Origin of the sequence: Gracilibacillus suaedae, assembly GCF_017599345.1 — a bacterium.
In the GTDB taxonomy this organism is placed as follows: domain Bacteria; phylum Bacillota; class Bacilli; order Bacillales; family Amphibacillaceae; genus Gracilibacillus; species Gracilibacillus suaedae.
On sequence record NZ_JAGFVL010000039.1, the window covers coordinates 1 to 57,671 of the forward strand.

The 57,671-nt window shown below is 36.7% G+C and carries 51 protein-coding genes (1 of these 51 running past the window's edge); 11 read left to right on the top strand and 40 right to left on the bottom strand.

Going from position 1 to position 57,671, the window contains the following annotated elements:
• Positions 1 to 559 precede the first annotated feature (559 nt).
• The 14 genes from mmsB to J5J03_RS10960 form a co-directional block, all read right to left on the bottom strand.
• Positions 560 to 1,720, bottom strand: coding sequence for a multiple monosaccharide ABC transporter permease (gene mmsB, locus J5J03_RS10895; RefSeq protein WP_208589501.1), 1,161 nt, complete (start codon positions 1,718 to 1,720; stop codon positions 560 to 562).
• Positions 1,704 to 3,254, bottom strand: a complete 1,551-nt coding sequence (gene mmsA, locus J5J03_RS10900) for a multiple monosaccharide ABC transporter ATP-binding protein (protein ID WP_208589503.1) — start codon at positions 3,252 to 3,254, stop codon at positions 1,704 to 1,706. The genes mmsB and mmsA overlap by 17 nt, the downstream gene beginning before the upstream one ends.
• Positions 3,255 to 3,338: 84 nt before the next feature.
• A complete protein-coding gene (gene chvE, locus J5J03_RS10905) occupies positions 3,339 to 4,442 on the bottom strand; it encodes a multiple monosaccharide ABC transporter substrate-binding protein (RefSeq protein ID WP_208589504.1) in 1,104 nt (367 codons plus the stop codon).
• Between the two features lie 339 nt (positions 4,443 to 4,781).
• Positions 4,782 to 5,972 carry a response regulator gene (locus J5J03_RS10910; RefSeq protein ID WP_231710700.1) on the bottom strand — a complete coding sequence of 397 codons (1,191 nt, stop codon included), beginning with the start codon at positions 5,970 to 5,972 and terminating at the stop codon, positions 4,782 to 4,784.
• Between the two features lie 5 nt (positions 5,973 to 5,977).
• Positions 5,978 to 7,786, bottom strand: a complete 1,809-nt coding sequence (locus tag J5J03_RS10915; protein ID WP_208589506.1) for a cache domain-containing sensor histidine kinase — start codon at positions 7,784 to 7,786, stop codon at positions 5,978 to 5,980.
• Positions 7,787 to 7,804: 18 nt separating this feature from the next.
• On the bottom strand, positions 7,805 to 8,803 hold the full coding sequence (locus J5J03_RS10920; protein ID WP_208589507.1) for a substrate-binding domain-containing protein: 999 nt from the start codon (positions 8,801 to 8,803) through the stop codon (positions 7,805 to 7,807).
• A 561-nt stretch (positions 8,804 to 9,364) separates the two neighbouring features.
• Complete coding sequence (gene phnE / locus J5J03_RS10925) at positions 9,365 to 10,171, bottom strand: phosphonate ABC transporter, permease protein PhnE (RefSeq protein ID WP_208589508.1); 807 nt, start codon at positions 10,169 to 10,171, stop codon at positions 9,365 to 9,367.
• A 15-nt stretch (positions 10,172 to 10,186) separates the two neighbouring features.
• Positions 10,187 to 11,002 (bottom strand): phosphonate ABC transporter, permease protein PhnE, encoded by an 816-nt coding sequence (gene phnE, locus J5J03_RS10930; protein ID WP_208589509.1) that lies wholly within the window; start codon positions 11,000 to 11,002, stop codon positions 10,187 to 10,189.
• The gene (gene phnC, locus J5J03_RS10935; RefSeq protein ID WP_208589511.1) at positions 10,995 to 11,777 is read right to left on the bottom strand and encodes a phosphonate ABC transporter ATP-binding protein; all 783 of its coding nucleotides are present in this window, start codon (positions 11,775 to 11,777) and stop codon (positions 10,995 to 10,997) included. Before phnC ends, phnE (J5J03_RS10930) begins: the two co-directional genes overlap by 8 nt.
• A gap of 88 nt (positions 11,778 to 11,865) precedes the next feature.
• The gene (locus J5J03_RS10940; protein WP_208589513.1) at positions 11,866 to 12,963 is read right to left on the bottom strand and encodes a phosphate/phosphite/phosphonate ABC transporter substrate-binding protein; all 1,098 of its coding nucleotides are present in this window, start codon (positions 12,961 to 12,963) and stop codon (positions 11,866 to 11,868) included.
• Positions 12,964 to 13,122: 159 nt separating this feature from the next.
• Positions 13,123 to 14,724, bottom strand: coding sequence for an Ig domain protein group 2 domain protein (locus J5J03_RS10945; protein ID WP_331460483.1), 1,602 nt, complete (start codon positions 14,722 to 14,724; stop codon positions 13,123 to 13,125).
• A gap of 341 nt (positions 14,725 to 15,065) precedes the next feature.
• Positions 15,066 to 16,052 carry a ring-cleaving dioxygenase gene (locus J5J03_RS10950; RefSeq protein WP_208589515.1) on the bottom strand — a complete coding sequence of 329 codons (987 nt, stop codon included), beginning with the start codon at positions 16,050 to 16,052 and terminating at the stop codon, positions 15,066 to 15,068.
• Between the two features lie 511 nt (positions 16,053 to 16,563).
• Positions 16,564 to 17,394, bottom strand: a complete 831-nt coding sequence (gene nadE / locus J5J03_RS10955) for an ammonia-dependent NAD(+) synthetase (protein ID WP_208589519.1) — start codon at positions 17,392 to 17,394, stop codon at positions 16,564 to 16,566.
• Between the two features lie 18 nt (positions 17,395 to 17,412).
• Entirely contained in the window at positions 17,413 to 18,870 is a 1,458-nt protein-coding gene (locus J5J03_RS10960) for a nicotinate phosphoribosyltransferase (protein WP_208589520.1), read from the bottom strand.
• Between the two features lie 251 nt (positions 18,871 to 19,121).
• On the opposite strand from J5J03_RS10960, the gene J5J03_RS10965 reads away from it, so the two are divergent.
• The 4 genes from J5J03_RS10965 to J5J03_RS10975 all read left to right on the top strand — a co-directional run bounded on the left by J5J03_RS10965 (position 19,122) and on the right by J5J03_RS10975 (position 22,780).
• Positions 19,122 to 20,006 (top strand): TIGR01777 family oxidoreductase, encoded by an 885-nt coding sequence (locus J5J03_RS10965; protein ID WP_208589521.1) that lies wholly within the window; start codon positions 19,122 to 19,124, stop codon positions 20,004 to 20,006.
• A gap of 132 nt (positions 20,007 to 20,138) precedes the next feature.
• Positions 20,139 to 21,311, top strand: a complete 1,173-nt coding sequence (locus J5J03_RS10970; protein ID WP_208589522.1) for a TraB/GumN family protein — start codon at positions 20,139 to 20,141, stop codon at positions 21,309 to 21,311.
• Between the two features lie 114 nt (positions 21,312 to 21,425).
• A complete protein-coding gene (locus J5J03_RS22165; protein WP_269435815.1) occupies positions 21,426 to 21,560 on the top strand; it encodes a hypothetical protein in 135 nt (44 codons plus the stop codon).
• A 407-nt stretch (positions 21,561 to 21,967) separates the two neighbouring features.
• Positions 21,968 to 22,780, top strand: a complete 813-nt coding sequence (locus J5J03_RS10975) for a CAP domain-containing protein (RefSeq protein WP_208589523.1) — start codon at positions 21,968 to 21,970, stop codon at positions 22,778 to 22,780.
• Positions 22,781 to 22,850: 70 nt separating this feature from the next.
• Here the strand turns inward: J5J03_RS10975 and J5J03_RS10980 are convergent, their stop codons facing one another.
• From J5J03_RS10980 to J5J03_RS11055, 16 genes are all read right to left on the bottom strand, one after another.
• Entirely contained in the window at positions 22,851 to 23,522 is a 672-nt protein-coding gene (locus J5J03_RS10980; protein WP_208589525.1) for a DUF1129 family protein, read from the bottom strand.
• Positions 23,523 to 23,852, bottom strand: coding sequence for a PadR family transcriptional regulator (locus J5J03_RS10985; RefSeq protein ID WP_208589527.1), 330 nt, complete (start codon positions 23,850 to 23,852; stop codon positions 23,523 to 23,525).
• A gap of 634 nt (positions 23,853 to 24,486) precedes the next feature.
• The gene (locus tag J5J03_RS10990; protein WP_208589529.1) at positions 24,487 to 25,362 is read right to left on the bottom strand and encodes an ABC transporter ATP-binding protein; all 876 of its coding nucleotides are present in this window, start codon (positions 25,360 to 25,362) and stop codon (positions 24,487 to 24,489) included.
• On the bottom strand, positions 25,359 to 25,760 hold the full coding sequence (locus J5J03_RS10995) for a GntR family transcriptional regulator (RefSeq protein ID WP_208589531.1): 402 nt from the start codon (positions 25,758 to 25,760) through the stop codon (positions 25,359 to 25,361). The genes J5J03_RS10990 and J5J03_RS10995 overlap by 4 nt, the downstream gene beginning before the upstream one ends.
• A 17-nt stretch (positions 25,761 to 25,777) precedes the next feature.
• Positions 25,778 to 26,554 carry a hypothetical protein gene (locus J5J03_RS11000; protein WP_208589533.1) on the bottom strand — a complete coding sequence of 259 codons (777 nt, stop codon included), beginning with the start codon at positions 26,552 to 26,554 and terminating at the stop codon, positions 25,778 to 25,780.
• Positions 26,555 to 26,572: 18 nt separating this feature from the next.
• The gene (locus J5J03_RS11005) at positions 26,573 to 27,055 is read right to left on the bottom strand and encodes a small multi-drug export protein (protein ID WP_208589535.1); all 483 of its coding nucleotides are present in this window, start codon (positions 27,053 to 27,055) and stop codon (positions 26,573 to 26,575) included.
• Positions 27,056 to 27,252: 197 nt separating this feature from the next.
• Positions 27,253 to 28,656 (bottom strand): sugar porter family MFS transporter, encoded by a 1,404-nt coding sequence (locus tag J5J03_RS11010; RefSeq protein ID WP_208589536.1) that lies wholly within the window; start codon positions 28,654 to 28,656, stop codon positions 27,253 to 27,255.
• Between the two features lie 503 nt (positions 28,657 to 29,159).
• Positions 29,160 to 30,800: a type 2 periplasmic-binding domain-containing protein gene (locus tag J5J03_RS11015; RefSeq protein WP_331460478.1), complete on the bottom strand. Its 1,641-nt coding sequence runs from the start codon at positions 30,798 to 30,800 to the stop codon at positions 29,160 to 29,162.
• A gap of 62 nt (positions 30,801 to 30,862) precedes the next feature.
• Positions 30,863 to 31,762, bottom strand: a complete 900-nt coding sequence (locus tag J5J03_RS11020; protein ID WP_208589537.1) for a carbohydrate ABC transporter permease — start codon at positions 31,760 to 31,762, stop codon at positions 30,863 to 30,865.
• Between the two features lie 13 nt (positions 31,763 to 31,775).
• Entirely contained in the window at positions 31,776 to 32,630 is an 855-nt protein-coding gene (locus J5J03_RS11025; protein ID WP_407927832.1) for an ABC transporter permease, read from the bottom strand.
• Between the two features lie 378 nt (positions 32,631 to 33,008).
• Positions 33,009 to 35,309, bottom strand: a complete 2,301-nt coding sequence (locus J5J03_RS11030; protein ID WP_208589539.1) for a helix-turn-helix domain-containing protein — start codon at positions 35,307 to 35,309, stop codon at positions 33,009 to 33,011.
• Between the two features lie 111 nt (positions 35,310 to 35,420).
• Positions 35,421 to 36,893 carry an alpha-L-fucosidase gene (locus J5J03_RS11035; RefSeq protein ID WP_208589540.1) on the bottom strand — a complete coding sequence of 491 codons (1,473 nt, stop codon included), beginning with the start codon at positions 36,891 to 36,893 and terminating at the stop codon, positions 35,421 to 35,423.
• A 33-nt stretch (positions 36,894 to 36,926) separates the two neighbouring features.
• Positions 36,927 to 39,299: a glycoside hydrolase family 95 protein gene (locus J5J03_RS11040; RefSeq protein ID WP_208589541.1), complete on the bottom strand. Its 2,373-nt coding sequence runs from the start codon at positions 39,297 to 39,299 to the stop codon at positions 36,927 to 36,929.
• A gap of 31 nt (positions 39,300 to 39,330) precedes the next feature.
• A complete protein-coding gene (locus J5J03_RS11045) occupies positions 39,331 to 40,263 on the bottom strand; it encodes an aldo/keto reductase (RefSeq protein ID WP_208589543.1) in 933 nt (310 codons plus the stop codon).
• Entirely contained in the window at positions 40,253 to 41,101 is an 849-nt protein-coding gene (locus tag J5J03_RS11050; protein WP_208589546.1) for an amidohydrolase family protein, read from the bottom strand. Before J5J03_RS11050 ends, J5J03_RS11045 begins: the two co-directional genes overlap by 11 nt.
• Positions 41,102 to 41,214: 113 nt before the next feature.
• Positions 41,215 to 42,228, bottom strand: coding sequence for a zinc-binding alcohol dehydrogenase family protein (locus tag J5J03_RS11055; RefSeq protein WP_208589547.1), 1,014 nt, complete (start codon positions 42,226 to 42,228; stop codon positions 41,215 to 41,217).
• Positions 42,229 to 42,350: 122 nt separating this feature from the next.
• Here J5J03_RS11055 and J5J03_RS11060 point away from each other — a divergent pair, with 122 nt between their 5' ends.
• Positions 42,351 to 43,220, top strand: coding sequence for an AraC family transcriptional regulator (locus J5J03_RS11060; RefSeq protein ID WP_208589548.1), 870 nt, complete (start codon positions 42,351 to 42,353; stop codon positions 43,218 to 43,220).
• Positions 43,221 to 43,411: 191 nt separating this feature from the next.
• Here J5J03_RS11060 and J5J03_RS11065 read toward each other — a convergent pair whose 3' ends face one another.
• The 3 genes from J5J03_RS11065 to J5J03_RS11075 are packed head-to-tail and all read right to left on the bottom strand — an operon-like array spanning position 43,412 to position 47,316.
• Positions 43,412 to 44,938 carry a response regulator transcription factor gene (locus J5J03_RS11065; protein WP_208589549.1) on the bottom strand — a complete coding sequence of 509 codons (1,527 nt, stop codon included), beginning with the start codon at positions 44,936 to 44,938 and terminating at the stop codon, positions 43,412 to 43,414.
• A 4-nt stretch (positions 44,939 to 44,942) separates the two neighbouring features.
• Positions 44,943 to 46,352 carry a sensor histidine kinase gene (locus tag J5J03_RS11070; RefSeq protein ID WP_208589550.1) on the bottom strand — a complete coding sequence of 470 codons (1,410 nt, stop codon included), beginning with the start codon at positions 46,350 to 46,352 and terminating at the stop codon, positions 44,943 to 44,945.
• Positions 46,345 to 47,316, bottom strand: a complete 972-nt coding sequence (locus tag J5J03_RS11075) for a sugar-binding protein (protein WP_208589551.1) — start codon at positions 47,314 to 47,316, stop codon at positions 46,345 to 46,347. Before J5J03_RS11075 ends, J5J03_RS11070 begins: the two co-directional genes overlap by 8 nt.
• Before the next feature lie 144 nt (positions 47,317 to 47,460).
• Here J5J03_RS11075 and J5J03_RS11080 point away from each other — a divergent pair, with 144 nt between their 5' ends.
• Positions 47,461 to 47,787 carry a four-helix bundle copper-binding protein gene (locus tag J5J03_RS11080; protein WP_208589552.1) on the top strand — a complete coding sequence of 109 codons (327 nt, stop codon included), beginning with the start codon at positions 47,461 to 47,463 and terminating at the stop codon, positions 47,785 to 47,787.
• Between the two features lie 26 nt (positions 47,788 to 47,813).
• Positions 47,814 to 48,260 (top strand): DUF2188 domain-containing protein, encoded by a 447-nt coding sequence (locus J5J03_RS11085; RefSeq protein WP_208589554.1) that lies wholly within the window; start codon positions 47,814 to 47,816, stop codon positions 48,258 to 48,260.
• A 245-nt stretch (positions 48,261 to 48,505) separates the two neighbouring features.
• Here J5J03_RS11085 and J5J03_RS11090 read toward each other — a convergent pair whose 3' ends face one another.
• Together J5J03_RS11090 and J5J03_RS11095 are read right to left on the bottom strand one after the other, a co-directional pair.
• Positions 48,506 to 49,339 (bottom strand): polysaccharide deacetylase family protein, encoded by an 834-nt coding sequence (locus tag J5J03_RS11090; protein ID WP_208589556.1) that lies wholly within the window; start codon positions 49,337 to 49,339, stop codon positions 48,506 to 48,508.
• Positions 49,340 to 49,408: 69 nt separating this feature from the next.
• Complete coding sequence (locus J5J03_RS11095; protein WP_208589558.1) at positions 49,409 to 49,753, bottom strand: DUF4260 domain-containing protein; 345 nt, start codon at positions 49,751 to 49,753, stop codon at positions 49,409 to 49,411.
• Positions 49,754 to 49,880: 127 nt separating this feature from the next.
• Between J5J03_RS11095 and J5J03_RS11100 the strand changes: the two genes are divergently transcribed.
• On the top strand, positions 49,881 to 50,279 hold the full coding sequence (locus J5J03_RS11100) for an ACT domain-containing protein (protein WP_208589560.1): 399 nt from the start codon (positions 49,881 to 49,883) through the stop codon (positions 50,277 to 50,279).
• A gap of 226 nt (positions 50,280 to 50,505) precedes the next feature.
• Here the strand turns inward: J5J03_RS11100 and J5J03_RS11105 are convergent, their stop codons facing one another.
• Complete coding sequence (locus tag J5J03_RS11105) at positions 50,506 to 51,948, bottom strand: glycoside hydrolase family 1 protein (protein ID WP_269435817.1); 1,443 nt, start codon at positions 51,946 to 51,948, stop codon at positions 50,506 to 50,508.
• 191 nt (positions 51,949 to 52,139) lie between these two features.
• Here J5J03_RS11105 and J5J03_RS11110 point away from each other — a divergent pair, with 191 nt between their 5' ends.
• Entirely contained in the window at positions 52,140 to 52,859 is a 720-nt protein-coding gene (locus J5J03_RS11110) for a MurR/RpiR family transcriptional regulator (protein WP_208589562.1), read from the top strand.
• Here J5J03_RS11110 and J5J03_RS11115 read toward each other — a convergent pair.
• On the bottom strand, positions 52,831 to 53,325 hold the full coding sequence (locus tag J5J03_RS11115; RefSeq protein ID WP_208589564.1) for a metal-dependent hydrolase: 495 nt from the start codon (positions 53,323 to 53,325) through the stop codon (positions 52,831 to 52,833). The two genes, J5J03_RS11110 and J5J03_RS11115, sit on opposite strands and share 29 nt — an antisense overlap.
• Positions 53,326 to 53,469: 144 nt before the next feature.
• Between J5J03_RS11115 and J5J03_RS11120 the strand changes: the two genes are divergently transcribed.
• Positions 53,470 to 54,420 (top strand): sodium:calcium antiporter, encoded by a 951-nt coding sequence (locus tag J5J03_RS11120; protein WP_208589566.1) that lies wholly within the window; start codon positions 53,470 to 53,472, stop codon positions 54,418 to 54,420.
• Between the two features lie 5 nt (positions 54,421 to 54,425).
• Here J5J03_RS11120 and J5J03_RS11125 read toward each other — a convergent pair whose 3' ends face one another.
• The 3 genes from J5J03_RS11125 to J5J03_RS11135 form a co-directional block, all read right to left on the bottom strand.
• On the bottom strand, positions 54,426 to 54,872 hold the full coding sequence (locus J5J03_RS11125) for a DUF1801 domain-containing protein (protein ID WP_208589568.1): 447 nt from the start codon (positions 54,870 to 54,872) through the stop codon (positions 54,426 to 54,428).
• Between the two features lie 527 nt (positions 54,873 to 55,399).
• Entirely contained in the window at positions 55,400 to 56,851 is a 1,452-nt protein-coding gene (locus J5J03_RS11130; RefSeq protein WP_208589569.1) for a flotillin family protein, read from the bottom strand.
• Between the two features lie 14 nt (positions 56,852 to 56,865).
• On the bottom strand, positions 56,866 to 57,510 hold the full coding sequence (locus J5J03_RS11135; protein ID WP_208589570.1) for an NfeD family protein: 645 nt from the start codon (positions 57,508 to 57,510) through the stop codon (positions 56,866 to 56,868).
• A gap of 131 nt (positions 57,511 to 57,641) precedes the next feature.
• Here J5J03_RS11135 and J5J03_RS11140 point away from each other — a divergent pair, with 131 nt between their 5' ends.
• On the top strand, positions 57,642 to 57,671 hold the start of the coding sequence (locus J5J03_RS11140; RefSeq protein ID WP_208589571.1) for an ABC transporter ATP-binding protein. 924 nt of this gene lie beyond the right edge of the window; the window shows 30 of its 954 coding nt (coding positions 1-30); it begins with the start codon at positions 57,642 to 57,644; the stop codon falls past the right edge of the window.

Sequence of the window (57,671 nt, forward strand, 5' to 3'; positions counted from 1 at the left end):
TTTGTAAAGAAGATCGCTTTACAAAAGTGGATCTTCAGATCACGCTGATCCCACAGGAGTCGAAGTGGACGCCTACGCTAATTAATGCTCTACAACGAATGTACTCGCTGACATTCCAATTTTATTACACAGGTTAAGAAAGCTCGAGTCGTTAGCAGTCACAAACGTTGTAGAACAGTTTCATAGCGGAGGCCGTCCACTTCCACTCCTACGGGATGATTTTCGACTAAGATCCACTTTGGTAAGCGCTCTTTGCTTACCAAAGTTAGCTTAGGCGAAAATCCCGTGGAAAGGGAAGTGGACAGCCGCAGCGATGGTTTCCTGTACAAGCTATTTCAAAATGGCTACTCTGCTTACAAATGCGTTGATACCGCGGATTATATACTTTCCTATATTATGAAAAAAACAATCCATCAATCAATTCTTTTTGACTGATGGATTGTCTCTATTCTACCAATAAACAGATTACATTTTTAAACCAGTTTGATATAAAAAGTCTACATTTTTGTAGACAAAGCAAAAAATGCTCACCTCTAAGGCGAGCATCTATTTATTACTATTAACCTTTATTTTTATTATACACATCAAAACCAACGGCGATTAGTAATACTAAACCTTTAATAAATTGCTGCCAGTCAATACCGATACCGATTAGTGACATACCGTTGTTCATTACGCCCATTACAAGACCACCGACGATCGCACCGATTACAGTACCAACACCACCAGCCATGGATGCACCACCGATAAATACCGCTGCAATCGCATCGAGTTCGAGCATATCACCAGCTGCTGGAGTTGCTGAATTTAATCGAGCGGCAAACATTAAACCGGCTAAAGCAGCAAGCACACCATTGTTTACAAAAACCCAAAATACTACTCGTTTCGTTTTTATCCCGGATAAGTCTGCTGCCTTTTTGTTTCCACCAGTAGCATAGATATGACGCCCCATTACGGTGTTTTTCATAACAAAGGTGTAAAGCACAATAAGAGCAAGCACAATAACAAGTACTGTTGGTATCCCTTTATTTTGTGCTAATTGAAAAGCAAACCAATTAATCGCAAGTAATAATAACGCCAATTTTGTAATAGTTATCCATAAAGGGGCTACTTCAAAATTATAATGCAATTGTGTTCTTCTTTTATTAATTTCTAAGTAGACCAATACCAGCGATAAAATTACAGACAACACAATGGTAAAAATGTGTAGATTCGCTCCGCCAAATAAATCAGGAATAAATCCACTACTTATACTTTGAAACGAATCAGGAAACGGTGCTAAAGATTGCCCATCTAACAACCATAAAGTTAGACCTCTAAATACAAGCATTCCTGCCAAGGTTACGATAAAGGATGGTATCCCAACATATGAGATCCAAAAACCTTGCCATACACCAATTAAAGCACCCGCTATAATAGCAAGAATCACCGCTAACCAAACCGGAACATTCATATTAATAATAAGTACACCAGCAATAGCTCCAATAAATGCAACAACTGAACCTACTGATAAATCAATGTTACCAGTAATAATTACTAAAACCATCCCAACAGCTAAAACAAGAATAAAGCCATTTTGTAAAATTAGGTTAGTCAAGTTTAGTGGTGTAAAATTAACCCCGTCAGTTAAAAACCAAAAAAGTCCCGTGATCAATACAAGTGCAATAATCATTCCATACTCTCTAAGGTTATTTTTAAATAAATTAATTAACGTCTGCATTGCGAGTCCCCCCTGTTCCAGTCATATAACGCATGACATTTTCTTGATCTGCTTCGTCTCTATTCAATTCACCTGTCAAGCGCCCTTCATTCATTACATAAATTCTGTCTGATAGCCCTAGTACCTCTGGTAATTCCGAAGAAATAACGATGACCGCTAATCCTTGCTGAGCTAACTCGTTGATCTGAGTATAAATTTCAAATTTTGCCCCAACATCAATACCTCTTGTGGGTTCATCCAAAATTAGAATATCGGGTTCTGTAAAGATCCATTTACTAAGAACAACTTTCTGCTGGTTACCCCCACTTAAGTTACCTGCCAGTTGTTCAAGTGTTGGCGTCTTAATATTTAATCGCTCTCTTAAGGATTGTGATTCGATTACTTCTTTATTTTCATCGATCACACTTGATTTGGAGATTCTCTGTAAATTGGATAATGTAATATTACGTTTTATATCATCAATTAAATTCAAGCCATATGTCTTACGATCTTCTGAAACATATGCAATGCCCTTTTCGATCGCTTTACTTACTGTATTGACTTCAATTTGTTTTCCATCCTTATATAATTCACCACTGATTTTCTTACCATATGATTTCCCAAAAATACTCATAGCCAATTCTGTTCGGCCAGCCCCCATTAATCCGGCTATGCCCACAATTTCACCTTTTTTTACGTGAAAGCTGATGTTATCGATGATTTTACGATCCTGTTGTTGTGGATGATATACATTCCAGTTCTTCACTTCAAAAATAGTCTTACCGATAGTAGGCTGACGATTAGGGAACCTACTTGTTAACTCTCGACCTACCATCCCCTTGATGATTCTTTCTTCTGATATCTCTTCTTCCTTTGCATCTAAAGTTTCAATTGTTTTCCCATCGCGTAGTACTGTAATAGAATCAGATACATAGGATACTTCATTTAATTTGTGAGAGATTAATATCGAGGATACTCCTTGCTGTTTCAACTCCAATAGTAATTTCAGTAAGTTCTCACTATCTGTCTCGTTCAACGCTGCGGTAGGCTCATCTAGAATTAGCAGTTTCACATTTTTCGATAAAGCTTTAGCAATTTCCACTAATTGCTGCTTCCCTACACCGATATCCATTACAGGTGTTTCTGGAGAATCTTTTAGGCCCACACGTTCTAACAATTTCTTAGACTCTGAAAATGTATCTTGCCACTTCATAATCTTGTTAGATTGACGTTCATTACCAAGAAAAATATTTTCAGCAATAGAAAGGTATGGACTTAACGCTAATTCCTGATGGATTATAACAATCCCTAAATTCTCACTTTGCTTAATATTTTTAAATTCGCATTCCTGTCCTTTAAAATAAATTGATCCATCATAGGTTCCATATGGATAAACACCACTTAAAACTTTCATTAATGTTGATTTCCCTGCACCATTTTCTCCGACTAATGCATGTATTTCTCCCTGTTCCACTTGCAAATTAACATTATCTAAAGCTTTTACACCGGGAAAAGTTTTCGTAATTTCACGCATTTCCAGTATATAATCAGACATTAGCTCCACCACCTTTAATAGCTCTATAACATTGAATTAGTGGTGACCTCAGACCACCACTAATTCATTTCTTTATGATCTGGCTTATTCTAACTCGTCTTCAGAATAGTAGCCACTATCCATGACAACTTCCTGGTAGTTATCAATATCAACAGAAACAGGCTCTACAAGATACGTAGGAACGACTTTTTCGTTATTATCATAAGTTTCTGTGTCATTCACTTCTGCTTCTTCACCATTTAGAATAGCCTCTGTCATATCAACTGCCACAGCAGCTAAATCACGAGTATCTTTAAACACAGTTTGTGTCTGCTCACCAGCAATGATTGATTTAATAGAAGCTAATTCTGCATCTTGACCAGTAATAACTGGTAACGGAAGGTCATCAGAACCGTAACCTACACCTTTAAGTGCTTGAATAACACCACGGCTAATGCCATCATAAGGAGATAATACTGCATCTACTGTTTCATCTCCTGAATAAGAACTGCTAAGAATATTCTCCATACGGGATTTCGCAGTATTTCCATCCCAACGCATTGTTGCTGCTTGTTCAAATTCTGTTTGTTCACTTTGAATAACTAATTTACCTTCATCAATATACGGTTGAAGCACACTCATTGCACCATCCCAGAAGAAGTAAGCATTATTATCATCTGGGGAACCACCGAATAATTCAATATTGAATGGTCCTTCTTCGTTTTCCAAATCAAGTGCTTCTTCGATGTATGAGGCTTGCAATACACCTACTTGAAAGTTATCAAATGTTGCATAGTATGTTACGTGTGGCGATTCCATAATCAAACGGTCATATGACACCACTTGAATACCTTGGTCATTAGCCTTTTCTAATACATTCGTAAGTGCTGTACCATCGATTGATGCAATAACAAGTGCTTCTGCACCTTTTACGATCATATTTTCAATTTGTTCGATTTGTTTGTCTACATCGTCTTCTGCATATTGTAAATCTGTTTCATAACCTAGCGCTTCCAATTGTTCTACCATGTTATTCCCATCATCAACCCAACGCTGAGAAGATTTTGTCGGCATTGCTACACCGATTAAACCACCATCTGCAGACTCGCCACCATCATCTGAATTTCCACCTGAAGTATCATCGCTACCACAGGCAGCTAAAAATAAAATAAGACTCAAGAAAATTGCTAAGAAACTAAACTTCTTCATAATTGTAACCCCTTTCAATTTTGTGTTTTTTATCTTGCCTGATTATAAATGTATCACAAACCACATTGTAAGCCTTTACATAAATTTAATCAGTTTTTATAAAAATTTAATGTGAAAGCCATATTAGTTCTAGTTCTTCTTAATTTGGAACTCTTCTTGCAACTTTGGGGCTCTTCTTGCAACTTTGGGGCTCTTCTTGCAACTTTGGGGCTCTTCTTGCAACTTTGGGGCTCTTCTTGCAACTTTGGGGCTCTTCTTGCAACTTTGGGGCTCTTCTTGCAACTTTGGGGCTAATGGCTGCACTCAAAGTAGTACTTTGAGGCAGCCATTAGCCACCCCTTACAATTGATGTTTGTACTGTTTCGGTGTCACACCAATCGATTTTCTAAATGCTGTGCTGAAATAGTGTTGTGAATCATACCCTACTAGTTCGGCAACTTCCCGGACGCTGAGATCTGTTGTTCTCAATAAATCTTTTGCTGTTTGCAAACGCATTTGCGTTACAAATTTCACGTAAGATACCCCTAGGTCTTGTTTAATCATTTTACTAAGGTAAACGGTTGAAACATGCAGTGATTCTGCGATACTCTCTAGCGTTAAGTGTGAATCACGATAGTGTTTGCGAATATATTGTATCGATTGTTTAACTAGTGGGGAAAGTTGCATATATTTATTTAATTCTTGCTTAACTTCAGAATATTTAGCAGGAATGCTTGAAAATTCCACTTCTATTTGTTTAGCATAGACATGTTGCGCAAGTTCCTCTTTTATAAATTCTTCTAGATGTAACGTCAAATCTGCTGGAGTTTGTTCCCAAATGAGAATAGAAATCCAATGAGTGCCTTCTAAAAATATGGCATGCACATACTTTTTCATGTCCTCTCCCAGTAACTGTTGTATCGCTTCTAATTGTTGCTTCCGCTCCTGCTCACTAAAAAAATGATGCTCAGCTTCGCCATCAAGCCATTTCATAACAATCAACGATTGGGGTTCCGTTTGGGGGAGTTCTAAAAATTTCAATTGATTTTTCACTTCCTCTTCCCCTACGACTTCCGTCATCCAATCTAGAAAGAAGCGATTTCTTAACTGCTTATGATTCCTTTTTACTTGGGAAGAAGCTTGTTGCAAATAGTTTTCTTCTTGCTTTTTCTGATCTAACTGTTGCCTTACCGCTTCAAGAATATTAGCTAATTGATTAGGGTTTACCGGTTTTAATAAATAATCCTCTACTTGAAGGCGAATCGCTTCTTGAGCATATTGAAAATCATCATATCCAGAAATCACTACCATACGACAATCATGTAATTGATCTTTAATTTTCTTCATTGCCGTAATGCCATTCATGATTGGCATATTCAAATCGATTAATAACACATCAACCTCATGTCGGATAGCTAAGTTAACTGCCTCTTCTCCATCTTCAGCTTCTGCTACAACTTCCATATTAAAATCACCCCAATCAACGGAAGACATGATTCCATCACGGATGATAAATTCATCATCCGCTATTAACACTTTCCAATATTCCATCTTGATCACTCCTCCCTCTCCTCAACACTGTTATTCATAATTGGCAATAAGATCGTAATAGTTGTTCCGGCATCTTCTTGACTTTCTATTGTCAGGCCATAATTAGGTCCGTGTGTTAATTGAATTCTTGCTTGCACATTCAGCATGCCGTATCCTTTTTTATTCCTTGTTTCTTCTGGATTTTCAGTTTGGGTTATCGATTCAGCCAACGCTTCTCTCAGATCGCTCAATTGTTTTGGGCTCATTCCTTTTCCATCATCACTAATCTTAATAAGTAAATTTTCATCCGAAGAATTGGCTTCAATATTGATATGTCCCGCTCCTCGTCGTTCTTTAATTCCGTGATAGATTGCATTTTCAATAATTGGTTGCAGAATAAATTTTAATATTGCTTTATTTTTGATAGACTCTTCTACTTTAATATCATAATTTAACTTTTCACGGTATCTGGTTTTTTGTATTTTTAAATAGCTTTCGATATGATCGATTTCTTCAGCCAATGTAATGATATCTCGCCCCTTACTCAAACCGATTCGAAATAGCTTAGCTAGTGATTCTACTACTTCTGCCACATCATCTGCCTTTTGTTTTCTTGCCATCCATTGAATCGTATCCAGTGTGTTATAGAGAAAATGCGGATTGATATTCGCTTGTAAACTACGAAACTCTGCATCTCGTTTTTGCCTTTCCTGTCTTTCTGTCAGATGCATTAAACTATTAAGCTTCGTTAGCATCGTATTAAAACTTTTGCCTAATAGCCCAATCTCATCAAACCTTTTCTCCTTGTATCTCACCTTTAAATCTCCGTCTTCTGCTTTCTTCATAAAAGATACTAGCTGAACAATCGGTTTCGAGATCGAATGTGACAGAAAATAAGATACCGGAATACCAAAAAACATAATGATAAAAATAAACATCACTAAGTAAAAATTTATTTCACGCAAGCCAAAAATGGTTTCCTCTGTCGGAAACACCCCAACTGTGACCCAATTAGCAAAAGGAGAGCGCTGATAAATAAATTGAATCTTCTCCCCTTTGATCGTTTTAGAGAAATCTCCTGATTGCTGTTCACTAACCCAATTAAAAGGTATTTGACTCACAATTGGTTGGTTAGGCTGGTAAATATTTTGACCTTTATCATCAATCACCATTAAATATCCGCTTTTCCCTAACGTAATATCTTTTACTGTTTCTGCAATGGCTCTTCGTTTTAAGTCTATTAATACTACACCATGAACTTGTTCAGTAAATGGATCTATTACTGCTCTTACAACAGTTATCACATCATCATTCGTATAATCTACGATAGAATTCAACCTTCTGCCATCTGGTCGACCAATAATCTTAAAGATACCATTATTGTTAACAGCTTCTTGATACCAAGATGTTTCCGTTAAATCTATGGTAGATGGAGTATATAATTCATTACTAACATATTCACCTTGATTGTTTATCACCATTATTCCTGCTACCTCTGATGATACAGTTGTAAAATTTCGCAAGTACCGTTGTATATCATATTTATTATCAGATAAATCCGTATCTTCACCTTGACCTAGAAATTGTCCGACATCTTCGTTATTCGCAATCATATAGGTATAGCTTTGTAGATTACTAATGTAAAACTCGAAAGATTCGTTTACTTTACCAATTAGTTGCATTGTATTGTCATTAACTTGTTCTTCCATTACACGCTCAACCGTCCAACTAATTAACAAAGCTAAACAGAAAATTGGCAATATACTAATTAATAAAAAGTGTGATATTAGTTTATACCGAATTGGAATATTATTAATTTGTATCCAGCGCTTCACTGAGCATCCATCCATTCTTTAATCAGCAGGATAGTAATCACTTACATTTTCTTTTGTTACAACTGTTATACCTGTATCAACATAACGTGGCAGATTCGTTTCTCCATTTAAATCACCTGCTAAACCATGTTGAAGGTGAAAGAGAAACTGCAGGGACCAATAGCCCATTTCCCATGTACCTTGCGCCAGCGTTGCTGAAATTACGCCTTCTTCAATCATATCTAGTGTACCCTTGTCTGTATCAAAACTTATAATTTCGAGGTCACCTTTTCTTTGTTGGTCTAATACTGCTTTACCTACGCCAACACCACCATTAGCCTCTGAAGCAAAAATGCCTTTAATATCCGGATGTTCTCTCATTAATTCTTCTGAAACTTCTTTAGAAATCATTTGGTCCCCTCGACCATTTTTCACTTCAACCACTGTCATCTCTGGGTATTCATTCTTAATTGTCTCTCGAAAACCTTGTGTCCGTTCTAAATGATTTAGTTGATTGGGGTGTGTCACGACACCAACTTCACCAGATTTGTTTAATAACTCTGCCATTTTGTGTGCCGCTGTAACACCAGCATAATGGTTATCCGTCCCTAAAAAAGCATAGGCCTGACTATCTGGTGCATCGGCATCAAACATGACAACAGGAATTCCGGAATCTACTGCTTGGTTAATGACAGGGTTTAATGCTTCAGGATCCATCGTCGAAATGGCTATTCCTGAAGGATTTTTGGCAATGACTTGTTCTAGCACCGTAATTTCTTCATTCACATCATATTGTGTTGCACCACGATATTCTACAGACACATTGAGAGCCTCTGCCGCATCCTCAAACCCCTTTAGCGGCCGCTTCCAGTAATCAATCCCTGCTTGGAATGTTACCATCACATATGTTTCATCAATCGTGCCCCTCAATTCATGTTCAGACCAATCGTTATTCGTTGTTTCACTTGTTTGATACTGATATACATACAAAACAAATAGTCCAATTAAGACTATATAAACAAACAGTAATTTTTTCACTTTTGTAACCCCTTTCAATATAAAGCATAGGGTATCTGCTAAAGGATCTAAACAGATGATTTTTTTCCTATATCGATTGTACTAAAATTGTAAAGGATTAAAATCTATTCTTCAATAACAATTTTATACATTAATGAGGCTAGGACAAAAGATAGGAAAAATCCGAACATGAATGTCTGAATACACATACCGCTTCGGCAAAATACTTCGCTTTCCGTAGGCACGGCCCTAGCTAACAGTGTGAAGAAGAACACTTCACACTGTGGATCTCCAGCTCGCCTGCTCGTCATGAGGAGTCTACGTATTTTGCCTAAGCTTAGTTTAGATCCAAGATGTTCCCCAATCGGATCTCCCCGGGCAAAAAAATTGATTTACTTTTGTTCTATCAGTTGTGTCGTTTGCTTGGTTTTCTTCATAATCGTACTCCGTTTTTTCTTTTATCATATCTTGAGCAGGCAGCGATTGCAAATTCACCTTTTATAGAATCATTGGGCACTATCACCCTTATCGCTATCTTCATAAAAAAGAGCTTGGATCGAAATCCAAACCCTTCTACACCTTTTATCCACGTACTAATTTATTCCGCATATTGTTAGACCAAATTTCTACGATCAGAATTAATATGACAAGCCCGATTAATATCGAACCAACCTCATTCCACCTGTACGAATTCATCGCAAAGATTAACGGTGCACCGATACCACCTGCACCAACAAGTCCAAGAATCGATGCTTCCCGCAAATTCATATCAAATCGGTAAATCCCAATAGATAAAAACATTGCCGTTAGCTGCGGAATGATACCAAATCTGATTTTCTCAAATGTCGTACAACCTATCGATGTCATGGATTCAAAAATGCTCGTATCCAAGTCTTCTATTGCATCAACAAAAAGCTTTGCAAGCATACCAATTGAAACAATAGCAATCGTCAATACTCCGGCAAATGGGCCTGGACCTGTTACCCGAATAAGCATTAAACCATATACCAATGATGGAATCGTACGAATAACAATCAGCAATAACCTCGTTATCCATGATATAGGCTTCGGAACAACATTAGATGCAGACAAAAAGGCAAGCGGAATAGCTAAGAGTACCCCAATAATCGTTCCCAAAAAGGCAATTGCAATTGTTTCCAGTAATAAATACATGACACCTTGTGTTGTGAAATTCAACAACAAGTCCAAATCTGGTGTAACTATTCCTAGAAGGATATTTTTAGCGATTGTCCATCCACTATTTCCCATACTTTCAAAATCAATCACAAAAACAGAGCCAATTATTAATCCTATTAATATAGCAGAGATGATATAGATATAAACATTGCTCCGTGGTTTAGCATATAATTGTTTTTCGATAGCATTCATCTTAAGTCAAGCCCTTCATATCAACTTTTTCCTGAAATACTCACTAACTGTCTCGATCAAAAATACCGTAATGGCTAGCATGAGTAATACCATCCCAACGCTTGCATAATCTCGCCAGCCTAATCCTTCGTTTAAGAGCAAACCGATTCCGCCGGCACCAACATAACCTAAGATTGCTGCATAACGTACATTTCCCTCGAAACAAAACAAGGAAGTAGATAAGTAGTTTGGTAGAACTTGCGGAAATATCGCATAACGAAAAGCTTGCACTCTCGTCATCCCGATTGACTCCATTGCCTCAAAAGCATCCAAACTGGCATTTTCAATTTGCTCATATAATAATTTACCTACATACGCCAATGTAAATAAAAAGATCGCTACCGTACCAGCTAACGTCCCTAACCCAAATATAAAAGTCGCAATCAGTGCTGAAACTAATGTTGGCATTGTCCGTAATATGCTCAAAAATAGCCTCGCAACCATTACCACTACCTTGTTCTTTATCATATTCGTAGCAGCTAGATAAGCAACAGGTATCGAAACAAGGGAACCGAGAGTAGAACCAAGTATGGACATCATAATCGTGTCCAGTAATGGTTGCCATATACTCGGGAAGTAATCCCATTTAGGAGGAATCATGTCATTAATAATAACGAAAAACTCATGCCCCCTTTTTACTAATACATTAAAATCAAAATTAGTAAACCTGATAGATAAAAAAGTTCCCAGCAGAACAATGATGAAAAGAAGAGGTGTCCGGGATCTTTTTTCCAAAACCGTCTTACCATTTGGTAATACTATTTTTTCGGGCGGGAAAATTTTATCAAACATAGACACCTTCCTCATCCATCTCTTGCTTCACTTCCTCTGCTTTACCTTTATAAATATAATCTAATACTTCTTCTGTCACGTCATGAGCAGGTCCATCGTAAACAATTTGTCCTTCTCTTACACCGATAATGCGATCCGCATACTCCAGCGCTACCTCTACATGGTGAATATTCAGAATCACGGTCATGTCCATATCTTGATTAATACGCTGAAAGTCATCCATTACTTGCTTAGATGTGACTGGGTCTAATGAAGCAATAGGTTCATCAGCAAGGAGGATATCTGGATTTTGAGCTAACGTCCTTGCCAATGCAACACGTTGCTGCTGACCACCAGATAACTGATCAACACGAACATATGCCTTATCTAAAATGCCAACTTGATCTAAGGCAGTCAACGCTTTTAATTTATGCCTTTTACTAAATAATCCTGTCATTTTTCGCCAAAAAGGTAGTTGCGGTACAAAAGAAACTAATACATTTTTAATAACTGTAGTACGTGTGATTAAATTAAAAGATTGAAAGATCATCCCAATCCGTTTACGGAAATTGCGAATTTCTTTCCCTTTTATTTTCCCAACATCGGTACCATCTACAATAAGAGATCCATGCGTAATATCATGCATTCGATTAATACATCGGATAAGCGTTGATTTACCTGCTCCTGATAAACCGATAACCGCCACAAATTCTCCTTTTTCGATCTTCAAGTTAATATTTTGTAATGCTTTCACTTTGTTTGGGTATACTTTATCTACGTTCGTAAATTCAATCATTCTATCGCCTTCCTTGTGAAAAATGAGAACATCAAAAAATGATGTCCTCATTTGTCCTTCAATATTTTCATAATAAGCAGAACATTTTTTAGTCTAAAGACTGGACCATTTCTTGCGCTTCACGTTCATTGTCATAGTCAGAATCTTGTGCTTCTTGATAACCTTCATGATTGTAAATTGAAATAACTTCTTGCCCTTCTTCTGTTTCTGCAATATTCAGAAATGCTTCTTGAATAGCAGCTTTTAAGTCATCATCCATTTTTTCAGAGTTTTTACTTACACTGATTGTGTCATTGTAAATACCAGGGGTTACGCCAATTACATTTGTATCATCCCAGATGGTTCCTTCTCTTTCAAAATCAGACTGCCATGCTTCCTCATTATCTCGTCTAGCATCTGCATATGTTACCATGACATCAATTTGTTCCTCCGCCATTTGTGCAAACGCACTACCATATGAATCTACTTGTACTTTATTTGGCAGATCTGCAATCGTTAGATCAAAATTTTCATTCAACCATAATGATGGATAAATATAGCCAGCTGGAGATGATGACGACATTACTGCCCAGTTAGCACTTTCCATATCTTCCGCTGTAAGCTCTTCACCATTGTTTACTTTATTTGCTAGTTCCTGTCCTTTTTCAGAAGGTCCAGCAATCATTAAAGCACGGTAGTAAGTTACTTGCTCTTCACTCGGTTCTGTAGGTTTATTTTCGTTCCAGTCAATTGCTTTATCTGAATCAATGCTTAAGCCTGCTCGAGTTGCTGTTAAAATAACTTCTGCACCATCATCATACAGTACATATGTACCACCAGGAATAAGCCCAATATCTGTTGTACCTGCAGATAGTGCTTCACCTACTGCTTCATAATTAGTACCAACATCAATAGCAACTTCACCGATATCATAACCCAAATTTTCCATTTCTTCTGTCAATAAACCTTTCAAAGGTTCTGTAGCTGTTATAATTTCATCTGGTTCACGTGAAGGTACAAAACTAATAGACAATGAATCAATCGACTGTATTTCTTCTCCCTCTGTTGCGTCGTTATCTGATCCTGTATTATTTTCTGTTTCGCTTGCATTCGCTTCGTTTGTTGTATCTTCTTCGCTATTATCACCACACGCTACTAAAATAGCAACTAACGCTATTACTAATAAACACCATAGCTTTTTCAACATAATTCCCCTCTCTAATATTTAGAAAAATTCGAGCTATCTATAATGGTAAAAAATAAACATTAATATGGTATTAATTTCTTGTAAAAAAATGTATAGTTATTGTAAATTCAGAATAATAGCTGCTAACTCAACATAAGCTAGCAGCTATTAGTTATTGCACTATTCATCCATTATAGTAAAATCATCTACGTTAATACGTTCCCCAGATGTTCCACCGACAACAATTCGGAATCTAACCGTATTTGGTTCATTTACTTGAATCGTCTTAGATGCAAGTGCGCTTCCACTACTATAGGGACCAGCGACACTTGTCCAAGTTTCTCCTCCATTTGTAGACTTCTCTAAGCTCCAATTTGCTCCACTGTCATTACCAAAATTGGCATGCTCCACCTTCACACTCGCTGCTCCATTCACATCAAAGTTCATCGAAATGGTTCCATTAGCACGAATGCGACTAGCTTGTGTACCGTTTTTCTTATCAGAGGATAAAGATCCTAACAATGCATTATCAAAATACCATGAACCGGATGCTAATGTTACATCATCTGCTGCATATGCTGCTTTACTGCCATTGTCAAAGCTTTCTATGACTCCATCCACTGGTTCACTTGGTTCATCACTATCCACATATCCATAGGAACCCTCTTTAAAAGTTGAACGATCCCACCACTTATAATCACTTGCTGGCTCACTCCAAGGCTCTGACTCTGGTTCGGTTGAGTTTATTGGGTTTTCCATACTTAATAAAGAGGTTTCCTCATCTAAGTCTATACCTGCTAACTGATCAAATGATGAATAGTCTTCTTGCTCAGCTAACCAATTAATTAAATTAACAAGTAAAACATGATTATCTTGATCATAGAAGCCATCATATGTTCTTTTCGTACCACCTGTTTCTTCTCTTTTATATTTTGGAGTAATATCTTCGACTGGTGAAGAATCACCTATCACTGCTACTTTTCCTAAGTTGTATTTACTTATCGCTACATATGGTCCTTCATCCACTCCACCGCCATTATATACACCTTGATCTACCGAATGAGACCACGCCTCATTTGTTTCCTCTATATATACAATCCCTTTGGCTTTATCTGGATCCGTAATAGCAATTGTCGATCCAGCATGCATTGTAATCGTATTAACATTATCCGTAATGTTAAATGACTGAGAAGGTGGAACGATAACATCTGAATAAACATTACCTAATGCATTGTAACGTATTCGCATACCAAAATGATCACTTAACCAATCAGAACTTGAAACGTCTTGCATATAAAAAGAATCCTCTTCCTCCTGACTCATGCCTAATGTAGGGTCTGACCATGCACCACGTCGATATCCATTAAACACCTCCGAAGAATCCCATCTATTCTTATTACGATCTGCATTATAATGATCTGCAATGAAAAAAATACTTCCACCTTGATCCACATAATCTACCATAGCCTCTTGTTCTTGTTCAGAGAAAGGAATATTTGCTTCTGGTATGACAAACACATCATAAGCTTCTAAATCACTTAAAGTAAATCTTCCTTCTTTCCGCAACTCTTGGACATAGTATCCTTCTTCCGCAATTGCTTCAGCAAAATCAGAAAACGCCCCATCAATTACCCAATCTGCTGCACCTGCAGTCTGTGCATGTGTGTTATCAAACAATACAGATAAACCATTTGCCGAACCACTACTAGGAGTTATTTCCGGAGCAGGATCTAATGGTCCTTCAGCATCAAGTGTTGGGGTAAAAGCTACAAAAAGACACATCAATGCGACAAACAAGTAAGTCCATTTTTTCAACACTGTTATCCCTCCTATTTTTTACCGTCACTTCACAAACGAAACCCATCTATTACTTTCCATTTAAATCTATCAGACAAATATTGTGATAATATAAGGACAGTGTTAATATTTGGTTAATTATAAATAAATGATGGATTTTCACGAGATCGAATAGTATAGCACTTTTAGAATATAAACATTTATAGAAAATGTTTGTATACTTGTTTAGCTAATGTAAGAATGTACCTTTTCCTTACGAAGTACGAATAAAAAAAAAGCCCAGTAAAAACCGGACTCAACAATAAAAATAGTTACAAGCAAACCATTTAACCTTCATATTCTTTCTCAATATGTTTCGTACTTCTTACCGTATCAATGTGGCGAACCATACCTTCGATTTCTTCCCGTTTATCTTCTAAAAATGGTGGTAAAGATAGTTTTTCCCCTAAGGTTTCGTAAGGTTCATCCCCAATAAATCCCGGACCGTCTGTCGCTAATTCAAATAAAATTTGTGGTGCCACTCTTGTATATAAAGATTTAAAGAAAAAGCGATCGACATATCCTGAAGTTTGGAAACCAAAGCGGCGATAATGCTCATCCCATTGGTGTAGTGTTTCGAGATCATCAATCCGAAATGCTGCATGATGTACAGTTCCATACCCTTGGCGTGCCATAGGTAAAACAACATTCTCTTCCACAATAACCTGTGCACCATTTCCTCCCTCGCCAACTTCAAATAAGTGGTACGAACCATCTTTATCGACTTCCGTAAACAACAATACTTTTTCCATAACTTGCTTGAAATATTTATAATCCTGAATACGAACAAAAATGGGACCTAATCCAGTGATCGCATACTCTAATGGAATAGGACCATCTTGCCATGGTGTACCAGATGTAACCCCTTCATTATTTTCATCTGAAATTAACTGATATTGCTGATCATCAAAATCAACAAAATTAATTACTTTTTTACCAAATTGCTCTTTTATGCCACCATGTTTTACCTCTAGCTTATCAAATCGTTTAACCCAGTATTCAAGGGCAGCATCTGAAGGAACGCGAAAGGCAGTACGAAAAATTTCATTTGTACCATGAGAACCTTTTGGGATACCAGGAAAGTCAAAGAAAGTCATATCTGTTCCCGGACTACCTTTATCATCTGCGAAAAACAAGTGATATGTTTGGATATCATCCTGATTAACAGTTTTCTTGACTAATCTCATACCTAATACATACGTAAAAAATTTATAATTCTCTTCTGCACTGCTTGTAATAGCTGTTACGTGATGAATACCCTTCAAGCTGTTCATATTATCATCTCCTATAATTAGGGATTATTATTTCGAATTCGAGATAAATATAACAGAATGGATATGAAAAATCAATTTAAAAACTCGCAAGTCTTATTAACATTTTTTTATCCTTAGTATATTTAATATTTTTTATTCATCAGAAACGGCTAATATAGTTGTTCAAATAAAATTTTTCCTGGATACAGAGAGGTAGATGTCCTCCCCTTCAGTAAAACCTGAATCATACAAAATTTTCAGCTTGCGAACTCGGATAATAAACAAATCTGCTTGGGCTGTATCAGGATTTGTTGATTATACCATGTTAATCAACAAATCTCCCTTTACAGACCTTGCATTTTGTTCTTTATACCTTGTTAATCAACAAATCTCACTCGACAGACCTTGGATTTGTTCTTTATCCCTTGTTAATCAACAAATCCGTCTCTTTTTTATCTTGATTTGATTAATTTATCGATAAAAGCTATTTCTCCATTAATTGCTTTTTAAAAAGGTGATGGCATCATTGCCATCACCTTTTCCACCAATCATCAAACACTGTAACAGGTTCTTCCCGTTTATGACGTGTTTTCAGGAACCAGTTTTCAATTGTTTCTGCATCTTTATCTGACACTTGATTTCCTTCTAAATAGTCATCAATTGCATCGTACGTCACACCTAAAGCTTCTTCATCCGGTAATTGCGGGCGGTCTGTTTCTAAATCTGCAGTAGGCGTTTTCTCATATAGACGCTCTGGACAACCGAGCATTTTAAGGATTGCTTTTCCTTGGCGCTTATTTAAGCGATATAATGGTAAAATATCTGCTGCTCCATCACCATATTTCGTAAAGAAACCAGTTACCGCTTCTGCAGCATGATCTGTACCAACTACTACACCATTACATGCAGCCGCAATATCATATTGCACCTTCATTCGTTCACGGGCTTTCGTATTTCCTTTGACAAACTCGCTAATATCGCCAATCTCCTTCTCAACTGCTGCTTCACTGGCATCAACAGCCGCCTTAATATTCACTCGGACCGTTCGACTCGGCTTAATAAAATCAAGGGCAACGAGACAGTCATCTTCATCAGCTTGCTCTCCGTATGGTAGACGGACTGCGATAAATGTATATTTTTCTTCACCTAGCTCTTCATTCAATTCATTAATTGCTGTTTGACAGATGTATCCTGTTAAAGTTGAGTCTTGACCACCAGAGATCCCTAATACTGTACTTTTCAGAAAAGAATGTTTCGTTAAATATGCTTTGACAAAGTCGACACTACGGCGAAATTCTTCTTGTGGATCGATCTCCGACTGCACCTTTAAAGTTTCAATAATTTCTTTTTGTAAAGAACGCATATATATGTCCCCTTTCCGTTATTCAACCTTCTGCTTTACTTTTGCCTTAATATCGCGAATCAAGTTCATTTTATTCTCCCAGCATGCTTCACTTAAATCAACTGGATACTCTTCCGGTTTCATTGTTCGTTTGTACTCTTCCCATAAAAGTTTCATATTGCTAGCTGTGTAATTCTGGATCTCTTCTAAGGGTGGGCTTTGATATTTAATGTTGCCATCTACGACAACATCCTCATGTAGATCCACAGCTGTAAAATTAGTTACAAACTTACTAATATAGGTATGCACTGGATGGAACATTTTCAACCGCTCTTCTGCTTGTGGATTCTCATCCTCTAATGCGATATAGTCTCCTTCTGAGTGACGATTTTCATTATTAATGATCCGGTAGACCTTCTTACTTCCTGGTGTTGTAACTTTTTCCGGGTTAGCAGAGATCTTAATCGTATCAATCATTTCACCATCTTCTTCAATAGCTACTAATTTATACACACCACCTAACGCCGCCTGATCATAAGCCGTAATTAACTTCGTACCAATGCCATAAATATCGATTTGTGCTCCCTGTGCCTGCAGGTTTAATATCGTATACTCATCTAAATCGTTAGATGCAATAATTTGAGCATCAGGAAAACCTGCATCATCTAACATTTTTCTCGCTTTCTTTGATAAATAGGCCATATCTCCACTATCTAAACGGATACCCTGGAAATTTATTTTATTACTAAATTCTTTTGCAACACGAATGGCATTCGGGACGCCAGACCGTAACGTATCATAGGTATCAACTAGAAAGACACAGTTTTTATGTGTGCTGGCATATTTTTTGAAAGCGATATAATCATCGCGATAAGCCTGCACCATCGAATGAGCATGAGTTCCGGCGATTGGTATCCCAAAAAGCTTTCCAGCTCGCACATTACTTGTAGCAGAAAAACCACCGATATACGCTGCTCTTGTTCCCCAAATGGCTGCATCCATCTCATGTGCACGTCTTGTTCCAAATTCCATTACGGTACTATTGCCAACCACATGTTTAATCCGGGCAGCTTTTGTTGCTATCAATGTTTGGTAATTCACAATATTAAGTAAAGGGGTTTCTATTAATTGCGCCTCTGCTAAAGGGGCTTCAATTCGCATTAAAGGTTCATTCGCAAAGACAATCTCCCCTTCTTTCATTGATCGAATCGTACCCGAAAACTTCATATTTCGTAAATAATCGAGGAAATCCTCTTCATATCCACCAATTTCTTTTAAGTAGGTTAAATCACTTTCAGTAAAACCAAAATTCTCAATAAAATCTAATACACGATCTAATCCCGCAAAAACCGCATAGCCATTATCAAAAGGAAGCTTGCGAAAATACAATTCAAATACGGCCTTTTGATTTGCCTTACCATCACGCCAGTAGGTTTCTGCCATATTGACTTGATACAAATCCGTGTGCAGCATCAAGCTATCGTCTTCATAAGTCATTGTTGTTCTCCTCCAAATTCTGTTACTTTCGCTCCAAAAGTATGTTCAGTCTTTCACTCTTATATCCAATAGTTGTCATCATTTTCTTTACCTATAGTTTAACCCTTCCATACACTTATGTAAAAAAGAATACTTATGAAAGAACCTATTTAACTGTTAATTATAACAAAACGATGAACAGTTGTCAGAAGAATTTTACAATGCTGATCAATTTGATAAGATAGAGAAAATGAGTACATAGGAGGGGTTGGATGACAAAGAAAGTAGTCCTAGCAGGTGGCACAGGTTTTATTGGCCAGTATTTCCAACAAAAGTTCGAAACACTCGGGTATCAAGTAATCTTAATCGCAAGGAAAGCGCCTGCCATTAAATGGAATGATCATGAAAGAATGGTTGATGCTTTAGAAAATGCTGAAATACTCGTTAATTTAGCAGGAAAATCCGTGAATTGCCGTTATCATGAACAGAACAAAAAAGAGATTCTTCAATCTCGAACAGGTACTACGAAATTGTTAGGTGATGCCGTAACAGTTTGTGAAAATCCCCCTAAACTTTGGATCAATGCTAGTACGGCTACGATTTATCGGCATGCAGAGGATCGACCGATGACAGAAACAGATGGTGAAATTGGAACAGGCTTCTCTGTTGATGTTGCAACGAAATGGGAAAATACGTTCTTCCATTGCAACACACCAAAAACGCGGCAGGTAGCATTAAGAATCGCTATTGTATTAGGCCCTGATGGCGGTGTTATTACGCCTTATAAAAACCTAGTAAAATTTGGCCTGGGTGGGATTCAAGGAAATGGTAAACAAATGTTCAGTTGGATTCACGTCGAAGATCTATTTCAAATTATTGTATTTTTGAACAAGCATGAAGAATTAGAAGGCGTATTTAATTGCTCATCTCCTAATCCGATTCCAAACCATCACTTAATGAGAACATTACGAAAGCAGTTGAACCGACCTGTTGGTTTACCAGCACCAGCTCCTTTGTTAGAATTAGGAGCGGTCTTTCTACGAACAGAAACGGAATTAATTTTGAAAAGTAGATGGGTTATACCGAAAAGATTATTAGATGCCGGCTACACCTTCCGTTTTCCAACAATTGAACAAACAATAAAACATATCATTTAAAGATGATTTGATAAACATCAGTACTGTTAGTATGTTTTTTGCTGATAATCCGCTATACTAGAAATAGTTGTTTTAGTTTCACTAGCCCCCAATTGAGGAGAAGTCTCACTTTAAAAAAGGTAGGAATCGTGCATGTCGGATCATAATGAAAATATTACGAGAATTGAATTAGACGGAAAAGAATACATATTAATTGGAACTGCTCACGTATCAAAGCAAAGTGCAGAGCAGGTTAAACAAGTGATTGAACAGGAACAGCCTGATTCCATCTGTGTCGAGTTGGATAAACAGCGTTATCAATCAATAGTCAAAGGCAGTAGCTGGCGTGATATGGATATATTCCAAGTAATAAAAGAAAAAAAAGCTACCTTATTACTGATGAATCTAGCTATATCCTCTTTCCAGAAACGGATGGCGAAACAATTTGGCATTAATCCAGGACAAGAAATGATTCAAGGAATTGAATCAGCAGATGAAATAGGTGCAGAATTAGTATTAGCAGATCGAAATATTCAAATCACCTTCGCGCGCATTTGGCGAAGTATTGGTCTGAAGGGGAAAATGATGCTTTTGACACAAGTATTAGCTGGCGTTTTTTCTAAAGAATCAATCTCGGAAGAAGAGCTGGAAAAAATGAAAACACAAGACTCGATTGATAGTGTATTGCGCGAGTTTTCGGAAGCTTTTCCCCGTCTCAAAAAACCATTAATTGACGAACGAGACCAATATTTAGCACAGAAAATAAAAAAGGCACCTGGGGAGAAAATTGTGGCAGTTTTAGGTGCTGCCCATGTTCCTGGAATTACAAAGGAAATTCAAAAAAACCATGACCTAAAAAAATTAACGCAATTACCACCAAAGTCGAATGTACCGAAGATTATTGGATGGTCTATTCCCTTAATTATTATTGCGTTAATCGCTTATACCTTTTGGTCCAACCCTGTAGCAGGTTGGCAGCAAATAGTCAGTTGGTTAATTTGGAACGGAGGGTTTTCCGCATTAGGTGTAACCTTGGCGTTAGGTCATCCTTTATCGATTTTAACCGCATTAATAGCTGCGCCGATTACATCACTTAATCCACTAATAGCTGCCGGTTGGTTTGCTGGTTTTGTACAAGCACTAGTGAAAAAACCTCATGTATCCGACTTTGAAGCTTTAGCAGATGATGTTCACACAGTAAAAGGCTTTTGGAACAATAAAGTTACTAGAATACTGCTGATTATTGTTTTCGCTAACCTTGGCAGTACACTAGGCACCATTATTGCAGGAACAGATATTGTTCGATTATTTATTAGTAATTTATAGGTAAAAAGGACTTTTCTTTGCGAAAAGTCCAATTTTTTTCATTATAACTAGAACGTGTGTTCGATTTTGTGGTATACTATAGACAACCCTCTACATAGAAAGGGGGTGTGGAATATGGAAGTGGTGCTAACCATTATTGGATTAGCTGTTGGTATCGTGGTTGCTTGTATCAATTTAGTAACGGCGATCATGAATTTTAAAAGACATAAGAAAAAGGATCACCGCTCTGCCAAGCGACGATCCGATTAAAAGCCACACGAGTGTGAGGATTATTCCTCGCACTCACTCCATATTCTACTTTCATTATACAAGAAATATGTATGATATGTAAACGAATATTATTCATCGTTTCCTGTCTTTTGTAATGTGGCACGATATTCTTTATGACGGTCTTTATATTTTTGCGAAGTTTGTCATATATGCAATAAATCAGTAACAAAATGTCATAAAATTCGTGTTCCCCAAAATTGTCAACAGCATATTTCAATTATATTTTTCTATTTTCACTATTTTTTTCCTGATACCTTTTTAATAAAACGGCTTGATAAACAAATTCCATTATTGTTTGTAGTAATTGGTAAAATAATCCACGATTATTACAAAAATCCTATGCTATGATGTAGTCGTACAAAAAAGAACAAGGAGTGGATCACTTTATGATAAAGAAACTATCAATGTCGCTTCTATTAATTGGGGCGATAGTAATGACCGCAGGCTTTTCATCTAATACAACACTATCTGCTAAGCAACATGTGCAAAGTAATAGTTTTCAGTATGTTTCAGCAGAGAAATTCTCTGAATCTACTATACAAGAGCTAATAGATAAATGCTTCGGTAATGCCAGTGTTGAAGTAGAGAAACAGCCAGAACAGAACGAGAATGAAAAAGAAGCAGAACAACCAGAAAAAGAGCAAACACCTGTTGAAGAGCAACCGGAAGAAGCACAACCAGAAAATAATAACGAAAATGAAGCACCAGTAGAAGTACCGGTTGAGGAAGAAACACAACAAGAAACACCTGCTAAAGAAGATAATGCCCAAGAAAATACAGAAGAGCAAGAACAAACAACTGAGAATAATCAGAACGCTGATATTAGCGAATTTGAACAAGAAGTTGTTGCATTAACAAATGAAGAGCGTCAAAAACAAGGATTGCCGGCATTGGAAATCGATGCAGAGTTAAGCAAAGTGGCTAAACAAAAATCAGAGGACATGGCTACAAATGGTTACTTCAGCCATAACAGTCCGACTTACGGATCTCCTTTTGATATGATCCAACAAGCGGGTATCGATTACCGCACTGCTGGTGAGAATATTGCTAAGGGTCAACAAACACCAGAAGAAGTAGTAAATGCTTGGATGAATAGTGAAGGTCACAGAGCAAACATCTTAAATGAAAACTTTACTCATATCGGAGTTGGATATGTAGAACAAGGGAATCATTGGACACAACAATTTATTGGTAAATAAATAGCGGGAGTCTAATCCCGGATGAATATCATTAAACACCTAGAGATTTTGTATATCTCTAGGTGTTTTTTTAGGCTTTCCTCTTAAAAAAGCTCCCTAACAGATAGAAGCAAATACCGATTAAAATGAGCCAGTATACCTCGATCGTTATGGACGGTCCGAAAGACGGCATAAAGTAGAACAATGCTAGAAAAGTACCGAATGGCAAAGCGCCAAAGACTATGCCGGTAAACAATAGCTCAAAGATTTTTGATACATCCTTAAAACAAGTCCAACTAATATATCGAATAAAGGCATAAACAAGAATAAACGCAATCCCCAATGATAATAGCGTATTAATAGATATGGTTCCCACATAATATGTTTGACTAGATTCTAGTAGACCAAATCCATAATGAAAAATGACACTAACTAAACCATTTAGAAATGTTGCAACACCTAAAAAGTAAAATACTCCCATAAAAAACAGCATTATCAACTTCTTTGATATCATTTGTGGTAATTCACCAACGATTTCATTGGCATACTGTTTCGGGTCATCGCCAAACAACTCAGAAGCATCTCTTCCTTCCTGTTGTAAAATTAATAAGTGATCCAGTAATTCCATTAATACTTCTTCTGTTTCTGTCTCCGACTTGTTATAGGACAAACGAACATACATCAACATATCTTCATATATTTTCTTATTTTCTTTGTTCAGTAGCTTTCTCTTCTCGTTATTCTCTGCAATTAAGCTTTGCATTTAGATTTCCTCCTTACCTCTTAATAATTGATCAACTGGTTTCTTTACATTTTCCCAATTCTCCCGAAAAGTCAGTAAAGATTCCTGTCCTGCATCTGTTAATCTGTAATACTTTCGATTCGGTCCACTTGGTGATTTTCTCAATTCACCTTGAATTAATTTTTCTTTTTGCAACCGTAATAAAATGGGGTAAATCGAACCTTCACTAACATCTAAACCTTGATTTTGCAACTTCACCGCCAGTTCATATCCGTATACTGTTTCTCTAGCAATAATTGCTAAAATACACCCTTCTAGTATCCCTTTCAGTAATTGACTTCTGATTGCCATCCGATCACCTACCTTGTATTGCAAGTTACTTAATCAAATAAAGAACAAGAAATAGTATCTTGTTATACAATATAGTTATATTATATCTGACTTCGTTTTCTTTAGCAAGAAAAAACGGGTATCCTTATCATTAAATGCTAAGTGGATCTGCGATTGTTTTAGTGGCCATTGTGAAATATATCAACTGTATAACCACCACTTCGGCTGCCCACTTCCCTCCCTTCAGCTAACTTTTTCTAGCAAAAACCGCTCGAAAAAGTGGATCTTCAGGTCAAACTGGTCCCACAGGAGTGGAAGGAGGCTACTAAAAAACATATTATGGAAATTATATCTCCCACTTTAATGGCTATAAATGCATATTAAAAGGGGAAGTATTGGAGTATTCTCCACTTTTTTATGTTATTTCCGTTAAAATTTGGGATTACATGTTCAATGTTTAAAAATTAGTGGGGTTTTTCAGTAGAATCGAATGGAAGTGGGCGGCCTTCGTTTAATGTTGCTCTACAACATATGCCAGAGCTAGAAATTTGGATTTAGTATCCCCATAAAGGCGTTAAAATATGGCATTGAAATCTCTGCAAAAAGTTGTGATACCAATGTCCTACCTCACAAGCAAAAGCTCCTGAGAGATATCTCAGGAGTTTGATGACGGTTGTAAAATGTATTCTAGGATCTCGTGTAATTCTAGACGTTTTACTTGGTTAATCTCTATTTGCTGTTGTTGTAATTCTTTTTCTAATTCAGAAAATTTATTCGTTACAATTTGAGTTGGGCTTTCTTCTATTTGCCACACCCTTATGTCATCTTTGAAATGATCAGGCAAATCGGATAACCATAGTCTTGCCCAGCGATTTTGAATCTCATCCTTTTCAAACATATCTTTGATCTCGCCATCATCTAACAAGCAGATATAATCACACAGTTGCTTGACTTCCTCCTGCAAATGAGTAGCCATGACAATGGTGTGTTGACCATCCTCCATAAACTGCGATAAATCTTCACGCATTCGTTGTTGGGATATCAAATCTACATTAGCTGTCGGTTCATCTAATATTAAAAGCTCGGGATGATGTGCCATTGCTAAAACAAATTCTACCTTTTTCTTTGTACCCATTGAACAATGAGCGAATTTCTCTTTCCGGTTAATATTATACCGATTAATTAACAAGTGGTAATAATCTTGATCCCAATTGGTATACCAATGCCCTACTAGTTCGGCTAGTCCGTCAACTGTTAATTGTTTAAATGCCTCGTATAACCCGGCACCGGCAAATCCAATTCGCTCTTTCACTTCAACTTCATACTCATTTATATCCATTCCTAGTACTTGAACACTTCCATTGTCAGGATTTCTTAACTTCATGATCGTCTGTAATAACGTGCTTTTCCCTGATCCATTCGATCCTAGTAATCCTATAACCATACCTTTCTCCACTTTCAGATCAAGTGGGCCCAGTTTAAAATTATTATATGTTTTTACTAATGATTGAATCTCAACTGCGAGGTTCATGGACGATCATCTCCTCTCTCAAGATCATCAATTGCTTTATCACATATTTCTTTTAGCTGTGTGAGTGAATATCCCATCCATTTACTTTCTTCGATCGCTTTCTTCAATATGGAATAAACAATCTCTTCTTTTATTTGATCCTGGGTATTCGACTCCAAGGCCTGTACAAACGTTCCTTTCCCTTGCACTGTTTCAATAAACCCTTTACTCTCGAGATCTTGATACGCCCTTCTTGTTGTGATAACACTACAAGATAAATCATGTGATAAAGCACGAATGGAAGGTAGTGCCGCACCTGCTTGCAGCTGACCACTAACAATTAGCCTTTTAATTTGTAGTTCAATTTGATAGTAAATCGGTTCCTTACTATCATCTGATACTACGATTGGTAGCTTCATCCACACTCACCTTCCATCTACAGATAATCTCTTTCCGAGAGTCTTTTATTTAATAACTTTGCCATTATCATAACTCCCAATATACCGCAGGCAAGGGAAACAATCACTGGAATAACAGGTGCTCTTGTTAGAAGTAAAATGGTCGCATTTACAATACTAGTATTCCAGACTTGATGGACAACAAATAAAACAAGAATTAAAGAAACCATCAAAATAAACGAATAAATATATAATACTTTTCCATTTGTACCAGATTCAATATATGGATTCAAACTACCTATTACTAACGCATAACCAATCCAAAATAAAATGAAAGATAAGAATTGATGATACTCAAGGTGAATGAAGAGCGAATTTGGCACACTTATCGTTATCGTTAAATAGAATGCTGCTGAAAACAGTACAAATATAAAGAGCATAAATAATACTCGACTTAACGACAGTACCTTAGTGGAAACAGGTAATGAACGATAAACGGCCAACCTTTTTCCGAATGGATCTTCTTTGATAGCTCGAAGGCTTATATACGGTCCCCACATAAAAAGTGCGGACAAACATGGTGTAAATCCAAGAAAGATTGCATCAACAAGAATACTATCAATATAAACGGTATGATCTTCAAAAACTAGACGGCTACCATATATATCTGCACCTTCAAACAAGTTAATTATATTTAAGTAAAAAGTTGGTGTAATAATTATTCCGATAAAAATCGTGGAAAGTAAAGTCAAAATAATTCCAGGAATTTGCATCTTTAATTCTTTCTTCGCTATCCACCAAGAATCTTTCCACATCATATATCCACCTTTCCCTTATTGCTCTTCGAAAAATCTTTCAATAAATGGATTTTCCACATTCATGAATTCAAACCCTAATGTTGCCAGTATCCCTAATAATAAACTCCAACCAACAATACTTATCGTCATCCATACGGTTACTTGTCTCTTGGTGCCACCAAACACTAAACTTAAAAATGCACTAAGATGACTGCCGATCAAAAATGGGCCGATTAGCGTTAGACCGGGTAGCCCATATTTTTTCCAAATATTCTCTGCCCTTGTAGCTTTTTTGTTCGATTGTTGATTCTTTTTCTTCCTCCACTGTTTTATTTTGTTAATAAATAAAATGACAACATAAACAGTCAAAAGATTCCCCAATATAGCCAAGATAAAGGTCGGAATAGGTGATAACCCTGCCACTACTGCTATCGGTGTAAGATAAATAGCCTCAACAAGAGGTACCGCTGCCAATAAGAAAACCAAAATATACGCCCAAATCAATTCCATGAATTCCATTTTTTCACCTCAAACTGTTATAGTGTTTATATCAATATATACAGTATAACATTTTTTGTTTCCAGTCAAGACCATTTTTATTATTTCTGCTTTTTCTTGGAGATTTGTTTATTACATAACATAGTTACTATCCATAACAAAAAAAGCTGACCGGAGGCATTTGATAACCTCGGGTCAGCTTGCTATTTCCTTGTAAACTATGCCATTTCTTCCTGTACTTTTTCTTCTTTCTCTACTTGATTTTTGGATTTCCAAAGTTGGCCAATTTCTTCTAGTGTTTTGTTCTTTGTTTCTGGAACGATTGTCATCACAAAGATGAAGCAGATAACGTTAATAACCGCAAACATCCAGAAAGTGAAAGAACTACCCATGTTGTTAATGAGTACTGGTGTAAATTGACCGATTGCCCAGTTAGCTCCCCATAAGAAGATTGTCGCGATCCCTACCGCTTTTGCACGTAAATGGTTCGGGAAAATTTCCGGAATCATAATCCACGGAATAGGTCCCATGGACACACAGAAGGAAGCGGTGAAGCCTGCAATTAAAATAATCAATATTACGCCTGAACTTGCTGGTTCAAAGTAGAAGACACTTCCAATTAAGAGCATAAAAATTGCCATTAAACTAGAACCAATTGCCATCAATTTCTTTCTGCCAAGCTTATCTATTAAAAAGATCGCTAGAATTGTAAAGACAACTTGTACACTACCAATAATACTTGTCGCTAAAAATTCTGTATTGTTTTCAAAGCCTACACTTCTGAAAATATCCGGACCGTAGTAAGTAACTGCGTTCATACCGATTACCTGGTTAAATAGTGCAAGGAAAATCCCTACGCCCATTGCCATTCTTAAACCTGGCTTTACAAGTTCTTTTACAGAACTGCTTTGTTCCACTTCAATAGAAGCTTTGATCTCTTTTGCTTCTTTCTTCGCAACCTCTTGCCCATTAATTCGTTTTAAAATATGAAATGCCTCATCGTCTTTTCCTTTTTGAATAAGGAATCTTGGGCTCTCTGGAATAAAGAATAAAAGGAATAAGAAAATAATCCCCGGAATTGTTCCATATCCTAACATCCAGCGCCAACCAAGTTCTAATCCCCATTCATGTGTACCACTATTTGCTACAAAGTAATTAATGTAAAAAGTAGCACAAATACCGAAGATCGTGAATAGCTGATACAACGAACCTAAGCGTCCACGAATAGCTGGTGGAGCACATTCACTGATGTAGGTAACCGATAAAGCGGATGCAAAACCGATTCCCAGACCACCTAAAATTCGTGCTAATACTAATGTTGTTACATCTATCGCAAAAGCTGAACCTAATGCTGAAATGATGAAAAAGATTGCTGATACCATCAATAATTTCTTACGACCCCAACGGTCACTTAAAAATCCAGATAACGCAACCCCCGTGACACCACCAATCATAACACATGAAATCACCCAGCCTTCCATTGCCGGACTTAGATCATATAATTCCTGTAAATAGCCGATTGCACCGGAAATAACAGCGGTATCAAAACCGTATAAAAGACCTGCCATACCAGCAGATGCTGCAATTAAAATAACATACCAAAGTGAATGTTTCTTTTTCATGATAAATCCCCCATTATGATAAATTTGATATCGTTTTCTTTTTAGCTAAGTTATAATCTTTTTTGATCCGCTTTCATTGCGTAATAAAGGTTTATAACTTTAAGATATTTTTAATTTATCATGTATACACTTTCATAGTAGCCTCATCATCTTCACTTTTTTGTTATTTGCTAGATTATTTTGTTATATGTTGCGGAATTCAGACGAAATGTTAAATGCTGAGTGAAAATCCTCGCTTTCTAGCATTTTTCATGAGTCTTCATCAAACGACAAATTCTCTACTTTTAAATATCTCATAAAAGCAGATGATCCATAATAAAATGAGTCTATGATCATGGTGTTAGCATCTGTTAACCCCCTAAACTTATCCTTATGTTACTTGAAGTTTGAAGTGGGAGTCTTATAGACGTTTAGCACCGTGATAAGTAATTCAAATACAAAAAACGCTATCTTATCCATTTTTGAAAGGATAAGATAGCTCTTACTCTTATATCTTCTAACTTCTACTCTGCTTCAAGATAATTATTATAAGCTTCTTGATTTATTTCAATGTAGCGATCCACACCTAGTGACTCCAATCCAGCAATATAATCATCCCAATCTTCTTCAATGCTTTTCTCTCCAGTTATAAACTGAACAGAGTTTTGTTCTACATTATCCAAGATATTGGTTTCAAGGGTTGCTAGTTCATCTTGTACCTCTTCAGAGTACCAAATCGCCCAGAACGGGAAAATTTCATTAGGTTCTAAGCCTTCATATAAATATGTTGCTTCTTGGAGACGTCTTTCATAACCATCATCTGTATAAATATCTTCTGCTTGAACCCAGCCATCACGGTATTCTCTTGGTTGGAAGTATTGAGCACTGGCACCCCATGAGTTATTAGTTGGTTCTTTAGGATGCAACTGCTTTAATATAGGATCCATTTCTTCATTTATAGCCAAATCACCTTCTTCAGGCTTTACCCAATCCTCTCCTTCTACACCAAAATGAGCCCTAGTCGAACCTTCTTCTGTAAACATGTAATCTAATAGCTTAATCGCCTTTACCTGTACTTCCTCGCTTGCTTTGTTAGTAATAGCAAAAGTAGCTCCTTGAACAACGGAATAGAAATACGTAGAATATTGATAATATGTCCCTTCTATTGGTGCAAGAGCATCGTAGGCATATTGATTCTCATTATCCACAAACTCCCACGGATGCTGTGCAGTTGCCGCTCCTAATATCATATCATCTGCATTATTACCTAATTGCTGATAAGCATCTCTATTTTGAGTAAAAGACCCTGAATCTATTAGTCCTTCTTGATACAATGAATGAAGATACTCTAACCCTTTCTTCCATTCTTCCTTATTTGCAACAAAATCTACTTTACCATTATTTACAATTAACCTTGTCTCAGAATCATCATATATAAATCCATTCATTAAATATGGAATAACAGAATGTGACGGCGATGCTGCTGATCCACTAAGAGGAATCTCATCAGCTTCTCCATTCCCGTTCGGATCTTGTTCTTTAAATGCAGTTAACACGTCTTTAAATTCTTCATGTGATTGAGGCATTTCTAAATTTAGTGTTTCTAGCCAATCAGTGTTAATCCACATTTTATTTGGCCATGTACAATGGAAACACTCTTCTAATTGAGGAATTCCGTATATATTGCCATCGGGAGTAGTCGCTATTTTTCTAAATTCATCATATTCTTCTAATACAGCTTGGAGGTTAGGTGCATGCTCTGCAATTAAATCATTCAATGGAATTAGAACACCTTGTTTGCCATAACGCAACAAGTCGTTTGCTTTAAACTGATCTACCCATTCTATAAGAAAATACACATCTGGATAATCTCCACTAGCCAGGGAAATTTGACGCCTTTCGTTAGCTGCTGCAGAATCCCAGGAAGTAGTTTCGAATTCAAAGTCTATCTCAAATTCCTCTTCTGCAAACTGTGTAAATGAATTCGTTTCTAAATCCATGTTGTCTCCTTCAGGCATAAAGACAGTCATTTTCGTTGCAGTATCTGCTGAATCAGACTCATTTCCTTCTTCTGATACTTCCTCTTCTGGATTACAGGCACTTAATAAAATAACACTTACCAATCCTATACTTAAAAAATTCCAAAGCAATTTTTTCAATTCCACTCTCTCCCCTCTTAAATAAAAAATGAGCAGCAACAGACATCTTAAAAGCTAGAAACACTCTATTATCCTTTTACCGAACCTATTAACATGCCCTTCACAAAATACTTTTGTGCAAACGGATAGATAACAAGAACTGGTAGACTAGAAATAACAATTAATGAATATCTCATCAAATTAGCTAATTGCGTTCTTCTTTGCTGTTCAGCAACATCCATGTTTGCGCCAGAATCACTTTGAACAATTAATAATTCTCTCAGCTCTAATTGCAAAGGAAATAATTCCTCTGACTTCAAGAAAATCATTGCATCAAAATAACTATTCCATTGATACACAGCATACATTAACGCAAGTACAGCGATAATTGGCTTGGATAAAGGTAACACTATATACCATAAAAATTTCAGACTGCTGCATCCATCCATTTCACTTGCTTCAACAAGTTCTTCAGGTACACTTGATTGAAAAAAAGTACGCGCAATAATAATTTGCCATACCGCCATTGCCTTAGGAATTAGAATTGCCCAGGGAGTATCTAACATCCCCAGCTTCTGAACTACAAGGTATTCTGGGATCAGTCCACCATAGAACAACATTGTAAACAAAATAAAAAACATCAAGATAGTTCTTCCATAAAAAGATTCTCTAGAAAGTGGATATGCAAAAATTACTGTTAACACTACTGCTATTACCGTGTATCCAATAGTGTAGAGAATGGAATTTCGAAAGCCTCTTAATACGTCAGAATTTTGCAAGACTTCTATATATCCTTCCAATGAAAAGTCCACCGGCCATAACCATACTTGCCCTGATGTTACCGCTTCCGGACTACTAAGTGACGAACTCACGATATAAATCAGTGGATAGAGCACTATGAGCATCACGATACAAAGAAAAGCATAGACTGCCCAAAGGAAAATTCGATCTGTAAATGATTCACGTATTGATGTTGTATTTTTTTTCATACATTCACCCCTTCTACCACAATCCATTTCCTGATACTCGACGAGCTATCGCATTAACAAGTACAAGCAGGATAAGATTGATGATGGAGTTAAACAATCCGACCGCTGTACTAAAACTAAAATTGGCATTAATAATACCCATTTTATAAACATAAGTCTGTAAAATTTCAGAAGTACTTAAGTTTAGTGGATTTTGTAATAGATACACTTTTTCAAACCCTATTGCCATTAGATTTCCAACACTAAGGATTAATATAATTACGATAGCTGGCATTATCCCTGGAATATCTACATTCATTATTCGTTGAATTCTTGAAGCGCCATCGATTTTAGCTGCCTCATATTGTTGTTTATCAACACCAGCAAGTGCAGCTAAGTAGATAATTGCAGAATATCCAGTCATTTGCCATGCATCAGACCACACGAAAATCGAGCGAAACATATCTGCTTGGCCTAGAAAATCAATGGAATCAAATCCAAACAATTCGAGAAATTCATTTATAATGCCTGACCTAGGAGACAGCAATAATATAATCATAGATACGATAACAACTGTTGAAATGAAATAAGGTGCATACGTAAACATTTGTACCGACCGCTTGAATATTCCATTCTTAATCTCATTTAATGCTAAAGCTAAAATTATAGGTAATGGAAAAGTAACAGCTAATTGATATAAACTAAGAAATAAAGTGTTCTTAATAAGATCCCATGCTACAGGGTTACTAAAGAAATTCTCAAAATGCTTTAGTCCCGCCCAAGGACTGCCCAAAATTCCTTCAACTACATTATAATCTTTAAAAGCGATGACGGCCCCGAACATTGGTACGTATTTAAAAATAATAAAATAGAGTATTGGCGGGATCATCAATAAATATAGTTGCCAGTGCTTGCGAAAACTTCGCTTAGCAAGGTGCCATTGTGATACTTTCTTCACTTTTGGTTGAGCCCTCGCTCGATTCATCTCTACAGTAGAATTCAGCTTTAATCCCTCCTTATTAATATGCAGACTATCGCTCCCACTAACAGGAAGCGCTTACAAATAAATTAGCACTTTTTCGAACTAATTCAAACGGACAATTAAAATGAATACGTACATTTCAAGAAATAAAAAAGGTACAATATTAATTTAAGGGTACACTTTTGACTTTTTTTGATGAAAGCTGATAGGACAGGCATTTGAATGAAAGCTAAAATAAAATCTGTACCTTATACAGTACAGATTTTTTCCCGCTTTTATAAGCATTCATCTACATTGACCTCTCATTGTATTTCTATATTGATTTGGCGTAACATTATTTATTCTTTTAAACGCTCTTCTAAAAGAATGTGCACTGTTGTATCCTACTGTCTCAGATATATCGACGATTGTCTTATTAGTAGTTGTCAGTAAATCCATCGACTCGTTTATGCGAATTCTTTCTAAATACTCATATATATATTCACCTGATTCTTCTTTAAAGATTTGTGAAATATACTTCTCAGGACGCCCAAAATATTCAGCAATCATATATAAATTTAGTTCAGTACAAGGATAATTCTCCTTTAAATACGCTTTGATTGCATTTACAACTGAATGATTCGTTTCTTGGTGGTATCTTTTGACCATTTCACAATATTCATCAATTACTTTGAAAAATAAGTCTTTTATTTTATTCATATCCTCAACTCTTTGTATATCTAGAAGTTTTCTCCAGATATATTCTATAGCATTCTCTTTGCGTATGGTATATTGTTCAAATAATTTAAAAAAGGTCCCTTTTACTTCATAAACGAACTGATCAATCATATCCGTTGGAAGACACCTTTTAGACAGATTCTCTTCAAAAAGTTCATGAATAATTTTTTTAGATTCTGTTACATCTCCTTCTTTTAAATTTTTTAAAAGTCGAAATTCATATTCTAATGGATAGTAAAATACAGTTGATTCCTTCATCAATTCGTCATACCAAAATAGACCTAAACCTTGATCCGAAATAACAGCAAACTCAACAGCCTGCTTTGCCTCATTATAAGAACGGCTAATATCTGATAAAGAATGGAATGAATTCCCTAATCCCGCTTTTAACGTAATACGGTATTCTTTTTGGAAATACTTTTGTAAGGATTTAAACATCTTTTCGACTTTTTCAGCAAATTGACCTCCTTGTTCTTGATCGTCTATAAAAATATATACTAATTTATCTGAATGCATATTAGTCAAATAAAACCGTCTGCATATTCTCATTGATTCTTGTTGGATTACTAGTCTAATCGCATGTAATTCCTCATAAATCTCACTACTAGAAATATTTTCGTATCCTTCTATCTTTAGCACACAAACATACCCATTGTCCCCATTTAAATGTACATCCACTTGTTTCGCAAACTCTTGTAAATTACCATTTCTTACGGTTAACTCCCCTGATAATAATTGCTTCAAGAAAGCATCTTTTAATAATGGTTTCTGTTCCGCAAGTTGAGCTTGTAAATCCGTATTGGAATTAATCAGCTTAGAAATATTGCCATGGAGGAAATCATAGTCGTTTTTTGTATCCAATTCTGTATAATCCTTTAGAATTCTCATTAATTTATTAATTGGGCGACTGTTTCTATATGCAAAAAATAAGGAAATAATGAGTCCAATGATTAATGTACTTCCTGTGACGCTCCAAGTAATATATTTAATTGGTAATGCTTCCTTTACTAATGTTTCGTTTGGAATACCTGCAACATAAACCCAACCATTTTTGCTAGAGTGACTGAAAATTAAAAGTGTGCCGTCTTCTAAATATTGTTGTTCACTTCCTCCCGTAATCAATGGGGCAATATTTTCAATTTTCTCTTCTTCAATTCCATTTGCTGCCATGATATTGAAGTTCTCATCTGTAATAAAAGACCATCCATCTAATTCATCAGAAATTCCTTCTAATAAATCGTTCAATTTATGTTCTTCTATTGGTACAACAATGGAACCCATATAATCATAAGAATGATCTAATGGCAATGATTGAATATACGTAATGACATTTGTTTCTGTTTCGTTTTTTACATACGGCTTATTAGGTAATAATACAAATGGATGATCATTTCTTAATATCTCTGATTTCCATTCTGAAAAGGTTAAATCAAGGTAATGATTTTGCCGGTAAAAATGATGTGGTCGAAAATAGACAGAGCCTGGAATGACAATAAGATCAGTACTTTCGAGATAAATGTAGAAATCCTCTAGAAACTCATTGGTTAAAGCATACGGAGATAAATCTGTTGCCAACTGCTTTACACTAGAAACAATCTTGCTTTTATCTTTTACATTTTTATTGAGCAAAGTAATTAAATCCTGGTTTGCTGCAAGCTGTCGGACAAATCGCTCAATTTCTGTTAAGCGTTGTTCCAAAATAGCTTTGCTCTGGTTTAAAACTTGTGTACTATTTATAATGGAATATTTTTCTGCCGTTTGTATGGAGACACTATAAGAAATGATACCTGTTAACAAGGGAATTATCAGAATAATAATATATGAAGTTAAATATCTTCTAAACACTGATGAAGATTTCGGTCTTTTCATAAACTTCCTCCTTTCACCATTCTCAACATATACTTAAAGCCGAAATTCTAAGATTCCGGCTCTCGTAATGACTATTCTTTTTTTCGATAAGGTGAACAAATCGCTTTGACACTAATCTATCGATATCTTAAATACAACTGGCTTATTACTAGTAATCTTAGTTGTAGTGATTTCCAACGCATCAGTTTTTCGAGTCCATTTAGGTTTTTCTTCTGTTCCTAAAATAGAAATATCCTTAATAATGCCATGGAAATGAGGGAGCTTGGAGGCATCTTTTTCGGCTAGAGATTTTATCTTTATTTTACCGTCTGCAGGAAACTCTAAAACGGTTGCATATAAATAGGATCCATTAACAGTAAAACGAATGTCTTCTGAAGTGAATACCTTCGATTTGCCGTCCGTGAACTGTCCTTCTTCGATAACAGTTGGACCTTCACCTGACTTACGCCATACTTTACTTCCATAAATGGCTTCCCCATTTACTTCCAGCCATTCGCCAATCTCCAATAATATTTGCTTGTCTGCTTCTGGAATTGTTCCATCAGCTTTCGGCCCAACATTCAATAATAAGGTACCATTCTTACTTACAATGTCGACTAAATCACAAATAATTTCTTTCGCCGTTTTATAGTCATTATCTTCCGTATAACACCAAGAATTTTTAGCTACAGACGTATCTGTTTGCCAAAAATATGGTTTCTGTTCTGCAAATTGTCCTCTTTCCATATCTACAACAGCAGTCCCAAACATAAAAGCATCATGTTTATAATTAATCGCAACTTCCATTGCCCATTCTTTCGCACGGTTGTAGTAATAAGCAGCGAACTTTTTTAAATAAGGTTTCACTGAACTATGTTGAATCCACCAATCAAAATAAACAATTTTCGGACGGTATCGATCGACAATTTCACACGTTCTGATCAACCAATCTTCTAAGAATTCTTCTGATGGAGCAGCACTAAATAGGTCATGGTGATCAGGTTCAGGCATAGCAGCCCAATAAAAATCGCCACGTTCCAAAGGTTCCTTGATATCACTATCAAACTCTTTGCCATGCCCCATAAAAAACCAATGTTCAATGCGATGTGAGGACGAACAGAGTGGAATGTTTCTTTTTTCCAGGGATGCTCCAAGTTCTCCTAAGATATCGCGTTTAGGTCCCATATTATAAGCATTGTATTTTGAGACTTCACTTCGGTACATTTGAAAGCCATCATGATGTTCTGCTACTGGCATGACATAACGGGCACCTGCAGCTTCAAATAGCTGTGCCCATTCCTCCGCATTAAACTTCTCAGCTTTAAACATAGGAATAAAGTCTTTATAACCAAAATCAGTATGCTTACCATATGTTTTGATATGGTGCTCGTATTCTTTAGACCCTTGGATATACATGTTTCTTGAATACCACTCATTTCCGAAGGCTGGAACAGAATAAACTCCCCAGTGAATAAAAATACCGAATTTAGCTTCGCGATACCAATCAGCTAACTTATAATTGGACAAGGAATCCCAAGTTGCATCAAACTTACCATCTTGGATAACTCGGTCGATTTCTTCCAAATACACTTTTGGTTCAACCATAATTTTATCTCCTCTCTTAAAAAGTATGCTCAGTTAATAGCTTGTCGGCGTGATAATATACGCTTTACCGTTTTGTGTTGGAAAACGATATTTACCTTCTGCAATTTCTTCTAACTCCACTGACTTTAAACTATCCTTTTCTTTAATAGTCCCTATCACACTTAAAATACAGTCCTCACCTGAAAGCGATACCAACTTTACGTTGCTTAGCTTGCTGTTCTGCCAAGTAATATCTACTTCAAAACCACCTCTAGCTCTTAATCCTTTGACTTTTCCTTCATTCCAAGTATCTGGCAATGCAGGAAGGAAACGAAGAACTCCTTCATGTGATTGTAATAACATTTCGACAATTCCTGCAGTTACACCAAAATTTCCATCAATTTGAAAAGGAGGATGTGCATCAAATAAATTGGCATATACGCCACCTTTATGGTAGTTCTCTTGGCCTTCTTCATCCACTAGTCGAAGTAAATTTCCAATTAATTGAAACGCCTGATTACCATCTCCAAATCGTGCCCATAACCCTACTTTCCATCCTAAACTCCAACCCGTCCCGCCATTATCTCTCCTTTCTAGTGATTTTTTGGCAGCCTCAAAATATACTGGTGATGAGGCTGCTGTAAGTTGTCTTCCTGGGTATACCCCAAACAGATGGGAAACGTGTCGATGAAAGGGATCCTCATCTTCAAAGTCTCGATACCATTCTTGTAATTGTCCATGTTTTCCTTTCTGCATAGGATATAATAAACCTTTTACTTCAGCGAGCTGATCACGAAGTATTTCATCCGTTTTCAATATTTCTGCAGCTTCGATACAATTCGTAAACAAATCCCAAATCACGGACATATCCATCGTAGTAGATTTACTAATGGCTGATTTTACACCTTGATGGATAAATTTATGTTCAGGAGAAGTAGAAGGGCTGGTATGAAAATAACCATCTTCCTCTTTTACTAACCAATCAAGGCAAAACAAAGCAGCATCTTTCATTATTGGGTAAGCTTTTTCACGTAAAAACTCCTTATCTTGATTGAATGCATAATGCTCCCATAAATGCTGTGACATCCATGCTCCTCCCATTGGCCACATTGTCCAAACTGGATCACCATGTCCATAATCTCCTACAGGTGATGTCAGACACCAAATGTCTGTATTATGATGTGCCACCCAGCCTCTTGTGCCATAATTCTCTCTAGCAGTAATTTTTCCGTTCTTCGATAACCTTTCTATATGTTGCAGAAATGGAAGATGGCATTCAGAAAGATTAGTAGTTTCAACTGGCCAGTAGTTCATTTCAGCATTAATATTTAGGGTGAAATTACTACTCCATGGTGGTCTTGTCGACGGATTCCAAATTCCTTGCAAATTAGCAGGTTGGGTTCCTGGACGAGAGCTCGTAATCATCAGGTATCGTCCGTACTGAAACAATAATTCTATTAAACCAGGATCAGACGCCCCATATTTCGATATTCGTTGCTCTGTGGACATCCCTTCTGGGGCTTTAGTTTCTCCCAGCTGTAAGCTTACTCGATTAAACATGGAACGATAATCTTCCATATGTCTAGTGCGTAACGCTACATAGGCCTGTTCCATTGCTTCCTCTAAATGGAGTTGTGGCTTATTCCCCACATCTGCTTTAGGAAACGAATCAAAACCATTAAAGCTTGTTGCGGCTGAGAAATAGAACGTTGCACTTGTAGCTTCCAAAAGATGCATCCCGTCATGGTCAACAGTCAAGCTACCCGAATCATGCGTAACCCCTAAGCACCCTTGGAATTTCATTGCTTTTGTTGTATTGATATCTCCATAAACAATCGGATTATCTGTTTTGTAATAATTAGGATCTACCTTTTCTGGTGCAAATCCATCTATGATGAATTGTCCTTGATTATTTTTCGTTTGATACCTTAATGAACTGTGTAATCTAGCGTGTACATTTAACATACCAGGTTGATCTGCTGTAAAATGAAATACTGCTACTTGATCCGGATAAGAAATAAACATTTCTCTGGTAAATTTCACTCTCCCAATGCGATATTTTACTTGAACGAGACCATTTTCTAAGTCCAGTATTCTCTTATAGTCTTCTGCAACATCACCATGTTCAAATTGAAGAAACAGATCACCGAACGGTAAATATGATTGTGTATATGGGCCCATCATCTTTCTGGCTAATTGATCCGCCTCTTCAAACTTCTCCTCTTTTACTAGCTGTCGTATTTCGGGCAGTATTTTCTTTGCACCTTGATTATTCCCATCACGAGGGTAACCAGACCATAATGTATCTTCATTTAATTGTAAATGCTCCAATTCTATTCCACCGTACACCATTGCTCCAATTCTGCCATTGCCAATTGGCAGCGCATCCGTCCATTTAATTGCTGGTTTACCGTATTGTAGCTTCAATCAAATGTCCCCTCCTATAAAATATAATTTTTCAAACAATCCATTCACTATTTCCGCTTGGCCATGTCTTGTTATGAACAGGCTTTAATATTTCCAGTACATCTGCTAGTAACTCTTGATCAATTGGTTCTTCTGCCCATTTTATATTTTGGGTAATGTTCTTCTCGCTTGCTGTACTTACTAATGTAGTTGGAATTCGTTCATCTTGAACCGCATACTGAATGGCTAGTTTTGCTAAATCTTCACCGTTTCGCTCACAGAATGCTGCTGCTTTTTTGCAAGCTGTCCTAATCTCCTGGTCAGCTGGATGCCAATCAGCTACAGGCCTTGAGCTTAATAATCCCATTGATAAAGGGGATGCGTTGATTAACCCTACATTTTTTTGCTCCAAAAGTGGAAGAAGGAAGAAAAGCGACGTATCATTTAAAGAAAAATGACAATAAGATAAAATAACATCTAATTCGGTCTTGGAGAGTACTTTTTCAAAAACTGTTAATGGCAATCCAGACACACCAAAGAACCGAATCTTTCCTTCTGCCTTCAATTGTTGTAATGCCGGAATACCTTCCTCCATCACTTCATCATATGATCCAAACTCAATATCATGGAGAAGGAGAATATCTACATAATCTGTCTGCAATCGATCTAGACTTTCCTCCAAGCTATTCATGATTCTTTTCTTCGTAAAATCAAATAATTTTTCCCCGTAACGCCCCGCCTTGGTAGATAAAATAAATTGATCACGTGGTATGTCTTTTATCGCTCTACCAAGAACTGTCTCTGCTTTTGTTAACCCATAATAAGGAGAAACATCGATCAGATTAATCCCTTGATCCACCGCTGCATGAACAGACTTAATTCCTTCCGATTCATTAATATCTCGAAATACAGAACCAAGTGAAGATGCTCCATAACTAAGAATCGATACATCTAATCCTGTTTGTCCTAGTTTTCTATATTTCATCCAATGCCTCCTTAATTTTATAGAACCTCAGCGCATTCTCACCGAAAATAAGTGCTTGTTTCTTTTCTGACAGTTGATCTGGTAATGTCTCTTTTAATAGTTGATAGACTTCATCATAGCTTGCCGACAATAAACATACTGGCCAATCACTTCCATACATAATCCGATTAACACCAAATGTCTGCACAATATGATGAACATAGGGAATAAAATCTGTTTTTTGCTGATTTTTATTATCTGCTTCGGTTACCATTCCAGATAATTTACAATACATATTAGAATGTTTTGCAATTTCTTTCATTTGGCTTTTCCAAGGTTCTAGCTTTCCCTGTGCAATGTCCGGTTTCGCAATATGATCGATCACGCCTCGTATCGATACTTGGTTCAACAGTTGAACGACAGCAGAAAGCTGCCCAGAGTGGACTAGCAAATCAACTGGAAGATCGATTTCTGCAAGATAAGAAAAAGCATCGATATACTTAGGGTCTAAAATTATATTTTCATCTGGCATATCTTGAATCATTATCCGTACCCCAACAAATTTAGAATGATTTAGAAATCGCTCTAACTGTTCCTTATAAGCAGGGTCCTCAAGATCAATCCAACCGACAACCCCAGCAATGGTTTCTGATTCATCGCTAAGCGAAAGAATAAAATCTGTTTCTGCTATGGTTGGTGCTGCTTGCACAACAATCGTTTTATCGATATTGTTCTTTATTAAATGGGGAACTAAATCTTCTTCATGAAAATCACGGTAAAGAGCTGGAGTTTCGGGTGTAATCCAACCATAATCATCTCTATTAATCTTCCAATAATGCTGATGTGCGTCAACTCGCATCGATTTTATCTCCTTTCCCATTAGATATTCTATTCAGAAATAACACCTTTTTTCAAAATAATATTTGCGTAAGTGCTTTTCTTCAGTCCCTCCATTTATTTAAAATAATCAACTTATAACTCAACCATTGCTTTAATGACATTAGTCTCTGGCTTTAACCATTCTTCAAAGTGTTCTATTGTCTGATTAAAACCAGACCGATTTGTGATGTATTCGCTTACAATAATCTTGTTCTTTCTAATGGATTGAACAACATATTCAAAATCAGACTTTGTTGCGTTTCTACTCGCCATTAATGTCAATTCTTTCGAATGAAAAGCGGGATTTGAAAAGGTTATATCTTCCTTTACCAGCCCTACATAAATTAATTTTCCACCATTTGCAGGATAATGGAATGCGTCTGTCATTGATGTGCTATTTCCGGTAGCATCAAAAACCACGGTAGGCATGTCTCCATTCGTTATTTGCTCTAAGGATTCTGAAGGAGAGTCTAATGCATTTACAATGTAGTCTACATCGGCCCAATCACGGCAAAATTTCAATCTTTCCGTATTGATATCCATCGCTATCACTTTGGCTCCCTCTATCTTTGCAAACGCCATTACCCCTAACCCAATAGGGCCAGATCCAATCACAAGGACACATTCATCTTTTTTAATATTAGTTCGTCTGACAGCATGCGCACCAATACTAAGTGGTTCTATAACTGCCGTTTGATCTAAGGACAATCTTTCAGTCTTAATAAGATGATCGTATGGCACTGAAACCTGTTCACACATGCCACCATCAATATGAACACCTAACACTTTCATTTGTGTACAGCAATTTGTTTTTCCATTGCGGCAAGCGATACACTCCCCACATTCTATATAGGGAATAACTGAAACTTGGTCTCCTTGTTTTAAATCAAAGGGGTTGTCTTCAATAGATTCTATTACCCCAGCTAACTCATGTCCCAAAATTCGTGGATATTGAAAAAAAGGTTGATTCCCTTTAAACGCGTGTAGATCTGTACCACATATTCCAATCCGTTTAATATTAACTAGCGCTTCCTGTTTTTTTGGTTTCGGTGGATCTGTATTTTTCCACTTAAACTTCCCTGGTTGTTCACAGACCAGACTTTTCATATTAGCACCACTCCTATATAGAGAGATTATATTTATCATATCAGCAGTAATTTGAAATAAAAATTGCATTTTTTGCTTTTTTTATACTCTTTTTTGATATAAAATAGCGATAGGTGATCAAGATGAAAACGGTTAATAAATTCTCTGATTCAAACGAACTCTTTCCTTATTCCTTTTCTTACAAAAGTAGTAAAGAGCCGCAAAATGAACTGCCAAACCATATGCATGACTTTTATGAAATCATTTATGTTCATGGTGGAAAAGGCGTTTTCTTTATTCAAAACACCTTATACAAAATGGGGATAGGGGATGTTTTTATCATTCCAAATGATACGATTCATCACGCCAAGCCTGATAAAAATGATTTAGTGACTTCCTCTGTCATTTTCTTTAGCCCAGCACTTATTCAAACCATTTCTACTGATGAATCCTTTTCCTATTTATCTTTAATCAAAGAAATAAAAAAAGAGAAAGACTATAAAATACACCTTTCTGAAAAGCATCAAGTTAAATTGGAGCAATACCTTGCAAACATACATCAAGAATTGAAAGAACAAAAACTAGGATGCTCACACGCTTCCGTGTTAATTACTCATCATATATTATTAGAATTGTCTCGCCTTCGTGCAAATCAGAATACAGAGCCTTCCGTAAAAAAAGATAACAATCGTGACTGGATAAATGATATCTTTTCATACATTGATCAACATCTGCAACATAACATCTCCCTGACTACTATAGCCGACGAAGCCCTCGTCAGCCCTGCTCATTTTAGTCGAGTCTTCAAGGATATTACTGGTATGGGATTAACAGTCTATATCAACAAAAAACGCATATTTAAAGCAAAGGAATTATTAATCACTACGAATTATACGATCTCTTATATTGCAGAAAAGTGTGGATTCGAAAGCATCCCACACTTCTACCGGACTTTCAAAAAGTACATTGGTACAACACCAGCTCATTTTCGCAAGGAGAATGTATCCAAATAAAGTGAGACTATGATCAGTGAAAATTTTGACCTCCACTGATCATTAGCAAAACTTATCAGGATGTTTACTTCTGTTATCCCCAACTTAGCTTCCTTGCGTTAATTAAAGCTTGAAGTGGGGGTTACAGACGTTTAGCACCGTGATAAACAACTTATCAATTCCGTGCAAAAAATTCTCACATCCGTCCTTTTTCATGAATACTGCTTTCGATATTCACTCGGGCTCAGTCCAGTCTCTTTCTTAAATACTCGACTGAAATAATTGGGATCTTTATATCCAACTGTTAATGCAATTTCTTTCAATGATATTCGATCATCTAATAATAAGTCTTTTGCTTCGGTTAATCTAGTTTTTGTTACGTATTCAACAAAGGTGATTTGAAAATGCTCTTTAAACAGCTTACTCAAATAGTATGAGCTTAATCCGACTTTCTCTGCTATCTCTTCCAGTGTTATATTTCGCTGATAATGGGCTTCAATATATTCCTTTGCCTGCATCAACAGACCATGAACTCCAGTTGAACGCCATTCACGTATCTGCATAATAATTCTTTGCAAGTGAGCCTTGGCAGCTTCCCTGATCTGTGTCGCTGTTTCAAACTGTTCAAAGCTCATTTGAATATTCCGATCCAGACCTAGCTCTTTCGTCATTCTTGTTAAGACAATAAAAAAGTTTTCGATTGTCTTTTGGATGATTCGTGCTTGATAACTAGCATTCTGTTGTACCGATTGGAAATAGCGATCAAATAAAAACGTCGCCTGCTGAGTATCTCCTTTTTTAATGGCTTCTAGTAATTCTTTCTCTTCTTCAAAATGGATCCGTTCTTTTCTTTTTTCAGCCATTTGTTCCGTATAGACTTGATATTTAGCGCCAGAGTGGTTTTGTACTTGCTCTAAAGCATATAAGGCTTCTTGATAGGACCTGGAAAAGTCCTGTAAATCAGCAATAACTGCTCCGACTCCAACACAGAGCTGGCAATCGCGTAAATCACGCTGAATATTCTGTATAACATCTCTTGCAAACTGATCCATTCGATAATCACCATACTTAACGAAAACTGGGACTTGATAACCTGTCAGCGGTCCAACAAAAACATCATAAGGTAACCTTGATAATCCGTCTTTGAGTGTGCGATACCAGTTACTTTTCTGTTCACGGTCAGGTCTAAGGATCTCTGACTGAAAAGAAAATACCGCGGCAAAGCCCTTTGTATTCTCGACATCTAGCCATTTCGTCCAATCTTCTGCGTTGAACTCATGGACATGATCCATCATCAGCGTTAAGATAAATTCCATTTCTACCAATGCACTTGCTTGTTCTAATCGTTCATTTAGCTCATTTTTTTCAGATAGTTCTGCAACCATTCGATCGTAAGCTTCTAATACTTCTGATACTTTACTCGGCTTTAACAGGTATTCTTTTATACCAAATTTCATCGCACGTTTAGCATATTGAAAAGTATCGAATGCGGATACCATAATACATTTTGTTTCCGGTAATGTCTGAAGAATTTGTTCAATTGCTACCAAACCATCAAATTCTGGCATTTTAATGTCCATAAAAATAATATCAGGTCGATGTGTTGTGGCAAACTCAACTGCTTCTTTACCATTTTTTGCTTCTGCAATAATTTCAGCATTTGATCTGTTTCGTTCTAAAATCATCCGGATGCCTTCTCGTTCAATTGCCTCATCATCTACAAGCATAACGTTGATCATTTTGTCACTCCTTTCGTAGCTTAATGGTTACTTTGGTTCCTTTGCCAACCTCTGATCGAATAGACACTTCACTTTCTTTATCAAATAACTTGAGGCGATCGATTACATTTCGCATGCCAATCCCTGTCGAATGCCCTTTTCTATTCGTTTCCGTATTCTCATCCACTGTTAATAAGCGATCAATCGTTTCCTGATCCATCCCTACTCCGTTATCGGTTATTTCAATCCATACTTTTTCTTCCTTTTGATAAATGGCAAGGGTTATTTCTGCACCGTCTGCCATTTCCTCAATACCATGCATGAAGGCATTTTCAATAATAGGCTGTAGCGTCAGGCAAGGTATTGGGGTTTGTAAACATTCTTCCTCGATATCCTGATCGAATGTCACCCTATCACCGAACCTCGTTTTTTGTATGAAAAAGTATTCCTTCACGATCTCTACTTCATCTTTCAAATAGGTTTCTCTATCTAGACTACCGATATTATAACGTAACAACGCTGAAACAGACGAGATTAAATCACTGGTTCGTTCTGCTCCCTCAATATACGATGTTTTGGAAATCGTATTTAATGTGTTAAATAGAAAATGAGGATTAATTTGATTTTGCAAGCTCTTCAATTCCATTTCCTTTAACAACTGAGACATCCGGGCTTTTTCTTTCATTTCCCGAATCGCCTCGACGATATTCCACTTCATTTGATTAAACGTTTCTGTTAAAATTTTTAGTTCATCCTTTTGAGGCACAACGACATCTTCTACAGTATAATTTCCCTGCGAAATTTCCTTAGCAGCACCAGTTAGGCGTTCAATCGCCCTTGTAATGCCATTAGAGAACCATAAGGCAAACAAAATACTAAGGATGATCACCGAAATAAAAATAGCAGTCCCCATATTTTTAGAATATTTAACACGTTGGTCCTCCAGTTCAATTAAATTCTGATAAACAGTAAGTTCTGAATTAATTAATTCTAAGGTTTTCTCATGAATATAAGTTGCACTATTATCTGCTTCATTCAAATAATAGGAATATTGCTCAATATCATCTTGTGCTACACCTTCCGCAGTTAAATCAGTTAATTCTAAAAAGCTTGTTAATAAATGGACATAGTTTTTCTTATCTATACTTTCTTCAGCAGCTATCTCAAATTGCTCTTGTAATTCGTTTAATTGTTGCTTGTCCTCCTCATAATATTGGAGATTTTCATCTGTTGGCTCATGCACATAAATTTGCAGTGATTGATAAGTCTGATCTGTAATATTTGTTATTTCATTTAATAAAAAATAATGAGCAGAACGTTCATCATGTAATTCAACAATTCTTTGCGCACTTTGTTCACGAATAAAAAATAAAATAATCACTAATAACAGGATAGCAGCGAAGTATATGAGTAGTTTTGTTCTAATCCTAATCATCAATATCCTCTTTTCTAACTACAGATGCATTCGTATGGTAAACTTCCTGTACTTCTTGATTATTCATCAAATCCAGCATTAACTCCACACTGCGATTTCCCATTTCATATGGTTTTTGTCCAATTAATACATCCACTCTTTCCTCTTTCAAAAGTGCAATATTCGCTGGTAATACATCGAAGGCAATCATATATAGGGATTCTTCTACTCCCAACGATTCAGCAGCAGCAACCATACCAATCCCATCTAATGCACTTGTTCCATATAACGCGGTAATATCTGGATAATCACTTAACATATTGTGCGTCTTCTCTTCCGCAACTACTCTCGTAATATTCGACTCTTCAATCGCAACAATATCAATTCCTGGCTCTTGTTCGACAACATCTCTGAAGCCTTCGACACGTAATTGATGATGAGCGTTTTCAAAACTACCTGTGATAATCCCAACAGTAGCTTCACTATTAGTATCTTTAAGCAATGCCTCACCAGCTAGTTTTCCAGCTTCATAATTATCCGTTCCGATATAAGTTGACCGCTTACTTTCCGGTGCATCGGTATCAATCGTTATTACCGGAATCCCCTGATCTACTGCTTGATTAATAACTGGTAAAAATTCATCATTCAACGCTTGTACAATAATGCCGTCCACTTTCGATTTCATCGCAATGTCGAGAAGCTTCAGTTGTTCTTCTGGATTGGAACGTCTTGGCCCCTCATACTCGATAAACACATCATATTTTTCCTCCATATCTTTTGCCCCTTCACCAACTAATCGCCAGTAATCATGATCCATTTCTTCTCCAATCAGAGCAAAATGATAGGTTGGCACCTGTTCTTTCGAAGTCGCATCAGTAATCTTGGATTGGAATGCTTTAGACTGTATATAAAAATATATCGAAAAGCTCACCGCTATAACAAAGCATGAAATTAGGATAATATTCATTAACTTACTATTTCTCATGTCACCCTCCTGTGTTGCAATGATGATACGAATTATAATAGCACACCAATTCTGAAACGAAAACCAACTGCATCTAAGTTTAGTCGTCCTAAATATGGGAATCGTACATTATGTAAGCACTATACTACGATTGGAGGTAGAATCATGATTGATCCAAAGTACCAAAAACTACTGGATACTTTACACATTTGCATGACGAAATGTAACCATTGTTTTAATGCGTGTTTAAAAGAAGAAAATGTCGACACGATGACGAAATGCATTCAACTTGATCGTGAATGTGCTGAATTTTGTAGTTATTTAGAGGCAGCGATCACAAGAAATTCACCATTTATCGCGCAATTAGCTACAGTTTGCGCAGAAATTTGTCAAACGTGTGGGGAAGAATGTAACCACCATCATCATGATCATTGCCAAAGATGTGCTGATGCTTGCTTCCAATGTGCAAAAGCTTGTAGAGAAGTTTCCTAACATACCATCAAGAGAGGAGTAGTGCCATGCCTTGGGATACAAACGATTATCCAAGTTCATTAAAAAACTTAGAAACATCGGTAAGAAAAAAAGCGATTGATATCGCCAACGCGATGATCGACGAAGGATATAAGGAAGGACGAGCTATTCCGATTGCAACTGAACAGGCAAAGGAGTGGTATGAAAACGCATCTGATAAAGAGATTCAACAAGTTTTACAAATGAGTGACGAAGAGCTTCGGAGTCGCGATGAAGATGCACAAAATAGTAGACCCGAGCTATTGGAAAAAGGTGAGCACGTCATTCCACATGAAAATGGCTGGGCTGTAAAAGTACAGGACGCCAAACAAGCTTCTTATGTTTTCGACAATAAACAGGAAGCTATTGAGAGAGCAAAAGAAATTGCCGCTAATAAAGGAACTGCTACTATAATCCATAAAAAAGACGGTTCCATTCAAGAAAAAGTAACCTGAATAATAGTTTCATCACTTTAGCACCGGGTATCACATTAATACAACCTAGAGAAAGGAGTGGATCATTCATGGCCAACAACCAAGGAAAAAGCGGTGAAGAAAGAACAAATAAAACTAACAAAGAATATGGCCGCCAAGGAAAATATGCAAAAGGTAATCAGAAAAATAGCGTAAATGACGATAATTAATAGAAGAAGGCTGACCAGAGATATCTCACACCATTTGGTCAGCCTTTTTCTCGATAGTTAAATGAATGAACTTGAATAGTCGTAACCTTCCTTTGTCAATTCCACTTGTTTACCACCAGGTACTTCCACAACCCGTTCATCAACACGTAACCAAACCGATTGCGCTGATGGGTTGTAGACAAACTGGCTATTTGCTGAAAAATGCAATCTCCTAAATGCTTTGATATAATCAACAATTTCTATATTGGTTGCATACCAGATATCTTCTTTGTCTCCAATAAATTCGGAGAACTGTTCGATTAATTCCCAATTATCATCATGATCAAATTCATAGCTATGTCCCCACACATAAAACATATATAAATATTGTTTTTTATGTAAGGAAACAAACTCTTCAGCGAGTTGTAAAAGGTTTTGGTTATGATGACACGTTGGATTCCATTCGATAAAATCATCTGGTATTCCAAAATTTCCTGTGCTATTCACTGTTCTCGCATATTCAATCCCTAAATAAGGTAGCATTTCCTTGATAAATGAATGATAGGAACCGTTTGGATAGGATAGACCTCTTACTGGATAGCCAACCAGTTCTTCTAGCTTTTTACGGTCTTCCATCACTTCTTCTATTAGCTGCTCTTTCGGAGAACGTGCAATGGTAGGGTGTGTGACTGTATGTGCTGAAACTTCATGTCCCTGATATAATGGCGCTATTTCTTCTGCTATAATTCTGTCTCCTTCTCCAAGTAGGCCTGAATTCAAGTGAAAAGACCCTTTAATCCCATAACGATTAAAGATATCGACTAAACGTCTGTCCGCCACTTTCCCATCATCATAGCTCATTGTTAATACTTTGCATTTCCCTTTTGGAAAAGTCATCACCACTTTTGGCATTTGATTCATCCTCCTTTTTAAATCGCTTCCATTCCTATTGTAACGTATGTAGACCGATATATCTGCTATTTAGACCCGATCGAAATGCGTGTCCTTAAAACCACTAGAATACTTTAATCCATAGCCCACCATTCGATCCATCCCAATATGTGCCGTCCAGATTAAGCTGATCGCCAATAACAAATCATGAAAAAGAAAACCGATGACGACACCACCAAGCGAAAGAACATACGTATGAAAAAGGTTATAAATAACGGAACCGATCTTGTTATTAATTAGATATCCAAGCATCGCGAGATCTGGAGCCAATAACAATAGTATCAGCATTATCCAGCCAAATGAGAAATAAAAATAAGCATAAAGACTTAACGCAAAAACAGCCGCTCCTTCTAAATGTAACAATAATTTATTCACAGGACACCGCCTTCTTTTTATCTTACGACCATTCTACTACAAATCATGATTAAGAATGATTAAAATTACGTTAATTTTGTCTTATAATAGTACTAGATCACTATTTTCTAAAAAAAGGGGAAAACAAATGAACTTTTCGATATTAAACAATCCGTATTCTGTTATTAAATTAGCACCGCAAGAAAGCATTCCAACTCACCTGATGCAAAGTGATGAGCTTTTTTCCGTCTCCTATACGGAAGAAGAATGCTCGATTGTTTGTAATAGTAACATAACGTTTGATGATCATATTGTTATCGATAAGGAAGATGGATGGCGTTGTTTAAAAATTGAGGGAGTGCTTGATTTTGCGCTTACAGGGATATTGGCCAACATAGCGACCACTCTTGCTAATCATGACATTAGCATCTTTGCTCTATCGACATTTAATACGGATTACATTCTGATCAAAGAAGAAAATTTGGAAAAAGGGATAACCGTGTTAACAGAAGCTGGACATCACGTAAGCAATGATCCTACGGGATGATTTTCGACTAAGATCCACTTTTTCAAGCGGGTTTTGCTTGGAAAAGTTAGCTTAGTCGAAAATCCCGTGGAAAGGGAAGTGGACAGCCGCAGCGATGGTTTCCTATACGGTTTATTTCAAAATGGCTACTTTGATAACAAATGCGTTGATACCGAGGATTATATACTTTCTTTCCTTATAAGAAAGAAGAAGAATTATACACTCTCTTCTTCCAATACCCTTATTTTTATAATTCTTTCCCATTCGTTTCAATCACATTTTGATACCAGAAAAATGATTTTTTTCTGCTGCGTTCCATTGTTCCACTGCCGTCATCTTGTTTATCAACATAAATAAAGCCATAGCGCTTAGACATTTCACCTGTAGATGCACTTACCAAGTCAATACAACCCCAAGCAGTGTATCCCATTAAATCAACACCATCTTCTATTGCTTCTCCCATGGCGACAATGTGGTCACGCAAATAATCAATTCGGTAATCGTCACGGATAGATCCGTCTTCTTCTACCACGTCTTTCGCACCAAGTCCGTTTTCAACGACAAAAAGTGGCACACGATAACGGTCATATAATTGATTTAAAGCGATTCTCAAACCGATTGGGTCGATTTCCCATCCCCAGTCACTTGCTGTTAAGAAAGGATTTCTTACACCAGACATTATGTTACCATCCGCTTGTTCTTCGTCGGTTTTTTCCTTTTTCTCAGTGCGGGACATATAGTAACTAAAGCCAATATAATCAACAGTATGTTCTTTAATTAGTTCTAAATCGCCTTCTTTGATATCTAACTCGATATGATGTTCTTTGAAGTAACGAGTCATAAACGCAGGATATTCACCACGGACTTGTACATCTGCACAATAATAGTTAAAAAGACGCTCTTCTTCTAGTGCATGCATAACATTTGTCGGATTAGCATCATATGGATAAACTGGCGCATATAAAATCATACAACCAATTTGTGCATCCGGAATAATCTCATGACAAGCTTTTACCGCTAAGCTGCTTGCAACAAACTGGTGGTGAAATGCCTGGAATGTTGGCGTATATTTATCCTCTTCCTTTTGGATCGAGAAGCCGAGCCCCATAATTGGCATGACTAGCCCACTGTTAATCTCGTTAAAAGTCATCCAATATTTCACTTTGTTTTGATAACGTTCCAAAATCGTTTTGGCATAACGCTCAAAGAAAGTCACTACTTCTCTGCTTCGCCAACCACCATAATTCCTTACTAAATTAACCGGCATTTCATAATGAGATATGGTCACAACTGGTTCAATATTGTGTTTATGCAGCTCATCAAACACCCGGTCATAAAAGGCTAGTCCTTCCTCGTTCGGTTCTGTCTCATCACCGTTAGGAAAAATTCTCGTCCAGGCGATGGACATTCGAAATACTTTAAAGCCCATTTCTGCAAACAGCGCAATATCTTCTTTGTATCGGTGATAAAAGTCAATAGCCTCATGATTCGGATATATATATTTCTCCGTATTTACTTCAAAGTTAAAACCGGGTTCTTTTAAAATATTGAGCCGGCCTTTTCCACCTGGTAATACATCCGCTATATTTAAGCCTTTATTTCCTTCATGGAAACCACCTTCAATCTGGTTAGCTGCAGTAGCTCCACCCCACAGAAAATTTTTTGGGAATTGATACATTTTTGTTGGCATGACACAACCTCCTATTACCTTATTATATTTGCATTATAGTTTGGATCATAAGTAAGGTAAATATGAATCGACCTTTCTGTTGTTAATAACAACTTTCGTGACATGTTTCATCAATGGCACAACCTGTAACATATTCAATGAGTATGCTAAAATAAAAGAAAGACTTTGTATCAAGAAGGGACTCTACCTCGATGTTTACCCATGAAATGATTGCTTCCTTTAATGAATTGGAATTAACACTGTATAACTATATATCCAGAAACAGCGAGAAAGTAGCTTATATGAGAATTCGTGAATTAGCGGATGAAACACATGTATCAACAGCAACGATTTTACGCTTCTGTCGTAAAATAAATTGTGATGGCTTTTCCGAATTTAAGGTGAAATTAAAAATGCACTTAGAAGAAAACAAACGGACAGTTATCAAAAGTCCTCAGCATTCCATTACAGAATTCTTTGAAAGGACACTAACCGGTGATCTAGAGGAACAGATGGATGAAGCAGCCAAATTAATAGCAAAAGCAGAAAGTGTAATTTTCACTGGGATCGGCAGCTCCGGTATTCTAGCAGAATATGGAGCAAGATATTTTTCCAGCATGGGGAAATTTTCGGTCTATATCAAAGATCCTCATTATCCGATTCATGCTAAATTCCGCTATAACAGTGTAACCATTGTACTTTCGGTATCGGGAGAAAATCCTTTTACCGTAACTCAGGTTAATCAACTCAAACAAGAGGGCAGTCAGATTATTAGCATAACGAATAATAAATTGTCTACAATTGCAAAAATATCAGATGTAAATCTTGCGTATTATGTTACAGAAGAGTGGTTCCAAGATTCCAATGTCACCACACAAGTTCCAGTGGTTTATATTTTGGAATCTATAGCACGAAAAATAAAGAAGACATAAGGACGATGTCTTTTCCAAAGTAAATAGTCAGCAAAGTTAGCCCTAATAACACAAGATTCTCAACAGTACCACCAGTTTTCGTTGTGAATGGAAATCTTACTGTCATGTTTACTGGATAAAGTAATTTTATTCCTTGTTTTGTCATAGAATCTAGTAGGAAGTGGCTGATCATTCCAATAGCGATACCTATAACCAATGATCTATTACTAGTTATTAGCGATAATAAAAATCCAACTAACAGTAAAAATAATAGACTATGAGTAAAAGTTCGATGACCAAATAACGCATTAATCAATTTAGACAGGAGTGGAAATTTTCGGCCAATTTTACTTCCCCCATGACATATGTCTGGTATTAATCCCCCTATAGCTCCTGCAAATATAAACCAAGCAGGATCATAATCTGTAAAAGTGGCCATCACAGTAGTTGCTGCGATCCCACCCATAATATGTGTTTTTCCTGTCATAATATTACATCTCCTTTTCATGTTGCGGATAAAATTATGTAATGAAGGCATTTATCATACCATATCGATTCTTTTCTATCAAGAATATATGTTCGCTATTCATTTAATATCTTTTATAATTTAATCATTTTAGGGAGGATAGTCATGACATTCATTGTATTTTTTCTAGCGGCCATCATAGTAATTTTTGCTGCCATTCAATTAAATAAATATGGAGACGTCATTAATCAAAAATCAACACTAAGCGGGGCTATGATAGGAACCTTTCTAATTGGCGGGGCAACAAGTTTACCTGAGTTAACGACTAGTTTAACTGCTGTCTATATTGACAATGCCGATATTGCCGTTGGAAATATGTTAGGTAGCAATGTGTTTAACGTTTTGATTTTAATGGCATTTGATCTTATTTATCGAAAAAAGAGAGTATTTAATAGAGTAGAACAAAGCACACATCTCCCGGTTGCAAAAGCCGGATTTGTAATGACTGCCTTATTAGTCATTGCCATTCTTTGGGACAACTCTCCCAGCTTTTTTCATATTGGTTTCGAGATGTATCTACTGATTATTCTTTATTTATTTGTTGTGAAGAAACTCGATCATGAGGAAGAAGATATTGAGGTAACATCTGATTTAACATTAAAACAAGGAGTCATTCGTTTTATCTTCGCCGCGATTATCGTCTTTCTTGCTGGTAGTACTTTAACTATTTCCGGCGACGAAATTGCTGACCAAACAGGAATGAACTCCAGTTTTGTCGGAAGTTTTTTAATTGCTGCGGCAACCTCTTTACCTGAATTAGTCACTGTACTTGTAGCATTCCAAATGGCAAAATACTCTCTTGCTATTGGTGCTATTTTAGGTAGTAACCTATATAATCTGCAACTACTGGTGATTACAGACATCTTCCATCAAAAAGGTGCGATTTTAAATATGACAAGCCTATCAAATGCAATGACAGCTTTACTTGGACTGATGATGATCTTCTTAACTATCTATGCATTACAGCGATCAATAGTCAAAAATGTAATCATCTATGCATTACCATCATTAACAACTATTGCTCTATATTTTATCGCTACTTACATCATGTTTTAATGCCATCACTCTGCCCTACTTTTATACATCTCGATCCATTCATTCACTGTTATTTTGGTGGATAGTTCACCAAGCAACTCGAAAGGGACTTTTTTAGGATTTGTAAATCGAATACAGCTTTTACCCATATTTAATTGAGTGGACATGTGATTAGAATATTCCTTTTCAAACCAGTCTAGCAATTCCTCATCAGCATAGATGCCCATATGATAGACAGCCAAATGTTTCTTTTGTGCTGCAATACTAATAAAAGGGAGAGGTGTACCTTCCTGGACATGGTATCCTTTAGGAAATGTTGCCAACGGAACAACGAATGAAGGCATGCCATATTGCATTTCAAGTGCAAAACCATCTGGAATATTCTCATCAATCACATGATAAAGTCTAGTAAACGGTTCGTGCCATTTTTCTTCTTTATCTTTTAAATATGCATGAATGATAGCTTCTGACATCAATACTCCTCCTCATTTTTCTTTCTATTGTAGCACAGAAGAACAATACGTATAGTGGAACTATATCTTATAGAAGTTTGGATGGGATTTTGCTAATTTTTGTCCCTAAGACTAATTCTTATGGACACCTTTGCGATATCATTTTTTGTTTTGTCTATAAGCAATAACTATTGGATAAATAAAAAGATTTACCATTTCTCTAGCATTCATTATGAAATACTTGAACAGCTTGACCACCGCTCCGGCTGTCCACTTCCCTTTCCGTGGGGTTTGCCCTTCAGCTAACTTTTTCGAGCAAAAATCGCTCGAAAAAGTGGATCTTCAGGTCAACCGATTCCCACAGGAGTGGAAGTGGGCGGGCCTTCGCTAAGTATTGCTCTACAACATATGTTAGAGCTAAAAACTTGGATTATTATCCCTTAAAAGCGCTAAAATGTAGCATTGAAATCTCTATAAAAGTTATAATACCAATGTTTATATCCTTCCTTACAAGAAAGAAAGGATAGGCTTAAACCTACCCTTTTTGTTTATTCTCCGTTCGTTACTTCTGGACTTTCTGTTTCTGCTTTAGCTAAACTATCCTTGATCTTGGATTCGTTATTGGATGCGACATTATCTAACATCCCTTTTAAGTCAACACCAGATACATCTTTTAATGTTTCTGGTAATTGACTCATTAATTTAGTTACATAATTACTCATTCGCGTTGCACCATCGCCATCGCCTTTTCCATTATCAACAACTGTCACCTTGTCAATAGAACGAACAGGTTCAGCAATTTTTCCAGCAAATTCAGGAAGCATGTTGATAATCATTTCGAGTATCGCTGCCTCGCCATATTTCTCCATTGCTTCGGCAATTTTTTCTTTCGCTTCTGCCTCTGCTAAACCTTTTTGACGGATAGCATCTGCTTCGGCTTCCCCGTCCAAGCGTATTTGTTCAGCTTCTGCTTCAGCTTTTTTTACGCGGGCAACTTTGTCTGCTTCAGCTTTTTGTTCAGCCGCATAACGCTCTGCCTCTGCCTTTTTGGAGATTTCCGCTTCATATTGACGTTGCTTACGAAGTACTTCTTTTTCGTCGATTTCAATTTGTTTATTTTTCTCAACCAATTGGATTTGCATTTCTTCTTGTTTAACTTGTTGTTCTGATTTTGCTCCTTGTAATTTATAAGCCATATCCGCTTCTGCTTTAGCCGTGTCTTGATCACGCTTATAAGCTGCTACTTTGAGTTCTTTTTCTTTTGTGGATTCGGCAATTTGCGTTTCGCTTAATAGCTCTGCACTTTGACTTTCGCGTTCTGCTGAAGCTTTTTGAATACGTGCATCTCTCATCGCGTTTGCTTCAGCAATTTGGGCGTCTCTTTTGACTTCTGCAATACGCGGCTTACCTAGTGCTTCCAAATATCCATTTTCGTCTTGCACATCTTTAATGGTGAATGAGACAATTTGCAGTCCCATTTTCTTTAAATCAACAGCCGCTTGCGTTTGTACCTCTTGTGCAAAACGTTCTCGGTTTTTGTAGATTTCCTCTACTGTCATCGTTCCTAAAATCGCTCGCAAATGACCTTCCAATACTTCTTGCGCCTCTTTGCGAAGTTCGGAATCGTCTTTCCCTAGGAATTGCTCCCCTGCTGTCGCAATTCCTTCTGTTGTACTTTGCACTTTGATAATCGCAGTTCCATCCGCCATTACTGGTACACCATTCTCGGTGTAAACATTCGGTGTAGAGATATCTAAACTATGAGAACGTAAGCTAATGTTTTCTTTCTGCTGGAAAACCGGCAGGATAAAGGCACCGCCACCACGGACGATCTTAATGCCTCCTCCATCATCTGTTCTGTGTACGTTCTTGCTCCCTAAAAAACTACCTGTTACGATCATAGCATCATCTGCGCCTACTGTTTTATAGCGAGCTGCAAATAGAATCGCAAATGCTAGGATAACCGCAACGACAACACCTATAACAATCAAAAAGTCCATTCTTAGCCTCCTAATTAAAGTTCATCTAGTTCTGAAACATATAAAATCTGATCTTCAACCTTTACAACAACAACTTGTTGTCCTTGCTTAATAATCGTTTGATCAAAGCTTTTGGCAGTTTCATTTCGACTACCGCTTGTAGAGGAAATAAATACTTCTCCCATACCTTGAGCAGGAATGGTGGTAATCACCTCACCAACTTGCCCTTCTAGATCATGAATGGATATAGAAGTAGAGGACTCAGCATTCGACATCGGAATCACAAGGAAATAGTAAATAAGTAAATATGCTCCTATGCCTATTAATATACTAATAAGTAAGACATAAATATCGTTTAAAGAAGAATATTTAGTAAGTAAAACACCTGCTCCTCCAATAACAGATAAAGTACCAAAAACTAGTAATGGATTAAAGAAGTCTCCTAAACTATCAAATACACTATCTAAGATTCCATCTAACACATGACCTAGTAACAAAGAAAAAATGGCAACTGCCAAACTCCCCCATAGTATCCACCAATAAATATCTAGTACTCCAATATGTACACCTCCTGATGAATGACTTATTAATATATACGTATCAAAAGGTAAAAAGTTCCCATTTTTTATAAAGAACAGGAACAAATTTATGTATATTTCTTGATATTTTACCATATTCATACGATTAGCACCATCTTTCGCCAGTAATCTTCAACAGTTATTGAAAAAACTTTTCTTTATCTTACATGAACCCCATATGATATGCTAAAAGTAGAAAATATCGATAAACACGAATAAGGGAGTTTATTAGTATGATCACGTTCGAGAATGTATCCAAGCAA

Excerpts from the sequence above, each read along its gene's own strand:
- mmsB (WP_208589501.1), bottom strand. The coding sequence starts at position 1,720 with ATGCAGACGTTAATTAATTTATTTAAAAATAACCTTAGAGAGTATGGA.
- mmsA (WP_208589503.1), bottom strand. The coding sequence starts at position 3,254 with ATGTCTGATTATATACTGGAAATGCGTGAAATTACGAAAACTTTTCCC.
- chvE (WP_208589504.1), bottom strand. The coding sequence starts at position 4,442 with ATGAAGAAGTTTAGTTTCTTAGCAATTTTCTTGAGTCTTATTTTATTT.
- J5J03_RS10910 (WP_231710700.1), bottom strand. The coding sequence starts at position 5,972 with ATGGAATATTGGAAAGTGTTAATAGCGGATGATGAATTTATCATCCGT.
- phnE (WP_208589508.1), bottom strand. The coding sequence starts at position 10,171 with ATGAATGCTATCGAAAAACAATTATATGCTAAACCACGGAGCAATGTT.
- phnE (WP_208589509.1), bottom strand. The coding sequence starts at position 11,002 with ATGTTTGATAAAATTTTCCCGCCCGAAAAAATAGTATTACCAAATGGT.
- phnC (WP_208589511.1), bottom strand. The coding sequence starts at position 11,777 with ATGATTGAATTTACGAACGTAGATAAAGTATACCCAAACAAAGTGAAA.
- J5J03_RS10940 (WP_208589513.1), bottom strand. The coding sequence starts at position 12,963 with ATGTTGAAAAAGCTATGGTGTTTATTAGTAATAGCGTTAGTTGCTATT.
- J5J03_RS10945 (WP_331460483.1), bottom strand. The coding sequence starts at position 14,724 with ATGTGTCTTTTTGTAGCTTTTACCCCAACACTTGATGCTGAAGGACCA.
- J5J03_RS10950 (WP_208589515.1), bottom strand. The coding sequence starts at position 16,052 with ATGAACAGCTTGAAGGGTATTCATCACGTAACAGCTATTACAAGCAGT.
- nadE (WP_208589519.1), bottom strand. The coding sequence starts at position 17,394 with ATGCGTTCTTTACAAAAAGAAATTATTGAAACTTTAAAGGTGCAGTCG.
- J5J03_RS10960 (WP_208589520.1), bottom strand. The coding sequence starts at position 18,870 with ATGACTTATGAAGACGATAGCTTGATGCTGCACACGGATTTGTATCAA.
- J5J03_RS10965 (WP_208589521.1), top strand. The coding sequence starts at position 19,122 with ATGACAAAGAAAGTAGTCCTAGCAGGTGGCACAGGTTTTATTGGCCAG.
- J5J03_RS10970 (WP_208589522.1), top strand. The coding sequence starts at position 20,139 with ATGTCGGATCATAATGAAAATATTACGAGAATTGAATTAGACGGAAAA.
- J5J03_RS22165 (WP_269435815.1), top strand. The coding sequence starts at position 21,426 with ATGGAAGTGGTGCTAACCATTATTGGATTAGCTGTTGGTATCGTGGTT.
- J5J03_RS10975 (WP_208589523.1), top strand. The coding sequence starts at position 21,968 with ATGATAAAGAAACTATCAATGTCGCTTCTATTAATTGGGGCGATAGTA.
- J5J03_RS10980 (WP_208589525.1), bottom strand. The coding sequence starts at position 23,522 with ATGCAAAGCTTAATTGCAGAGAATAACGAGAAGAGAAAGCTACTGAAC.
- J5J03_RS10985 (WP_208589527.1), bottom strand. The coding sequence starts at position 23,852 with ATGGCAATCAGAAGTCAATTACTGAAAGGGATACTAGAAGGGTGTATT.
- J5J03_RS10990 (WP_208589529.1), bottom strand. The coding sequence starts at position 25,362 with ATGAACCTCGCAGTTGAGATTCAATCATTAGTAAAAACATATAATAAT.
- J5J03_RS10995 (WP_208589531.1), bottom strand. The coding sequence starts at position 25,760 with ATGAAGCTACCAATCGTAGTATCAGATGATAGTAAGGAACCGATTTAC.
- J5J03_RS11000 (WP_208589533.1), bottom strand. The coding sequence starts at position 26,554 with ATGTGGAAAGATTCTTGGTGGATAGCGAAGAAAGAATTAAAGATGCAA.
- J5J03_RS11005 (WP_208589535.1), bottom strand. The coding sequence starts at position 27,055 with ATGGAATTCATGGAATTGATTTGGGCGTATATTTTGGTTTTCTTATTG.
- J5J03_RS11010 (WP_208589536.1), bottom strand. The coding sequence starts at position 28,656 with ATGAAAAAGAAACATTCACTTTGGTATGTTATTTTAATTGCAGCATCT.
- J5J03_RS11020 (WP_208589537.1), bottom strand. The coding sequence starts at position 31,762 with ATGAAAAAAAATACAACATCAATACGTGAATCATTTACAGATCGAATT.
- J5J03_RS11025 (WP_407927832.1), bottom strand. The coding sequence starts at position 32,630 with ATGATCCCGCCAATACTCTATTTTATTATTTTTAAATACGTACCAATG.
- J5J03_RS11030 (WP_208589539.1), bottom strand. The coding sequence starts at position 35,309 with ATGAAAAGACCGAAATCTTCATCAGTGTTTAGAAGATATTTAACTTCA.
- J5J03_RS11035 (WP_208589540.1), bottom strand. The coding sequence starts at position 36,893 with ATGGTTGAACCAAAAGTGTATTTGGAAGAAATCGACCGAGTTATCCAA.
- J5J03_RS11045 (WP_208589543.1), bottom strand. The coding sequence starts at position 40,263 with ATGAAATATAGAAAACTAGGACAAACAGGATTAGATGTATCGATTCTT.
- J5J03_RS11050 (WP_208589546.1), bottom strand. The coding sequence starts at position 41,101 with ATGCGAGTTGACGCACATCAGCATTATTGGAAGATTAATAGAGATGAT.
- J5J03_RS11055 (WP_208589547.1), bottom strand. The coding sequence starts at position 42,228 with ATGAAAAGTCTGGTCTGTGAACAACCAGGGAAGTTTAAGTGGAAAAAT.
- J5J03_RS11060 (WP_208589548.1), top strand. The coding sequence starts at position 42,351 with ATGAAAACGGTTAATAAATTCTCTGATTCAAACGAACTCTTTCCTTAT.
- J5J03_RS11065 (WP_208589549.1), bottom strand. The coding sequence starts at position 44,938 with ATGATCAACGTTATGCTTGTAGATGATGAGGCAATTGAACGAGAAGGC.
- J5J03_RS11070 (WP_208589550.1), bottom strand. The coding sequence starts at position 46,352 with ATGATTAGGATTAGAACAAAACTACTCATATACTTCGCTGCTATCCTG.
- J5J03_RS11075 (WP_208589551.1), bottom strand. The coding sequence starts at position 47,316 with ATGAGAAATAGTAAGTTAATGAATATTATCCTAATTTCATGCTTTGTT.
- J5J03_RS11080 (WP_208589552.1), top strand. The coding sequence starts at position 47,461 with ATGATTGATCCAAAGTACCAAAAACTACTGGATACTTTACACATTTGC.
- J5J03_RS11085 (WP_208589554.1), top strand. The coding sequence starts at position 47,814 with ATGCCTTGGGATACAAACGATTATCCAAGTTCATTAAAAAACTTAGAA.
- J5J03_RS11090 (WP_208589556.1), bottom strand. The coding sequence starts at position 49,339 with ATGCCAAAAGTGGTGATGACTTTTCCAAAAGGGAAATGCAAAGTATTA.
- J5J03_RS11100 (WP_208589560.1), top strand. The coding sequence starts at position 49,881 with ATGAACTTTTCGATATTAAACAATCCGTATTCTGTTATTAAATTAGCA.
- J5J03_RS11105 (WP_269435817.1), bottom strand. The coding sequence starts at position 51,948 with ATGCCAACAAAAATGTATCAATTCCCAAAAAATTTTCTGTGGGGTGGA.
- J5J03_RS11110 (WP_208589562.1), top strand. The coding sequence starts at position 52,140 with ATGTTTACCCATGAAATGATTGCTTCCTTTAATGAATTGGAATTAACA.
- J5J03_RS11115 (WP_208589564.1), bottom strand. The coding sequence starts at position 53,325 with ATGACAGGAAAAACACATATTATGGGTGGGATCGCAGCAACTACTGTG.
- J5J03_RS11120 (WP_208589566.1), top strand. The coding sequence starts at position 53,470 with ATGACATTCATTGTATTTTTTCTAGCGGCCATCATAGTAATTTTTGCT.
- J5J03_RS11125 (WP_208589568.1), bottom strand. The coding sequence starts at position 54,872 with ATGTCAGAAGCTATCATTCATGCATATTTAAAAGATAAAGAAGAAAAA.
- J5J03_RS11130 (WP_208589569.1), bottom strand. The coding sequence starts at position 56,851 with ATGGACTTTTTGATTGTTATAGGTGTTGTCGTTGCGGTTATCCTAGCA.
- J5J03_RS11135 (WP_208589570.1), bottom strand. The coding sequence starts at position 57,510 with ATGAATATGGTAAAATATCAAGAAATATACATAAATTTGTTCCTGTTC.